Origin of the sequence: Celeribacter sp. (genome assembly GCF_048261515.1) — a bacterium.
Lineage (GTDB): Bacteria > Pseudomonadota > Alphaproteobacteria > Rhodobacterales > Rhodobacteraceae > Celeribacter.
Genome location: NZ_JBLXFZ010000003.1, coordinates 112866 through 168753 on the forward strand (window position 1 = coordinate 112866; position 55888 = coordinate 168753).

52 protein-coding genes, 1 tRNA gene and 1 pseudogene (2 of these 54 only partly in view) are annotated in these 55888 nt (G+C 61.5%); 30 read left to right on the forward strand and 24 right to left on the reverse strand.

From position 1 onward, the window contains the following. Both ACN0SC_RS07565 and ACN0SC_RS07570 read right to left on the reverse strand, forming a co-directional pair. Nucleotides 1-234, reverse strand: partial view of a DUF2852 domain-containing protein gene (locus tag ACN0SC_RS07565; RefSeq protein WP_417249058.1) — the 5' portion only. Its footprint begins 219 nt before the window's first position; only the first 234 of its 453 coding nucleotides appear in the window; it begins with the start codon at nucleotides 232-234; the stop codon falls past the left edge of the window. 234 nt (nucleotides 235-468) lie between these two features. Beyond that, the gene (locus tag ACN0SC_RS07570; RefSeq protein WP_417249059.1) at nucleotides 469-939 is read right to left on the reverse strand and encodes a YbaK/EbsC family protein; all 471 of its coding nucleotides are present in this window, start codon (nucleotides 937-939) and stop codon (nucleotides 469-471) included. 177 nt (nucleotides 940-1116) lie between these two features. On the opposite strand from ACN0SC_RS07570, the gene ACN0SC_RS07575 reads away from it, so the two are divergent. After that, nucleotides 1117-3918, forward strand: a complete 2802-nt coding sequence (locus tag ACN0SC_RS07575) for a bifunctional [glutamine synthetase] adenylyltransferase/[glutamine synthetase]-adenylyl-L-tyrosine phosphorylase (RefSeq protein WP_417249060.1) — start codon at nucleotides 1117-1119, stop codon at nucleotides 3916-3918. Beyond that, nucleotides 3915-4202 carry a hypothetical protein gene (locus ACN0SC_RS07580; protein WP_417249061.1) on the forward strand — a complete coding sequence of 96 codons (288 nt, stop codon included), beginning with the start codon at nucleotides 3915-3917 and terminating at the stop codon, nucleotides 4200-4202. Before ACN0SC_RS07575 ends, ACN0SC_RS07580 begins: the two co-directional genes overlap by 4 nt. 224 nt (nucleotides 4203-4426) lie before the next feature. On the opposite strand, the gene eda is transcribed toward ACN0SC_RS07580, so the two are convergent. Continuing rightward, nucleotides 4427-5068, reverse strand: a complete 642-nt coding sequence (eda, locus tag ACN0SC_RS07585; RefSeq protein ID WP_417249062.1) for a bifunctional 4-hydroxy-2-oxoglutarate aldolase/2-dehydro-3-deoxy-phosphogluconate aldolase — start codon at nucleotides 5066-5068, stop codon at nucleotides 4427-4429. 157 nt (nucleotides 5069-5225) lie between these two features. Further along, complete coding sequence (edd, locus tag ACN0SC_RS07590) at nucleotides 5226-7031, reverse strand: phosphogluconate dehydratase (protein WP_417249063.1); 1806 nt, start codon at nucleotides 7029-7031, stop codon at nucleotides 5226-5228. Nucleotides 7032-7397: 366 nt separating this feature from the next. Between edd and ACN0SC_RS07595 the strand changes: the two genes are divergently transcribed. From ACN0SC_RS07595 to ACN0SC_RS07605, 3 genes are read left to right on the forward strand one after another with little or no spacing between them, the layout of a single operon-like run. Further along, nucleotides 7398-7553 carry an RSP_7527 family protein gene (locus tag ACN0SC_RS07595; protein ID WP_417249064.1) on the forward strand — a complete coding sequence of 52 codons (156 nt, stop codon included), beginning with the start codon at nucleotides 7398-7400 and terminating at the stop codon, nucleotides 7551-7553. 57 nt (nucleotides 7554-7610) lie between these two features. Continuing rightward, on the forward strand, nucleotides 7611-8816 hold the full coding sequence (locus tag ACN0SC_RS07600) for an RSP_2647 family RNA methyltransferase (RefSeq protein WP_417249065.1): 1206 nt from the start codon (nucleotides 7611-7613) through the stop codon (nucleotides 8814-8816). A 41-nt stretch (nucleotides 8817-8857) separates the two neighbouring features. After that, nucleotides 8858-9367 (forward strand): RSP_2648 family PIN domain-containing protein, encoded by a 510-nt coding sequence (locus tag ACN0SC_RS07605; protein ID WP_417249239.1) that lies wholly within the window; start codon nucleotides 8858-8860, stop codon nucleotides 9365-9367. Between the two features lie 3 nt (nucleotides 9368-9370). Here the strand turns inward: ACN0SC_RS07605 and ACN0SC_RS07610 are convergent, their stop codons facing one another. From ACN0SC_RS07610 to ACN0SC_RS07630, 5 genes are read right to left on the reverse strand one after another with little or no spacing between them, the layout of a single operon-like run. After that, nucleotides 9371-10063 (reverse strand): M48 family metallopeptidase, encoded by a 693-nt coding sequence (locus tag ACN0SC_RS07610; RefSeq protein WP_417249066.1) that lies wholly within the window; start codon nucleotides 10061-10063, stop codon nucleotides 9371-9373. Nucleotides 10064-10101: 38 nt separating this feature from the next. Continuing rightward, nucleotides 10102-11298 (reverse strand): vWA domain-containing protein, encoded by a 1197-nt coding sequence (locus ACN0SC_RS07615; protein WP_417249067.1) that lies wholly within the window; start codon nucleotides 11296-11298, stop codon nucleotides 10102-10104. A 12-nt stretch (nucleotides 11299-11310) separates the two neighbouring features. Further along, nucleotides 11311-11475, reverse strand: a complete 165-nt coding sequence (locus ACN0SC_RS07620) for an apolipoprotein acyltransferase (protein ID WP_417249068.1) — start codon at nucleotides 11473-11475, stop codon at nucleotides 11311-11313. Nucleotides 11476-11527: 52 nt separating this feature from the next. After that, nucleotides 11528-12931 (reverse strand): DUF2927 domain-containing protein, encoded by a 1404-nt coding sequence (locus ACN0SC_RS07625; protein WP_417249069.1) that lies wholly within the window; start codon nucleotides 12929-12931, stop codon nucleotides 11528-11530. A gap of 46 nt (nucleotides 12932-12977) precedes the next feature. After that, nucleotides 12978-13820, reverse strand: a complete 843-nt coding sequence (locus tag ACN0SC_RS07630) for an AAA family ATPase (protein WP_417249070.1) — start codon at nucleotides 13818-13820, stop codon at nucleotides 12978-12980. Between the two features lie 256 nt (nucleotides 13821-14076). On the opposite strand from ACN0SC_RS07630, the gene dksA reads away from it, so the two are divergent. Beyond that, the gene (gene dksA, locus ACN0SC_RS07635) at nucleotides 14077-14499 is read left to right on the forward strand and encodes an RNA polymerase-binding protein DksA (RefSeq protein WP_417249240.1); all 423 of its coding nucleotides are present in this window, start codon (nucleotides 14077-14079) and stop codon (nucleotides 14497-14499) included. A gap of 278 nt (nucleotides 14500-14777) precedes the next feature. Next, nucleotides 14778-15938: an FAD-dependent monooxygenase gene (locus tag ACN0SC_RS07640; protein ID WP_417249071.1), complete on the forward strand. Its 1161-nt coding sequence runs from the start codon at nucleotides 14778-14780 to the stop codon at nucleotides 15936-15938. A gap of 37 nt (nucleotides 15939-15975) precedes the next feature. Here ACN0SC_RS07640 and tpiA read toward each other — a convergent pair whose 3' ends face one another. The 6 genes from tpiA to ACN0SC_RS07670 form a co-directional block, all read right to left on the reverse strand. Continuing rightward, on the reverse strand, nucleotides 15976-16722 hold the full coding sequence (tpiA, locus tag ACN0SC_RS07645) for a triose-phosphate isomerase (RefSeq protein WP_417249072.1): 747 nt from the start codon (nucleotides 16720-16722) through the stop codon (nucleotides 15976-15978). A 173-nt stretch (nucleotides 16723-16895) separates the two neighbouring features. Then, nucleotides 16896-17207, reverse strand: a complete 312-nt coding sequence (locus ACN0SC_RS07650) for a TfoX/Sxy family protein (protein WP_417249073.1) — start codon at nucleotides 17205-17207, stop codon at nucleotides 16896-16898. Beyond that, on the reverse strand, nucleotides 17204-17593 hold the full coding sequence (locus tag ACN0SC_RS07655) for a HesB/IscA family protein (RefSeq protein ID WP_417249074.1): 390 nt from the start codon (nucleotides 17591-17593) through the stop codon (nucleotides 17204-17206). Before ACN0SC_RS07655 ends, ACN0SC_RS07650 begins: the two co-directional genes overlap by 4 nt. Nucleotides 17594-17635: 42 nt before the next feature. Further along, the gene (locus tag ACN0SC_RS07660; protein ID WP_417249075.1) at nucleotides 17636-18340 is read right to left on the reverse strand and encodes a DUF3307 domain-containing protein; all 705 of its coding nucleotides are present in this window, start codon (nucleotides 18338-18340) and stop codon (nucleotides 17636-17638) included. Beyond that, nucleotides 18333-18971, reverse strand: coding sequence for a MarR family transcriptional regulator (locus tag ACN0SC_RS07665; RefSeq protein ID WP_417249076.1), 639 nt, complete (start codon nucleotides 18969-18971; stop codon nucleotides 18333-18335). The genes ACN0SC_RS07660 and ACN0SC_RS07665 overlap by 8 nt, the downstream gene beginning before the upstream one ends. A 73-nt stretch (nucleotides 18972-19044) precedes the next feature. Next, complete coding sequence (locus ACN0SC_RS07670) at nucleotides 19045-19407, reverse strand: SUF system Fe-S cluster assembly protein (protein ID WP_417249077.1); 363 nt, start codon at nucleotides 19405-19407, stop codon at nucleotides 19045-19047. A gap of 172 nt (nucleotides 19408-19579) precedes the next feature. Between ACN0SC_RS07670 and tgt the strand changes: the two genes are divergently transcribed. From tgt to ACN0SC_RS07690, 4 genes are all read left to right on the forward strand, one after another. Then, nucleotides 19580-20710 carry a tRNA guanosine(34) transglycosylase Tgt gene (gene tgt / locus ACN0SC_RS07675; protein ID WP_417249078.1) on the forward strand — a complete coding sequence of 377 codons (1131 nt, stop codon included), beginning with the start codon at nucleotides 19580-19582 and terminating at the stop codon, nucleotides 20708-20710. A gap of 238 nt (nucleotides 20711-20948) precedes the next feature. Continuing rightward, a complete protein-coding gene (gene lon, locus ACN0SC_RS07680; protein ID WP_417249079.1) occupies nucleotides 20949-23351 on the forward strand; it encodes an endopeptidase La in 2403 nt (800 codons plus the stop codon). Nucleotides 23352-23499: 148 nt separating this feature from the next. Next, the gene (locus tag ACN0SC_RS07685) at nucleotides 23500-23913 is read left to right on the forward strand and encodes an HU family DNA-binding protein (RefSeq protein ID WP_417249080.1); all 414 of its coding nucleotides are present in this window, start codon (nucleotides 23500-23502) and stop codon (nucleotides 23911-23913) included. Between the two features lie 95 nt (nucleotides 23914-24008). Continuing rightward, nucleotides 24009-24083, forward strand: a tRNA-Val gene (locus ACN0SC_RS07690). Nucleotides 24084-24246: 163 nt separating this feature from the next. Here ACN0SC_RS07690 and ACN0SC_RS07695 read toward each other — a convergent pair. Next, entirely contained in the window at nucleotides 24247-25587 is a 1341-nt protein-coding gene (locus ACN0SC_RS07695) for a S41 family peptidase (protein WP_417249081.1), read from the reverse strand. Further along, nucleotides 25584-26993, reverse strand: a complete 1410-nt coding sequence (locus ACN0SC_RS07700; protein WP_417249082.1) for a dipeptidase — start codon at nucleotides 26991-26993, stop codon at nucleotides 25584-25586. Before ACN0SC_RS07700 ends, ACN0SC_RS07695 begins: the two co-directional genes overlap by 4 nt. A 292-nt stretch (nucleotides 26994-27285) precedes the next feature. Between ACN0SC_RS07700 and hemA the strand changes: the two genes are divergently transcribed. The 4 genes and pseudogenes from hemA (at nucleotide 27286) to ispG (ending at nucleotide 31054) form a co-directional block, all read left to right on the forward strand. Beyond that, the gene (hemA, locus tag ACN0SC_RS07705) at nucleotides 27286-28509 is read left to right on the forward strand and encodes a 5-aminolevulinate synthase (RefSeq protein ID WP_417249083.1); all 1224 of its coding nucleotides are present in this window, start codon (nucleotides 27286-27288) and stop codon (nucleotides 28507-28509) included. Between the two features lie 192 nt (nucleotides 28510-28701). Beyond that, nucleotides 28702-28866, forward strand: a pseudogene (locus tag ACN0SC_RS07710) (helix-turn-helix domain-containing protein); the annotation flags it as partial. Nucleotides 28867-28929: 63 nt separating this feature from the next. Beyond that, a complete protein-coding gene (locus ACN0SC_RS07715) occupies nucleotides 28930-29817 on the forward strand; it encodes a DUF4115 domain-containing protein (RefSeq protein ID WP_417249241.1) in 888 nt (295 codons plus the stop codon). 100 nt (nucleotides 29818-29917) lie between these two features. After that, nucleotides 29918-31054, forward strand: a complete 1137-nt coding sequence (gene ispG / locus ACN0SC_RS07720) for a flavodoxin-dependent (E)-4-hydroxy-3-methylbut-2-enyl-diphosphate synthase (protein ID WP_417249084.1) — start codon at nucleotides 29918-29920, stop codon at nucleotides 31052-31054. A gap of 85 nt (nucleotides 31055-31139) precedes the next feature. On the opposite strand, the gene ACN0SC_RS07725 is transcribed toward ispG, so the two are convergent. Beyond that, nucleotides 31140-31901 carry a DsbA family protein gene (locus tag ACN0SC_RS07725; RefSeq protein ID WP_417249085.1) on the reverse strand — a complete coding sequence of 254 codons (762 nt, stop codon included), beginning with the start codon at nucleotides 31899-31901 and terminating at the stop codon, nucleotides 31140-31142. A gap of 275 nt (nucleotides 31902-32176) precedes the next feature. On the opposite strand from ACN0SC_RS07725, the gene ACN0SC_RS07730 reads away from it, so the two are divergent. From ACN0SC_RS07730 to ACN0SC_RS07750, 5 genes are all read left to right on the forward strand, one after another. Continuing rightward, complete coding sequence (locus ACN0SC_RS07730) at nucleotides 32177-33316, forward strand: pyridoxal phosphate-dependent aminotransferase (protein ID WP_417249242.1); 1140 nt, start codon at nucleotides 32177-32179, stop codon at nucleotides 33314-33316. Between the two features lie 81 nt (nucleotides 33317-33397). Then, nucleotides 33398-34636: an N-acetylmuramoyl-L-alanine amidase gene (locus ACN0SC_RS07735; protein WP_417249086.1), complete on the forward strand. Its 1239-nt coding sequence runs from the start codon at nucleotides 33398-33400 to the stop codon at nucleotides 34634-34636. A 175-nt stretch (nucleotides 34637-34811) separates the two neighbouring features. Next, entirely contained in the window at nucleotides 34812-37316 is a 2505-nt protein-coding gene (locus ACN0SC_RS07740; RefSeq protein WP_417249087.1) for a penicillin-binding protein 1A, read from the forward strand. 116 nt (nucleotides 37317-37432) lie between these two features. Continuing rightward, on the forward strand, nucleotides 37433-38557 hold the full coding sequence (gene prfB / locus ACN0SC_RS07745) for a peptide chain release factor 2 (RefSeq protein WP_417249088.1): 1125 nt from the start codon (nucleotides 37433-37435) through the stop codon (nucleotides 38555-38557). Further along, on the forward strand, nucleotides 38557-39168 hold the full coding sequence (locus ACN0SC_RS07750) for an MOSC domain-containing protein (protein ID WP_417249089.1): 612 nt from the start codon (nucleotides 38557-38559) through the stop codon (nucleotides 39166-39168). Before prfB ends, ACN0SC_RS07750 begins: the two co-directional genes overlap by 1 nt. 6 nt (nucleotides 39169-39174) lie before the next feature. Here ACN0SC_RS07750 and ACN0SC_RS07755 read toward each other — a convergent pair whose 3' ends face one another. Beyond that, nucleotides 39175-39879, reverse strand: coding sequence for a hypothetical protein (locus ACN0SC_RS07755; protein WP_417249090.1), 705 nt, complete (start codon nucleotides 39877-39879; stop codon nucleotides 39175-39177). Between the two features lie 276 nt (nucleotides 39880-40155). On the opposite strand from ACN0SC_RS07755, the gene ACN0SC_RS07760 reads away from it, so the two are divergent. The 6 genes from ACN0SC_RS07760 to ACN0SC_RS07785 all read left to right on the forward strand — a co-directional run bounded on the left by ACN0SC_RS07760 (nucleotide 40156) and on the right by ACN0SC_RS07785 (nucleotide 46123). Next, nucleotides 40156-40590 carry a YeeE/YedE family protein gene (locus tag ACN0SC_RS07760; RefSeq protein WP_417249091.1) on the forward strand — a complete coding sequence of 145 codons (435 nt, stop codon included), beginning with the start codon at nucleotides 40156-40158 and terminating at the stop codon, nucleotides 40588-40590. A gap of 1 nt (nucleotide 40591) precedes the next feature. Next, entirely contained in the window at nucleotides 40592-41038 is a 447-nt protein-coding gene (locus ACN0SC_RS07765; RefSeq protein WP_417249092.1) for a DUF6691 family protein, read from the forward strand. 18 nt (nucleotides 41039-41056) lie between these two features. Beyond that, nucleotides 41057-41947 (forward strand): MBL fold metallo-hydrolase, encoded by an 891-nt coding sequence (locus ACN0SC_RS07770; RefSeq protein WP_417249093.1) that lies wholly within the window; start codon nucleotides 41057-41059, stop codon nucleotides 41945-41947. A 62-nt stretch (nucleotides 41948-42009) separates the two neighbouring features. Further along, nucleotides 42010-42459 carry a TIGR01244 family sulfur transferase gene (locus ACN0SC_RS07775; RefSeq protein ID WP_417249094.1) on the forward strand — a complete coding sequence of 150 codons (450 nt, stop codon included), beginning with the start codon at nucleotides 42010-42012 and terminating at the stop codon, nucleotides 42457-42459. A 116-nt stretch (nucleotides 42460-42575) separates the two neighbouring features. Further along, a complete protein-coding gene (locus tag ACN0SC_RS07780; RefSeq protein WP_417249095.1) occupies nucleotides 42576-44252 on the forward strand; it encodes a TIGR01244 family sulfur transferase in 1677 nt (558 codons plus the stop codon). An 80-nt stretch (nucleotides 44253-44332) separates the two neighbouring features. Then, nucleotides 44333-46123, forward strand: a complete 1791-nt coding sequence (locus ACN0SC_RS07785) for a SulP family inorganic anion transporter (protein ID WP_417249096.1) — start codon at nucleotides 44333-44335, stop codon at nucleotides 46121-46123. Nucleotides 46124-46186: 63 nt separating this feature from the next. Here the strand turns inward: ACN0SC_RS07785 and ACN0SC_RS07790 are convergent, their stop codons facing one another. The 5 genes from ACN0SC_RS07790 to ACN0SC_RS07810 form a co-directional block, all read right to left on the reverse strand. Continuing rightward, a complete protein-coding gene (locus ACN0SC_RS07790) occupies nucleotides 46187-47509 on the reverse strand; it encodes a TRAP transporter large permease (RefSeq protein WP_417249097.1) in 1323 nt (440 codons plus the stop codon). Between the two features lies 1 nt (nucleotide 47510). Next, the gene (locus ACN0SC_RS07795; RefSeq protein ID WP_417249098.1) at nucleotides 47511-48017 is read right to left on the reverse strand and encodes a TRAP transporter small permease; all 507 of its coding nucleotides are present in this window, start codon (nucleotides 48015-48017) and stop codon (nucleotides 47511-47513) included. Nucleotides 48018-48137: 120 nt separating this feature from the next. Then, nucleotides 48138-49259, reverse strand: coding sequence for a Gfo/Idh/MocA family protein (locus ACN0SC_RS07800; protein ID WP_417249099.1), 1122 nt, complete (start codon nucleotides 49257-49259; stop codon nucleotides 48138-48140). 24 nt (nucleotides 49260-49283) lie between these two features. Beyond that, nucleotides 49284-50339 (reverse strand): sugar phosphate isomerase/epimerase family protein, encoded by a 1056-nt coding sequence (locus tag ACN0SC_RS07805; RefSeq protein WP_417249100.1) that lies wholly within the window; start codon nucleotides 50337-50339, stop codon nucleotides 49284-49286. A gap of 127 nt (nucleotides 50340-50466) precedes the next feature. Then, nucleotides 50467-51543: a LacI family transcriptional regulator gene (locus tag ACN0SC_RS07810; RefSeq protein WP_417249101.1), complete on the reverse strand. Its 1077-nt coding sequence runs from the start codon at nucleotides 51541-51543 to the stop codon at nucleotides 50467-50469. 270 nt (nucleotides 51544-51813) lie between these two features. On the opposite strand from ACN0SC_RS07810, the gene ACN0SC_RS07815 reads away from it, so the two are divergent. The 4 genes from ACN0SC_RS07815 to ACN0SC_RS07830 form a co-directional block, all read left to right on the forward strand. After that, nucleotides 51814-53046, forward strand: coding sequence for an ABC transporter substrate-binding protein (locus ACN0SC_RS07815; RefSeq protein WP_417249102.1), 1233 nt, complete (start codon nucleotides 51814-51816; stop codon nucleotides 53044-53046). A 101-nt stretch (nucleotides 53047-53147) separates the two neighbouring features. Next, a complete protein-coding gene (locus ACN0SC_RS07820; protein ID WP_417249103.1) occupies nucleotides 53148-54065 on the forward strand; it encodes a carbohydrate ABC transporter permease in 918 nt (305 codons plus the stop codon). Further along, nucleotides 54058-54984, forward strand: coding sequence for a carbohydrate ABC transporter permease (locus tag ACN0SC_RS07825; protein WP_417249104.1), 927 nt, complete (start codon nucleotides 54058-54060; stop codon nucleotides 54982-54984). The genes ACN0SC_RS07820 and ACN0SC_RS07825 overlap by 8 nt, the downstream gene beginning before the upstream one ends. Nucleotides 54985-54989: 5 nt before the next feature. After that, nucleotides 54990-55888 carry the 5' portion of an ABC transporter ATP-binding protein gene (locus ACN0SC_RS07830; protein ID WP_417249105.1) on the forward strand. 181 nt of this gene lie beyond the right edge of the window, so the window shows 899 of its 1080 coding nt (coding positions 1-899); its start codon is at nucleotides 54990-54992; the stop codon falls past the right edge of the window.

Here is a 55888-nt window from a genome sequence, read left to right on the forward strand (position 1 = left end):
GGCCGCGCGGCGGGAGGAATGGCGGGAGCAGTTTTTGTGTTTGGAGAACATGTTTTTACCCCAGATCATGTAGAAGAGAAGGAAGACGCCGACAGGCCAGAAGAAGATGAAGCCGAGCACCATAGCGGCGATCCAGGCACCTTTGCCTTTATCGTCAAGCCAGGCCTCTGTGCGGCGGAGCCAGCCCATCGGCGTACCGTGCCTAGGTGAAGAGTTCGTGGCGACATGGGTCATTGTTTGCTGCCTTTCTCTGATGCGTTTGCTAAGTTAATGTCTTTCACATTATCAAGGTGGGAGCGTGCCCCATTGATCGCAAGGGTTTATGTGAATGTTTTTTACATTAACTTTATTTGCGATTATAAATCAGATACTTGCGAGAATAAAAATTATTACGAGGACGCTATGTTCGCCGCCACTCTCAACGAGAAACGCCAGAAATTTCCTGAAAACGGACCGATTGGGCGTGGCTTAAGCCGTGAAATCCGCCGTTTGTGCCTCGGCCAGTTTGCACAGAAGATCGGGTGCGATTTCGAAGACATGGCGGGGCGTGCCTGCGGCGGCCCAGACGGCGCCGAACTCCAAAAGGCGCGGGTCGAAATAGCTGTGCGGTGGCGAGAGGTGGCCGACAGGGGAGACCCCGCCAATGGCAAATCCCGTCACGGCGCGCACGGTTTTCCCGTCGGCGCGACCCAGTGGCTCGCCCGTCAATGCGGAGGCCTTTTCCACATCCACCTGATTGCCGCCCGCCGTGACGAAGAGGTAGATCGTGCCGCTTGCCTCGCCTTGGAAAATGATCGACTTGGCGATCTGGTCAAGCTGGCATCCCGCCTGTTCGGCAGCCTGCGCGGCGGTGCGGGTCTCGCCATCCATTTCGAGGACATGCACCTCTGCCCCTGCGGCTTCGAGTGCGGATTTGACACGTTTGAGGCTTTTGGACATTTGCGGCGCGTGCTTTCGGTGGCGAGTGGTTAGGGATGCATAGTTAAGCGCGCAATTTGCCCTTGCACAACCCATCTCTTCGCGATTGGGTGAGCGGTAAGGAGACCCTGTCAAATGCCCGCCATATCCCGCCCGACTTTCCCCCCGTTTTGCAACGATTCCGAAAAAGACGCCCCGATGGAGGGCCGCATCACCCGCGCCCCGCGCGTGGTGGACGCGGACCGCGCGGCGGAGGCTGTTGCGGCGGTTGAGGGTGTCGGTGCGGCCTTGCGCGATGTGATTGCGGGGGCGGGGGGCACTGCGCCCTACCTGCACGGTCTGATCCTGCGCGAAGGGGCGTGGCTGGCCGAGGCGGTCGCGGCCCCTGCGCGAGCGCTGGCGGATGAACTTTCGCGGGTGGACGGGCTGGAGGCGCGCGACCTCGACAGCGGTCTGCGACAGGTCAAGCGGCGCGTCGCCGTTTTGTCGGCGCTTTGCGATCTGGGCGGGGTATGGACACTGGAGGAGGTCACGGGGGCGCTCACCCGTCTGGCCGATCACGCCACCCATGCCGCGCTGAAGGCCCATGCCGGGCGCGAGATCATCCGTGGCAAGGTGCCCGGACAGACTGAGGACGACATAGAGACCTGCGGCGGTGTGGTTGCCATTGCTATGGGCAAGGGCGGGGCGGGGGAGTTGAACTATTCCTCCGACATCGACCTGATCTGTCTCTTCGACGAGAGCCGTTTTGAAGGCGTGGACCAGATGGAGGCACGCGCGGCCTATATCCGCGCCACCCGTCGCGCGATGGCGTCTTTGTCGGATGTGACGGGGGAGGGCTATGTCTTCCGCACCGATCTGCGATTGCGGCCTGATCCGTCCGTGACGCCCGTGTGCTTCGCGATGGAAGCCGCTGAACGTTACTACGAGAGTGTCGGGCGCACATGGGAGCGTGCAGCCTATATCAAGGCGCGGGCCTCGGCGGGCGACCTGGAGGCAGGCGAGCGGTTTCTCGCGGCGCTTTCGCCCTTCGTGTGGCGGCGTCATCTCGACTTCTACGCCATTCAGGAAACCCACGACATGCGGCTCAAAATTCGCGAGCATAAGGGGTTGGGCGGGGCCTTCCAGCTTGAGGGGCACAATATGAAACTGGGGCGCGGGGGCATTCGCGAGATCGAATTCTTCGCCCAGACCCGCCAGTTGATCGCGGGCGGGCGCGACCCCGACCTGCGCGATCGCGCCACGGTGCCCGCTCTGGCGGCGCTGGTGGAGAAGGGCTGGGTCGAGGGCGATGTGGCGCGGGTGCTGACCGAGGACTACCGCGCGCACCGCGAGGTGGAGCACCGCTTGCAAATGTTGCGCGACCAGCAGACCCATTCGATGCCCACCAACGACGAGGATCTCGACCGCGTGGCCGCCCTTATGGGCACCGATGTTGCCGCGATGCGCGAGGAGATCGAGACGCGATGCACGCGGGTTCATGGGCTTACCGAGGAGTTTTTCACCCCCAACGAGCCGCGCGCCGACGAGCCAGTTCGCGCCGATCTGCCGCCCGAGGTGGGGGAAATCACCGCGCGCTGGTCCACCTATCCCTGCCTTCGGTCCGAGCGGGCGCAGGAGATTTTCGACCGTCTCAAGCCCGACCTGATGGCGCGGGTGGCCGAGCTTGACCACCCTGTCGAAGTGCTGACCCATCTCGACGGCTTCCTGTCGCGCCTGCCTGCGGGGGTGCAGGTGTTTTCCCTATTCGAGGCCAATCCGCAGCTTATCGACCTGATCCTCGATATCGCTTCCACCGCGCCGCATCTGGCACGCTACCTTTCGCGCAATGCGGGGGTTCTGGAGGCGGTGATCGGCGGCGACTTCTTCGCCCCTTGGCCTGGGCGAGAGGCGCTGGAGGAGATGCTTGGCGAGGATCTGGCGCGTGAAGAGGATTACGAGGCGAAACTTGACGCGGCGCGGCGCGCGGCGAAGGAATGGCATTTCCGCATCGGCGTGCATCAGTTGCGCGGGCTGATCTCTGCCGACGAGGCGGGGGCGCAATATGCCGATCTGGCGCGCGCAAGTGTCGGTGCGCTCTTTCCCGTAGTGATCGCCGATTTCGCGCGCAAGCACGGCAACCCACCAGGACGCGGGGCGATGGTGCTGGGTATGGGCTCGCTCGGCGCGGGACGTCTGACCGCGGCCTCCGATCTCGACATGATTGTGATTTATGACGCGGATGGGGCCGAGACTTCCGAGGGCAAACGGCCGCTCAACGCGCGCGCCTATTACGCTCGGCTCACGCAGGCTCTCATCACAGGCATGACCGCGCAAACCGCCGAAGGGCGGCTCTACGAAGTGGATATGCGCCTGCGGCCTTCGGGCAAGCAGGGGCCCGTGGCCACATCGCTCGACAGTTTCCGCCAGTATCAGCAGGAGCAGGCCTGGGTTTGGGAGCATCTGGCGCTGACGCGGGCCACTGCGGTGGCGGGGCCGCCTGATCTCATGGCTTCGGTGGAGGGCTTCCGCGCCGATCTGATCGCGGGTCCGTGCGATGCGGCGCGGGTGCGTCAGGAGACATCGGAGATGCGCGCACGGCTGGCCAAGGCCAAGCCCGGATCGACATGGGATCCCAAAAGCGGGCGCGGGCGGATGATGGATATCGAACTCGTGGCCGAGGCTGGCGCCCTGATCGCGGGAAGTGCCTGTCAGAACGTCTACGACCAACTCGCGGCGGGGGCGGACTGCGGGTGGCTGTCGCAGGAGGAATGTGCGCATCTGACCGAGGCCTACCGCCTGATGTGGCGGCTGCAATCAGCGGCGCGTCTGCTCTCGGGCGATGCGCTTGATGTGGATGCGGTCGGTGCGGGCGGTCGTGCTTTCTTGCTGCGCTCCAACGAAATCGAGAGCATCGCGGCTCTGGATGAGACCCTCACCACCTCCGCCACGGCGGCGGCGGAGATTTGCGACAGGGTGCTCGACCGTGCAGCGCCTTCCGAAACGGGAGCAGCATCATGAGTGCAGCAGCAGTGGACCCCGCCCTCGACCCTGGCGGATTGATCCGTGAGAGCTACCGCATCGAGGGGCTGACGATCGAGGAGGCGCGTTCGATCTTTCTCGATTGGGCGATCAAGCTCGATCCCACGCTCGATCCCGCCATCGCCATTCGCAGATTGCTCGGCCTTTACAGCCATTTGAGCGACGCCGAGCATCCGATGACCCGTGTGCTGGAGGAGGGGCTTGGCACGATTGTCGGGCCAACAGGGCGGCGTGGCGGTTCGCGGGCGCGGCGACGGAGTTGAGAGATTACCTCAAATGCCTTGCAGATTTCTCACGCCAAAGCGCGGACAGTTAGCACTTTCCTAACCCTGTTGCCGCAGGCTCCCGCCGTGGGAATGCGTGCGGCGGCGTTGTGGTCCCACTTTGAACAGAGCCTCACTGGCGGCAACCCGCGCGCGGCAGCGCAGGCCACGGCGCGGGGCCGTGGCGCAGGTATCGCGTGGGGTGATTGATCGAAAGGGGGGATTTAGCGGGAGAGGGCGGCGGCTTCGCGCGCCAGTTCCTCAATGGCTTTCCAGTCGCCCTTTTGCACAAGATCGTTCGGCGCAACCCACGAGCCGCCCACGCAAAGCGTGTTGGACAGGCTAAGGTAGTCGTCGGCATTCTTCAGCGAGATACCACCCGTGGGGCAGAATTTCATCTGCGGCAGGGGCGCACCGATGGCCTTGAGCGCAGGGGCGCCGCCATTGGCCTCGGCAGGGAAGAACTTCGCCACTGTATAACCGCGCTCCAGAAGACGCATCACATCAGAAGCCGTCGAGGTGCCCGCGAGAAGCGGCAGGTCTGCGGCCTCGCAAGCGTCCAGAAGCGTATCGGTGGCACCGGGAGAGACGCCGAATTTCGCGCCTGCGGCCACGGCGGCCTTCACATCGGCAGGTGTGAGCAGCGTGCCCGCGCCCACGACACCGCCCTCGACCTTCGCCATTTCCGCAATGACGTCGAGTGCAACGGGCGTGCGCAGGGTCACTTCCAAGGCGGGCAATCCCCCCGCGACAAGTGCCTCGGCCAAGGGGCGCGCATGGGCCACGTCATTGACAACGAGCACGGGAACGACGGGCGCGAGGCCACAGACCTCGGCGGTTTTGATGCTGGCGTCTTGCGGGGTCATGGCGGTCCTTTCGGGTGCGAATTGAACGATGTTAGCCCTAACAACTCCATCGGAGAGAAGGGGTCAAGGGGCAAGCGGGGATTCGCAGCCTATAACAACTATTGGCTGCGCCGCTTTCAGCAGGTGGGGAGGGGCGACATCAAGGCCGCCACCCGTCCTACAGGATCGAGGATGCGCCCTCGGTTGCATTGCCCGCGTTCTCGCGGAAAATCCCGAACAACTCGCGCCCGATGCCAAAGGCGTTGGCGGAGAGGTCGGCTTCCACGGCAGGGCGGTCGTCAAACCCATCTTCGAGCACGTCCAACTCGCCTGTCTCGGCGTTCACACGCAGGCGGTCGCCGTCACGGATCTTGGCGATCGGTCCACCATTGAGCGCCTCAGGAGACACGTGGATACAGGCGGGCACTTTGCCCGATGCGCCCGACATGCGGCCGTCAGTGACAAGCGCGACTTTCAATCCGCGATCTTGCAGAACGGCGAGCGTCGGTGTGAGAGAGTGGAGTTCGGGCATCCCGTTGGCGCGCGGCCCTTGGAAGCGAACGACCACCACGGTGTCCTCGGTGAACTCGCCGTTCTGGAAGGCGGTCTTGACATCGCGCTGATCGTGGAAGACCCGCGCCTTGCCCTCGACCACACGGCGTTCGGGGGCGACGGCGGAAACCTTCATCACGCCGCGACCGATGTTGCCCTTGAGTTCCTTAAGGCCGCCCGAGGGTTGGAAGGCGTCCGAGGCGGGGCGCAGAATCTTGTCGTTGAGCGACACCTTGGTGCCTTCCTCGAATGTGACCTCGCCATCCTTGAGCTTCGGCTCTTTGGTGTAAAGCGACAGGCCATCGCCCGCGATGGTCTTCACATCCTCATGGAGCAGACCCTCGCTGAGCAATTCGCCGATCATATAGCCAAGGCCGCCCGCCGCGTGGAAGTGGTTCACGTCGGCCAGCCCGTTGGGATAGACCTTCGCCATGAGGGGAGTGACTTCGGAGATGTCGGAGAAGTCCTGAAGGTCGAGAATGATCCCCGCCGCACGCGCCATGGCGGGTAGGTGCAGAACGAGGTTGGTGGAGCCGCCCGTGGCCATCAGGCCGACGATGCCGTTGACGAAGGCTTTTTCGTCGAGGATCTGCCCAACGGGGCGGAAGTCGTTGCCCAGTGCCGTGATCTCAAGCGCGCGTTTGGCGGCTGTTTTGGTGAGCGCGCCGCGCAGCTCGGTGCCTGGATTGATGAAGGATGCACCTGGAAGGTGCAGCCCCATGATCTCCATGAGCATCTGGTTGGTGTTGGCCGTGCCGTAGAAGGTGCAGGTGCCGATCCCGTGGTAGGAGGCCATCTCCGCTTCCATCAGCTTGTCGCGGCCCACTTCACCCGTCGCGAATTGCTGGCGCACCTTGGATTTCTCGTCATTGGGCAGACCTGAGGTCATCGGTCCCGCGGGGACAAAGACCGAGGGCACATGGCCGAAGGTCGCTGCCGCGATCACCAGACCGGGCACGATCTTGTCGCACACGCCCATATAGAGCGCGGCGTCGAAACAGTTGTGGGACATGGCCACGCCCGCAGCCAGTGCGATGGTGTCGCGGGAGAACAGGGACAGCTCCATCCCCGGCTGGCCTTGGGTCACGCCGTCACACATGGCGGGAACGCCGCCTGCGACCTGTGCGGTGCCGCCTGTTTCGCGGGCCGCCTCGCGGATCAGGTCAGGGAAACGTTCGTAGGGTTTATGCGCCGAGAGCATGTCATTGTAGGCCGTCACGATCCCGAGGTTCGGGGCGCGGCCCTGCGCCAGCCGATCCTGATCGTTCCCCATGGCGGCATAGGCATGTGCCTGATTGCCGCAGGTCAGATGCGCGCGCACAGGTCCGTCCTCGACGGCCTTGTTCATGCGGGCGAGGTAAGCGTCACGGGTCGGGCGAGAGCGTTCGACGATCCGCGCGGTGACGGCGTCTATCGTGGAGTTGAGCGACATTTCGGGCCTTTTTGGTGCTTAAGTCGTTGGAATTGCAGCACTCGACGCAAATATGGGCGCGACACTGCGGGCGGTGATATGATTCAGTTAGCGCTAAACCATCATCCGTTAGCGCTAACGTAGCCCAAAGGTGCCGATTTGTCCAGCCCTCGCGGGGAATGCACAAGGGACTAGTCGGGGAAAACGGGCCCAGATTGCTGTCGGGCTGGAGGTGCCATGCTGCAGGTGCAAAGCGGGCATTCCAATTGAGCAGTTTTAAGTCAGAATAAGTGACCTATGTTGGTGTCAACGGGAGGCCACAGTGGCCGTGCGACAGACGGGACACCCCGAACTGCCGCTGCCCACAAAGCCAACGAGGTAAAGATTATGGACGATTACAACGCTGAAACTCTTTTCGAAATCGAAGAGCGTGCACGCAAACTTCGCGCGGAAGCGGCTCGCGACTTGGTTGCCTCTTTCGGTGGCTGGGTAAAAGCACGTTTCTCCCACGGCCGCGTTGCCTCCAAAGGCAAGCTGGCCTGAACGAAAGCTTGCGCATTCGCGCTTTCGTAACGCATGAGACATGGGTAAGAGGGGTGCATGACGCATCCCTCTTCTTCGTTTCCGACGATCCGCCTCAAGCCCAAAGCCAACGCCCGTGCCATTCGTCACGGTGCCCCTTGGGTCTATGACAACGAGCTGGTCACTGACCGCCGCACCAAGGCCATCGAGCCCGGCAGCCTTGCCCGCCTCGAAGATGCCGAGCGCCGCTTTCTGGCGCTGGTCGCGGTCAATCCCAACTCCCGAATATTCGGCCGCGTTCTGGCCCGCGACGAGGAGACCGCGATTGATGCGGCTTGGTTCGAGGCGCGGATCGCTACGGCTCTTGCGCATCGCGAGCGCCTCTTTGACGCCCCCTTTTACCGCCTGATCCATGCCGAGGCCGATGGCCTGCCAGGTGTGGTGATCGACCGTTTCGGTGCGGCCTGCGTGATTCAGCCGAATGCGGCATGGGCCGATGTGCGGATCGAGATGCTCGCCGATGCGGTGGCCAAGGTCGCGGGCATTGAGACAATCGTGGTCAACGGCACGGGACGGGCGCGCAGCCTTGAAGGGCTGGCGGAGGAAACTCGCGTCCTGCGCGGGGCGCTTAATGGGCCGATCCCCGTTTCGATGAATGGTGCAACCTATATGGCCGATCTTCTTGGCGGTCAGAAAACGGGTCTCTTCTTTGACCAACGTCCCAACCACGCCTTTACGCAGCGCCTCGTGGCGGGCGGTTCGGTCCTCGACGTGTTTTCCCATGTCGGTGGCTTCGGGCTTGCCGCGCTTGCGGGCGGCGCGGAGACCGCACTGTCGGTCGATGCCTCGCAAAGCGCACTCGACCTCGCCACAAAAGGGGCGGAGGCTATGGGCCGTGCTGATGATTTCGCGACGCGCAAGGGGGACGCTTTCGACGTGCTGGCCGCGCTCGGTGAGGAGGGGCAGATGTTTGGCACGGTGATCTGCGACCCGCCTGCCTTTGCACCTTCGAAAGTGGCGCGTGAGAAGGGGCTGCGTGCCTATGAGCGGATCGCTCGCATGGCCGCGCCTTTGGTGGATGAGGGCGGCTATCTGGTGCTGTGCTCCTGTTCGCACGCCGCCGATCTCGATGCTTTCCGTGTGGCTTGTAACCGTGGCATCGGGCGGGCAGGGCGCAGGGCGCAACTCATCCACACGGGCTTTGCGGGCGCCGATCATCCGCTCATGCCCGCACTCGCCGAAAGCGGCTATCTCAAGGCGCTGTTCTACAGGCTCCTGCCGTGACCAAGGTGCTGCTCGACGCCTGTGTGCTTTATCCCACGGTGATGCGCGAGGTGCTTCTGGGCGTGGCGGCCAAGGGGCTTTTCACGCCGCTGTGGTCGGCGCGTATCCTTGAGGAATGGGCGCGGGCAGCGCGCAAGATCGGCCCTGACGGCGAGGCGCAGGCGCGCGGCGAAGTGGCGCTGGTGCAGGCGGCATGGCCCAAGGCCGAAGTGCGCGACTGGGAGGGCGTGGCACGGCGGCTCTATCTCACGGACGAAAACGACATTCACGTTCTTGCGGCGGCGATCCGTGGCGGGGCGGATGTGCTTTTGACTATGAACGCCAAGGATTTCCCGCGGCACGTTCTGGCCGAAGACGGGATCGAACGGCGCGACCCCGACGGGTTCCTGTGGGAGCTTTGGAGCCATCATCCGCAGGCTGTCGGAGAGGTGGTCGAGGCGGTGCGATTGCAAGCCGAACGGCTTTCGGGTGAGGCATGGACCATGCGCGGGTTGATGCGCAAGGCGCGTCTGCCGCGGCTCGGTAAGGCGGTTGCGCAGGGCGCGGGCTGAGGCTCAGGCGTTGTCGCCCACCCATTTGGCCTCATTGGCTTCAATCGCTGCGATCCGCTCTTGTGACTTCGGATGCGACAGGAACCACGCGGGTATCGCCGCACCTCTGTTGCCCGTCATCTTGTCCAACTTGCGGAACATCTCCTTTTGCGGCGCGATGCCAAGGTCGGCCTTGAGCATCAGGGCGGAGGCATAGGCATCGGCTTCGAACTCGTCAGCGCGCGACAGTTTCGCGGTCAGAAGGTGGATGACCTGCCCCGCGATCCACGGGCCGATGACAGGGATGAAGCGCGACAGGACCATCGCCAACCCCGTGCGCAGCGCGTTTTGTCCCGAAAAGTCGATCATCCGCCGCTTGGAATGACCGAGTGCGACATGGCCGATTTCATGGGCGATGACCGAGGCCAGTTCTTCGGCGGTGATTTCGCCCAAGCGGAATTTGTCATACATGCCGCGCGTGATGAACACGCGCCCGTCGTGGGCGGCCAGCGCATTGACTGTGGGCACCTCATGGATCAGCACCCGCACCCGCGGCACATCAAGAGCACGGGCCAGCGCGCGCAGCACACCTTGCAGCTTCGGATCGGCCAGCTCGGACGACTGCGCGTCGAGTTGCTGCTTCATCCGCCACGCGGAGAAGCGGAACATGGCATAGCCGTAGAGCAGGGCGAGCAGGATCGGGGTCAGACGCAACATGGGGTGAATATGGGGCGCGCAGGGCCAAACGGAAAGGGCTACTTGCCCAAAACCCTGAAGCCGCGCTCCAACCCTTCCAGCGTCATGGGCACCATGCGGTCCTCGAAAATCTCGCGGATCATGGCGATGGACTGGGTGTAGGGCCAATGGGCCTGCGGCACGGGGTTGAGCCAGAGGTGATCGGGCCACGCCTCACGGGCGCGCCTGAGCCATGTCTCGCCGCTCTCTTCGTTCCAGTGTTCGTTGGCCCCACCTGGCAGGGCGACCTCATAGGGCGACATGGAGGCATCCCCGACGAAGATCACCTTGTAGTCGCGCCCGTAGGTGTTGAAGACCTCCTGCGTCGGCGTCTGCGCGTTCCAGCGGCGGGCATTGTCGCGCCACACGCCCTCATAGAGGCAGTTGTGGAAGTAGTAGTATTCGAGGTGTTTGAACTCGGCGCGGGCGGCGGAGAAGAGTTCCTCCACCACTTTGATATGATCGTCCATCGAGCCGCCCACGTCGAAAAACATCAGCACTTTGACCGCGTTACGCCGTTCGGGGCGGGTGCGCACGTCGATATAGCCCGCCTCCGCCGAGGCGCGGATGGTGGTGTCGAGGTCAAGTTCCTCATGCGCCCCGTCACGCGCCCATTTGCGAAGGCGTTTCATCGCGATTTTGATATTGCGCGTGCCCAATTCAACGCGATCGTCGAGGTTGCGGAATTCTCTTTTGTCCCAAACTTTTACCGCGCGGCGTTGACGTGATCTGTCCTGCCCGATCCGCACGCCTTCGGGGTTGGAGCCATAGGCGCCGAAGGGCGAAGTGCCGCCCGTTCCGACCCATTTGCTGCCGCCCTGATGGCGCCCCTTTTGCTCCTCAAGGCGTTTTTTGAGCGTCTCCATGAGCGCGTCAAACCCGCCGAGCCGCTCTATGGCGTCGCGCTCTTCGGGGGAGAGGTTCTTCTCGATCTCGCGGCGCAGCCAGTCTTCGGGGATCTCGCGATCAAGGCCGAGTGCGGCTGAGATATCACTTGAAGAGATGCCTTCAAGACCTTTGAAAGACTTGGAAAACACCTGATCGAAGCGATCAAGGTGACGTTCGTCTTTGACGAGGGCGGCGCGGGCGAAATAGTAGAACCCCTCCGCGTCATAGGTCACAAGACCCGCATCCAACCCTTCCAGAAAGGCCAGATACTCGCGCAGGGATACAGGCACGCCCGCCGATCTCAGGTCGGAGAGAAACGGCAGGAACATCGCGTGCTTGCCCTAGTTCATCCGGTCGACGAGGACGCCCGCAAACAGGCCGACGATGGCGAAGACGAGCATGTAGACGATGGCGTATTGCAGCTTGTCGGCGCGGGTGCCGCCGCGTTTGGTGGCGACGCGCCAGCCCCACAATGCGCCCAGAATGGCCAAGACTATACCGATCATCGTGCGGGTCTCCTGTCGTATGTCGCGCCGCGTCGGGCGGGACCAGTTGGGGTCAATTCGTGTTTTGGCTCGCGCGGGCGAGGTCGGTAAACTCCGCCTCGCGGTCACGCACAGCGCGTGTGGTTCCGAACCCATAACGCGCCCAGCCGAGACTGTCGAGCCGCACAGCGCGTGCCTCAGAGGCGCGTCCCATGCGGGTTAGGGCCTCGGCCTTGGCGAACATCAGCGAGGACAGAAGGGCGGCGTTTTGCGCCTGTGTGGCGGCGGGGATGGCGGTCGAGGTGAGCGCGATCACCGTATCGAATTCTCCGCGCCGCAGGGCGAGAGCGGCCAAAGGCAGGGCGACATTGGCCGCGTGGTAGCGGGTGAGCGCGGAGCCGTCGTAGAGGTCGCGTGCTGTCAGCAGGGCCGTGAGCGCGGCGTCCTGATCGGAGGGCAGCAGGATGCGCCCGCGCAGGAAGTAGGCCAGCCCTGCGCGCCCGTCACGCCAGCCCTGTTCACGGGCAATCGCAACGGCACGGTTGGCGGCGGCCAGACGGCGGGCGGTGGAGCCGCGCTCGATGGCGCCTTTGATCGCTGTGGAGAAGGCGGGCGGGGTCGGCCGTGTGGCGCTCGTGCCGCCTGTTCGTCCGCGCGGGTTGAGGCGGTCGAGCAGCGGCCCGATCAACGCGCTCACGGTAGCGCGATCCATACCCGAACGCAATTCGGGCGCATAGGCCGCGCGCAGCATGAGCATGTCGAAACCCGTCAGAACCGAATGCACGTTGTCGTCGTTGAAGGTGCTGTCGGTCAGGCGGTAGAGGTCGTTGAGGGGGCCAAGCGTCTGCGCCAGTTCTTCGTGCAGACAGTCGCGCAATTCCTGCGGGGCCACGCCGCGCGGAATGAAGATGGCGGCGCGCGTGCGGGTGGTTATGCGGGTCCAGCTAACTGTCGGGCGAGAGCTGAATTCGCGCCACGAGGAGACATCTGCCACTGCGATACAGGCGCTGTCGCGGGCGCGGCGCGCGAGGTCGTCGGGGTCGATCAACTCGATCGTAATCGCGGCGGCCTCGGCTGAGGACACGCGGGTGATCGACAGGCCCGCCTCATTGCGCAGGCGGGTCAAAAGGTCGCCCAGATCGGCCGAGAGCGACGCGGGCACGGGGCCGCCCGTCACACGCAGGGTGATCGGCCCCTCGAATCTTGTGAACACAGGCAATTCCGCACCTGTCTCCAGTTGGAAAAACAGGTCGAGGAAATCGCGCGACATTTCCGCGTTGGAGCGCAGCGCGGCGGGTGCGGGTGCGGGTGTCGTGCCCTTGAACCGTTTCATCGGCGGCAGGTTGGCTGCGCGCTCGGCACGGGTGGCGTTGGCGAGTGTGAGCGCGGTGGTGTCGGGCCGACCCTCTGGCGTGCCACAGGCCACCAGTGTCGCACAAAGGGCGAGCGCCGTGCTCAGGCGCTTGGGCGCGCTCACGGGTGCGGCCTTTGGCCGTAAACCATCGCGGGATCGGTCAGGGCGGTCATCCGCGTCCTCCCCGTGACATGAAGGCCAGACGTTCGAAAAGCGCCACATCCTGTTCGTTCTTCAAAAGCGCGCCGTGGAGTTTGGGCAGCGCATTCACCCCGTCGCGGGCGAGATCTTCGGGCGTGAGATCTTCTGCGAGGATGAGTTTGAGCCAGTCGAGCATCTCGGAAGTCGAGGGTTTCTTCTTCAACCCGTTCATGTCGCGGATCTCGTAGAATTGCGTCAGCGCCGTGGCCAGAAGCCGTTCTTTGAGGTCGGGGAAGTGGACGGACACGATCTTGCGCATCACCTCCTCGTCGGGGAAGCGGATGTAGTGGAAGAAGCAGCGGCGCAGGAAGGCGTCGGGCAGTTCCTTCTCATTGTTGGAGGTGATGATCACCACGGGGCGGTGGCGCGCGGTCACGGTCTCGCCCGTCTCGTAGACGTGGAAGGCCATTTTATCGAGTTCGTGCAGCATGTCGTTTGGAAACTCGATATCGGCCTTGTCGACCTCGTCGATCAAAAGCACCACGCGCTCTTCGGCCTCGAAAGCCTGCCAGAGCTTGCCCTTGCGGATGTAATTGCTGATCTCGGAAACGCGCGGATCACCAAGCTGGCTGTCGCGTAGGCGGCTTACGGCGTCGTATTCGTAGAGGCCTTGCTGGGCGCGGGTTGTGGATTTGATCTGCCATTCGATCATCGGCATATCCAGCGCGGCGGCGACCTGACGGGCCAGTTCGGTTTTCCCCGTGCCAGGCTCGCCCTTCACCAGAAGTGGACGTTCGAGCGCGATGGCTGCGTTAACAGCCACGGTCAGGTCGGGTGGGGCGACATAGGTATCGGTGGAGGCAAATTTCATCGTTAACGGGAGCCTTGCTGTCAGGAGTAGCGCGTGGGTTGTGGTAGCGCCAGATTGCGGGCCCGCGAGGGGCTCAACAGCTGGCGCAGGCCGCAGGTTTCGCGGCGATCATACCAGCCCCGATTAAAGGTGCAATATGAGGTAGATCGTGTAGTGACAACCCCGCTGAATCGGAGTAAATGGACGCGACTTAGGAGGTGGCCGCATGGCACATGGAACAAACGATAGTGCTGACGGTGTTGAGGAGCGAGATACGATGAAGGCTGAAGTTTTCCTGCCTGATGACTACCGTCCCGCCGAGGACGAACCGTTTATGAACGATTTGCAAGTCGAGTATTTCCGCCGAAAGCTGTTGAACTGGCGTCAGGAACTTCTCGATGACAGCCGCGACACCATCGAAGCCCTGCAAGATGGCACGCGCAACATTCCCGACATTGCCGACCGAGCGTCCGAAGAGACCGATCGTGCGCTTGAGCTGCGCACGCGGGACCGCCAACGCAAGCTGGTATCGAAAATCGACGCGGCGCTACGTCGCATCGAGGATGGCGAATACGGCTACTGCGAAGTGACGGGTGAGCCGATTTCGCTCAAACGTCTGGATGCGCGTCCGATTGCGACCATGACGCTGGAGGCGCAGGAGCGTCACGAGCGTCGCGAAAAGGTCCACCGCGACGACTGATCGCGCCGCCTGTTCGCCTCACGGTCTTATGAGGGGCGAAGGTGGGATGCGGGGCCATTCCCGCACTTCGCGGCAAATCGCGCAACTGACAGATCAACAAGAATATGCGAGAACCGGAGCAGTGCTTCGGTTCTTTTCGTTTGTGCGTGCCTGTTCAAATCGGTGACCGCGACGAAGGGCAGGGTGCGTGACATAGAACGGGACGGGCGCGGACAAACGCGCTGCAGAGACCGCGACGGGGCGCAGGCTCGTCGGACCGCGCGGCAGAAAGGGTTGGGATGTTGATCGGGCAGGATATCGCCGTTCTTGGCGGCGGGGTGGCTGGACTTGCGGCTGCGCGGGCCTGTGCCATGCGCGGGGCAAAGGTCACGGTCTATGAGCAGGCGGAGGCCATTACCGAGGTCGGTGCGGGGTTGCAGATCACGCCAAATGGCGCGGCGGTGCTGCGTGCGCTTGGGTTGGATCTTGCGCCTGTTGCGATGCGCTCGCGCGGCGTGCGACTGATGGATGGCTATATGGGACGCGAGGTTCTGCATCTCGATTTTGCCCGCTACCGCCCCGATGCCGATTTCTGGCTCGTGCATCGCGCCGATTTGATCGCGCTTCTGGAACAGGGGGCGCGGGAGGTCGGTGTGGAGATCGCACTCGGGCACCGCGTGGAGGCCATCGCGGGAGATGACGAAGGGGTGGACCTGCGCTTTGCCAATGGTGTGGCCAAGCGCCATGGCCTCGTGATCGGGGCGGACGGGTTGCATTCGGTCCTGCGACCCATGCTCAATGGTCCGGAGGAGCCCTTTTTCACAGGACAGACCGCGTGGCGCGCGACCGTTCCTTCGCTGGGTGGGGAGCCTGCAGAGGCGCTGGTCCATATGGCGGCGGGGCGGCATGTGGTCTGCTACCCGCTGCGGGACGGGGCTTTGATCAATATCGTGGCGGTCGAGGAGCGTCCCGACTGGTCCGAGGAGGGCTGGCAGCATCGTGGCGATCCCGCCGAACTGGTGAGCCATTTCTCCAATTTCGGCGCAGGGGTGAGGACGCTTCTGTCGCGGGTCGAGGAAGTTTCACGTTGGGGCCTGTTCCGCCATCCCGTGGCGCGGCACTGGCATTCGGATCGCACGGCTTTGGTAGGGGATGCCGCGCATCCGACGCTGCCGTTTCTGGCGCAGGGGGCGAATATGGCCTTCGAGGATATTTGGGTTCTGGCTGATTGTCTCGACAAGCTGCCGCTCGATCAGGCGCTTCCTGCCTATCAGGCGCGGCGGCGCGAGCGGGTGGTCAAGGTGATCGAGGCCGCAAATGGCAACGCGCGCAACTACCATCTCAAGGGGGTGACGCGCGCGGTCGGTCATACTGTACTGCGCCTTGGCAATCGCTTCGCCGCAAAGGCGGCGGTGGACCGTTTCGCGTGGCTCTATGACGAGGACGTCACCGCGCAGTGACCCCGCGGTGACGTGGATATTTTCAAACAGATGAAGCTCAGGCGGCTTCGAGTGCGGAGATGATGCCGCCGAAGTCGTCGGCCTTGAGCGACGCCCCGCCCACAAGCGCACCGTCGACGTTGGAGGTGGCGAAGATCTCGGCAGCGTTGCCTGGTTTCACAGAGCCGCCGTAGAGCAGCGGGATGGCCGCCGCGCCGTCACCGAAGCGTTCAAGCAGCGTGGTGCGCATGAAGTCGTGGACTTCGGCGATTTGCTCCAGCGTGGGGATTTTGCCTGTGCCGATGGCCCAGACGGGTTCATAGGCGATCACCAGTTTGTCGAGGTCGGAAGCGTCGGGCAGGGAGCCTGCCAGTTGACGGCCCACCACGTTGAGTGCCTCGCCCTGCTCGCGCTCTTCGAGTGTTTCACCGATGCAGACGATAGGCGAGAGCCCAGCCGTGAAGGCGGCCTGCGTTTTCTCGGCAACCGATTGGTCGGTCTCACCGTGGTCCGTGCGGCGCTCGGAGTGGCCAAGGATCACATATTGCGCGCCTGCGTCGACCAGCATGGGGGCGGAGACATCGCCCGTATGCGCGCCAGAGGGTTTGGCGTGGCAATCCTGCGCGCCGACAGCGATCTTTGCGTCTGACAGCGCGTCGGCCATTGGCGCCAGAATGGTGAGCGGCGGGCACAAGAGCACATCCACCTTCGGAACAGGGAACATCTCGGCCAGTTTGGTGGCCTCGCTGATCGCGGCCTTGTTGCCGTTCATTTTCCAGTTACCTGCGGCCAGTTTGCGCGCCATGGGGAATCCTCCTGTTTGTGGCTTCATCAGTGTCGCGGCGGCGGGTCACGTATAGGGGGTGGCCCGCACCGGAGCCAATGTTCCGACCCTGTGTAGTGGTCCGCGCGGGCGCGTCAAGGTGGCCTTGTAGTTCGTGTGTGCTTTGCGTGAGGGTGTCTTGACGTGTCGTTGCATCAAAGCGCGTCGAGGGCTTTGCGCCCCCAGTGGCTTGCCGCCTCGGGGTCATCAAGGGCGCTGTCGGGGAGGGTCCAGTAGTTCATCCCGCGCCCGTCAGCCATTTCGAATTTCTCGGAGCCTTCGAGCGCCAGTTCCTCGGCCAATGCGCCTTTCGCCTTGAGATAGATACGGCCATCGGATGAGAGGATGGCGAAAATCTGCCCGTCGCAATAGATCGACGCGCCGCCCATCATCTTGCGTTTGGTGATAGACCCGAGCGGAGCGAAGAGTTCCAGCGTGAAGGCCAGTTCCTCATCCGTGATGCTCACAGCTTCGGCGCGCCGTTCGCGGTAGTGGCGGTTTCGAGGCTCTCGTCGAACTTGATGCTCTCGCCACAGCCGCAGGCATCGACCACATTGGGGTTGTTGAACTTGAAGCCGCTTTCGAGGAGCGAGACCTCATAGTCGATTTCCGTGCCGAAGAGGAACATCTGCGCCATGGGGGCGATCATCACGCGGGCACCGTCCTGTTCCACGATCTCGTCGTGGGGGTCGATCTCGTCTACGTAGTCCATGGTGTATTCCATGCCTGCGCAGCCGCCTTTTTTCACGCCGATGCGCAGCCCCTTGGAGCCGTCTTGCGCCATCAGCTTTGCGATCTGGCGGGCCGCCGCGTCGGTCATGGTGACCGCCTGTTTGCCTGGAATGCTGAACATAGATGTCTCCTTTGTCCGTAATGTAGGGCTAAGGGAGGGTCTTCACAAGGCGGGGAGGGCATCGCGCAGGGCCATCACACCGATTGTGATCGCAATGGCCCAGCCGAAGGAGGCCAGCGTGCCGATAAATACGCTTTCATAGAATTTTTGGCTCTGTGATGATAATGTTTGGAAGCGCATGATCGCCTTAGCGGCAAAAATGAATCCTATTGCTTCGGGCATCCCAGCGAGTAGGAATATGTAGACCAGAAATCGCTCCAAATTGCCGATTGTCGATGGCGCATTACTGAAGCCTTCAGAGGCATCCTTAGGTCGAAAATTTCGCATGAGTATCTCCACGGCAAAGCCGCCCGCGCAGGTGACGTAGAGAAGTCCGCCGGCGAGCAGCATTGTGTGGAAGACCCAAGCGGGCGCCGCGCCCCAAGCGCCGCTGGCGACAAGGTCGGGGGCGACAAGCGCCACACCGCCGATGGTGGCCAGATGCGCCACCTGATCGGCAAGATAGGCCGCTATCCCGTTGTTGGTCAGATGCGATTTGATCACGTCGATGGCGAAATGTGCACCCGCGTAGAGTAGCAGCGGCCAGACGGGGAGTTGGCCCGTGGTGGCCATTGCCGAGAGCAGGACGATGATGCCGTGGCCCAAAAGCACTTTCGCCTCATCCTTGCGCGCCACCATGGTGGAGGTCTGGAACACGTAGTCGGCAAGCACATGGGCGAGAAAGAGGGTGGCGAGGGTTTCAGGCATGGGACGGTGCGCCTTCGATAAGGTTCAGGGTCTCCTTTACGACCGTATAATGCGCCGCGTCGAGAATTTTGGAGATTGCCTGACGGGATTTTCCGAAGTGATGCGCGACGTCCTTCTGCGTCGGGCTGGCTGTCGGGTCGAGAAATGGCAGGAGTGTTTCGGCCTGAGTGGAGGTCCAGTCTTGGGCGATGGTGTCGAGCAGGATTGCGATTGCCGCGTGCTCGGGAGACTGCGAATAGGCCATTCGGAACTGATAGTGCATGGCATCGAGGCTGCGGCCTGAGGCGATAAAGGCAGGAGCGGTGGCCGTGGTGATGTCGTTGGGGATGTCTCCGTGACCCGTCGCAATTGCGATGCGTGTGTCGAAGGAGGGATGGGCCGCTTTGAGTGATGCACGTATGAAGAGCGCGTAGCGCAAGGCGTATTGCTCTTGTGGAGCGACCAATTGCCAGCCGTCCCCGCGATGTGTCGTGTAGCGGCCTGCTCCAGCCCAATCAAGAATGGTGCGAAAAGCCGTGAATAAGGTGTCGAGCGCCTGTTCCACTTTGACGGGGCCGAGGCCTGTGGAGTTGACGAGGTCGCCAGTGAGCACGGCGAAGGTGTGTGACTTCTTATTTGTATCAAAGCGCATAACGCAACCCTTATAGGTTGCGTTGTGAAAACTCAATCCCATGTGTAATCTGTCGGGCGAGGCGCTGGTCGGGTTACATGAAGCCAAGCTCCAAGCGCGCCTCGTCGGACATCATTTCCATGCCCCACGGCGGATCCCATGTGATGTCGACCTCGACGTGCTGCACCCCGTCCAGAGGCTCGACGGCATCGACCAGCCAACCAGGCATTTCGCCAGCGACGGGACATCCCGGCGCGGTGAGGGTCATGATGATATGGACCTCGTTTTCCGCATTGATCTCAATGGTATAGACCAGTCCGAGATCGTAGATGTTCACGGGGATTTCGGGGTCATACACCGTGCGGCACGCCTCCACGACCGCTTCGTGCAGCGGGTGGTCGGTGCTTGAGGGTTTGATCAGGGGCGCACCTTCGACGGGGTTGGCGTTCTCGGTCATGTCAACTGCTCTCGCGTTATTCCTGAGCAAAGATATAGGTTTTAAGGCGGGGGAGGTCCAGTGGTTGCGGGCAAGCAATTTTGTCGCGCGTGTCGTCCGCGCGGGTGTCGTGCGCCGCGTCGCTTGTGCCTTCCTCTGGCCCAAGGCGGCATTTGGCGCTATTGCGTGGCCCATGACCCAGAGATTCTCCTTTACCCTGAACGCAACCGACGGGCGCGCCCGCACTGGTTTGATTTCCACCCCGCGCGGCGACATTCGCACGCCCGCCTTCATGCCTGTGGGCACGGCGGCCACCGTCAAGGCGATGATGCCTGAAAGCGTGGCGGCGACGGGGGCGGATATCCTGCTGGGCAATACCTATCACCTGATGCTGCGCCCTACGGCGGAGCGGATCGACCGACTGGGTGGGCTGCATAAGTTCATGAACTGGGACAAGCCGATCCTCACGGATAGCGGCGGGTTTCAGGTGATGAGCCTCGCCGAGTTGCGCAAGCTGACGGAAAAGGGCGTGACCTTCCGCTCCCATATTGACGGCTCCAAGCACGAGCTGACGCCTGAACGCTCGATGGAAATCCAGCGCTTGCTTGGCTCCGACATCGTGATGGCCTTTGACGAATGCCCCGCGCTGCCCGCCGATCGTGCGCGGCTTGAGGAGAGTATGCGCCTGTCGATGAGATGGGCCGAGCGGTCGCGAGAGGCTTTCGGGGATCGCCCCGGCCACGCGCTTTTCGGTATCCAGCAGGGCGGGTTGGAAGAGGACTTGCGCGCCGAGAGTGCCGAGGCGCTCACCAAGATCGGTTTCGAGGGCTATGCCATCGGTGGTCTGGCCGTGGGCGAGGGGCAGGAGGCGATGTTCGGCTGTCTCGACTTCGCCCCCGAACAACTCCCGAAGGACAAGCCGCGCTACCTGATGGGCGTGGGTAAGCCCGATGACATCGTCGGCGCGGTCAAGCGCGGGGTCGATATGATGGATTGTGTGCTGCCGTCACGGTCGGGGCGCACGGGGCAGGCATGGACCCGCCGTGGGCAGGTCAATATCAAGAACGCCCGCCACGCCGACGATCCGCGCCCGCTCGACGAGCATTGCACGTGTCCCGCCTGCCGCAACTATTCACGCGCCTATCTCCATCACGTGTTCCGCGCGGGCGAGATGATTTCGGGGATGCTGCTGACGTGGCACAACCTGCATTACTACCAAGAGATCATGAGCGGAATGCGCGCGGCCATCGCGGAAGGCACCTTCGACGCGTGGGAAGCCGATTTCCACGCGGTGCGTGCGCAGGGCGATATAGAACCGCTTTGAAAAAGGGCGGTGTGAGGCAAGTGCGAGAAAAACCGTGATCTCGGTCCGAAATCACCGCCATTTGCCTGCAATATGCGCTTGCGGCCCCGCGCGCAGGCAGGCAGACTTCACTATATTGCGTCCATAGGCTGCGGTTGAAATATCTCCACGACCCCACAGATATGAAGACCGAGACGGAAAGGGCCAAGGGTTGCCGCCGATGCGGGATCAGGCCCTTTTGCCAAGATAAGGAAAAAAGATGCACGAGCAAAAAACCTACCCCGTCCTGCCGCTGCGCGACATTGTTGTGTTCCCACACATGATCGTGCCGCTTTTCGTGGGACGTGAGAAATCCGTGAAGGCGTTGGAAGAGGTCATGGCCAATGACCAGCAAATCCTGCTGGCCGCCCAGACCGATCCCGCCATCGACGACCCCGAAGCGGGCGATATCTTCCGCACGGGTGTTCTGGCCAATGTGTTGCAACTGCTCAAACTGCCCGATGGTACGGTGAAAGTGCTGGTCGAGGGCGCGACCCGTGTGAAGATCACGGGCTTTGCCGAGAACGACCCCTTCTTCCTCGCTCATGCCGAAGAGCTTGAGGAGAGCGAGGGCGATGCGGAAGCCGTGACTGCATTGCTGCGCTCGGTGGCTGAGGAGTTCGAACGCTACGCCAAGGTCAAGAAGAACGTCCCCGAGGAGGCGCTTTCCGCCGTGGCCGAGACCCGCGACCCCGCGCGTCTGGCCGATCTCGTGTCGGGACACCTCGGCGTCGAAGTCGAACAGAAACAGAAACTTCTGGAAACGCTGCCCGTCTCTGAGCGTCTTGAGGCGGTCTACGGGCTGATGCAGGGCGAGATGTCCGTGCTTCAGGTCGAGAAGAAGATCAAAACCCGCGTCAAAAGCCAGATGGAACGCACGCAGCGTGAGTATTATCTCAACGAGCAGATGAAGGCGATCCAGAAGGAGCTGGGTGACGGCGAGGATGGCGAGGGCGAAATTGCCGAGCTTGAAGAGAAAATCGCCGCGACCAAACTGTCGAAAGAGGCGAAAGAGAAGGCCGAGGCCGAGCTGAAAAAGCTCAAGAACATGTCGCCCATGTCGGCGGAGGCCACGGTCGTGCGCAACTACCTCGACTGGATGCTGGCCGTTCCGTGGGGCACGAAATCACGCGTCAAAAAGGATCTCGGCCGCGCCGAGGAAATCCTCGACAATGACCACTACGGGCTTGAGAAGGTCAAGGAACGCATCGTCGAATACCTTGCCGTGCAGCAGCGCTCGAAGAAGCTCAAAGGCCCGATCATGTGCCTTGTCGGCCCTCCGGGTGTGGGTAAGACCAGCTTGGGCAAATCGGTTGCCAAGGCCACGGGACGCGAGTTCATTCGCATCTCGCTGGGTGGCGTGCGCGACGAGTCCGAGATCCGCGGCCACCGTCGGACCTATATCGGCTCCATGCCGGGCAAGATCATTCAGGCCTTGAAAAAAGCCAAGACGACGAACCCGCTCATCCTGCTCGACGAGATCGACAAGATGGGGCAGGACTTCCGTGGCGATCCCGCATCAGCGATGCTTGAAGTGCTTGATCCGGAACAGAATTCCACTTTTGTGGATCACTATCTGGAGGTCGAATATGACCTCTCGAACGTGATGTTCCTGACCACCTCGAACAGCTACAACATGCCGGGGCCTCTGCTCGACCGCATGGAGATCATCCCGCTCGCGGGTTACACCGAGGACGAAAAGGCCGAGATTGCCAAGCAGCACCTGATCCCCAAACAGGTCAAGAACCACGGCCTAAAGGACAAGGAATTCTCCGTCACCGATGGGGCGATCACCGATGTGATCCGCTACTACACCCGCGAGGCTGGTGTGCGGAATCTGGAGCGTGAATTCGCCAAGATTGCGCGTAAGGCCGTGACGAAGATCATCAAGAAAGAGGTCGAAAGCGTCGAAGTGACGTCCGACAACCTCGAAGAGTTCTTGGGCGTGAAGAAATTCCGCTACGGTCTGGCCGAAAAAGAGGACCAGATCGGCGTTGTCACCGGATTGGCTTACACTTCTGTGGGCGGTGATCTGTTGCAGATCGAGGCTCTGAAACTGCCCGGTAAAGGGCGGATGAAGACCACGGGGAAACTGGGCGATGTGATGAAGGAATCCATCGACGCGGCCAGTTCCTATGTGCGCTCGATTGCGCCGAAAATCGGGGTCAAGCCGCCGCTCTTTGACACGATGGACATTCACGTTCACGTGCCTGACGGGGCGACGCCGAAGGATGGGCCAAGCGCGGGTCTGGCGATGGTCACGACCATTGTCTCTGTGCTGACGCAAATTCCGGTGCGTAAGGATATCGCCATGACGGGCGAGGTCTCCCTGCGCGGTAATGCCACCGCCATCGGCGGGCTGAAGGAGAAACTCCTTGCGGCATTGCGCGGCGGGATCAAGACTGTGCTGATCCCCGAGGAAAACGTCAAGGATCTCGCCGAGATCCCGCAAAACGTCAAAGACGGGCTTGAGATCATCCCCGTGACCCATGTGTCCGAGGTGCTCAAGCACGCGCTTGTCACCGAGCCCCAGCCCATCGAGTGGGACGAGGAGGCCGAGGAGGCGGCACGTTTGGCAAAGCTGACCGCGAAAGAAGGCGGTTCGGGTGCTACGGCGCACTAAGGTCGCACGCACCACAATGTCACAGAGCGGGGGCGTCTTCGGGCGCCCCCGTTGCATTCAAAGCGCAGGGGCGCGACACTGGCGGTAACGCGCGAGCATCAATGACCCGTGTGAATTTCGTCTGTTTTTCAACGCAGTGAGGCACGTCATGACAAAAACCACCAGCACCACCACCTCGAAAACACCCCAAACGCCGCGCACCACGAAAGCCGCGACAACCAAAGCACCCGCCGCCACGGTCACGGCACCCGCCGCTTCCGTCGTGTCTGAGGTCAATAAGAAAGCCTTTTACGAGCGTGTGGCCGAGGCATCTGGCGCGAAGAAGAATAAGATCAAACCCGTTGTGGACGCTGTACTGGCCGAGCTTGGCGAGGCGCTTATGGCGGGTGAGGAGATGAACCTGCCGCCCTTGGGGAAACTCTCGGTCAATCGCCAGAAAGACGCGGGCAACGCCCATGTTCTGATCACCAAAATCCGCCGCTCGAAGCCCATGCTGGAAAAGGTCGCCGCTGAAAAAGCCGCCGTCAAAGTGGCCGATGAAAGCGGCGGTGAGGAGGGGTGACGGACCCGCGCCGCACCCCCTGTAGCCGTGCGCGCTTTTTCTCCGATTTCACTCTTGCAAGCTCCCAAATCACCCGCTAAATAGCGCGGCACGGCGGGTGATTAGCTCAGTGGTAGAGCGCTTCGTTCACATCGAAGATGTCAGGAGTTCAAATCTCTTATCACCCACCATTTTCTCCCGATCGGAAAAGCTGAATAACCTCTCTGGGGGAGAGATTTTAGGGTGAAAATGCCGAAGGATGAAATCCGGAGGCCATGCTTTACTAAAGGTTGTTTTGCCCTGACCGTCGCGCCTGCGGTGCAGGACGCTGGATCAGGCGCTCGACTTCTCACCTCACTCCAACACGTCAATTGCCGCTTCCAGCACCGCATCGCCCGCATTTCCGTTGCCGTCCGCGACCGATAGATCGGGGGCAAGCGGGGTGAGACCGATTGGGGTACCCTCGGCGGTCGCGTAGACCTGATGGGGCAGGGTGACGGAGAACCCGTTGGGCAGGGTGCGGGTGAGCAGGTCCGAGAGCGCACCTGCCGTTTCCTCTCCCATCACCGTCACCTGCGGCTCATCGCGCACGGCCAGTGTGAAGAGTTCCGCTGCGCCGCCCGTATGAGCGGAGGTCAGGACAACGGTGGGGATGGCGCCAAAGCTGGCTTCGGTGGGACGGATGCGGATCGGAGTGGGGGGCGAGAGGCTGTCTGGCCCCGTGACCACGGATTTCTGCGCCACAATCCGCGCCTCGGATGCAAAAAGTCGCGCGTATTCCAGCGCCACGGTCTCCGCGCCACCAGGGTTGAAACGCAGGTCCACGATCACGCCTTTCGCATCCGCGTAGGTCTCGGCCATGAGGGCGGCGAGCGCGGCGGCTTCGTCGGCCTGCGTGCCCGAAAGAGCGGCCTGTGTCTCCATGTGGTGCAGGCCGAGATAGGCGATTTCCCCGTCGATCCAAGCGTGGCGGAAGCCGCCCGTCTCGGTGTTCTGCGGTTCTGGGTCAAGGTAGCTGTCAATCACGGGCAGGGCAGCGCGGGCCTTTTCGACCCAAGCGGGCACCTCTTCCTCAATGCCGCGCGCGGGGCGGTAGGTGCCGTCGGGTGTGTCGAGTGAGACCTGCGGATCGGTGATCCCGTCGAGCGCATGGCGCATGACTGCGGCCAGTGTGCGCGGGTCGCGGTCAGGGGGATCGCCCAGTTCCGTCAGCGCCTCGTCACGGCGCGCGTCCCAGTCGATGCCCTGTGTCTCGAAATGCGGGTAGTGCTGGTCGAAGGCGTGCCAGAAGATGTCGAAATTCTCGACGGGGCCCGCAGGTTTGCCCTCGGTGCATTGCGCAGGCAGGGCGTCCAGCCGCGTGGCGGTAATGGGGTTGGTGACGTCGGCTGCGGATATCTGCATCACCGAGCCTGCCCCCACGGCCGAAAACCCGTAGCCTGCAAAACGTTTCGCCATGCCTCGGTGGGCGGGCATGGTTTTCCAGATCGTGCAGGAGGCTGGCCCCACCTGCAAAATGCGGATGGTGAAGGGCGAGATGTCGAATACCAGACCGTAGCCTTCCGTCTCCCAGATTCCCTGCACCTCGCGCGCAGGGCGCCCGAGGAACCACAGGGTTGCGAGAACGGCAGCGGTCAGTGCGAGGGCGGCGGCGAGAAGCCAGATGACCCGCCCCAGCATGGTGATGATGTTCATGTTGCCGCAGTGACCTTATCGAGAATGCGCGCCCAAGAGCGGATACCCTTGTGGAAGCATTCAAGATCGTATTTCTCATTGGGGCTGTGCAGCCCGTCATCGTCGCGGCCAAAGCCCGTCAGAAGCGCGTCAACGCCGACGATCTGCTTGAAATACCCCGCAATCGGGATCGAGCCGCCGCAGCCCACGAAGGCCGCCTCATTGGGCCATTCGTCGGAAAGTGCCACGCGCGCGGCCTCGAAGGCGGGGTGATCGGTGGCCATGGTGGAGGCGGGGCCAGAACCGTGCGGGTTGTAGCTTACCGTGCAATCCTCGGGCAGTCCCGCCTCGATATGGGCGCGCAAGGCGGCGCGGATCGCCTCGGGGTCTTGGTTGCCTACGAGACGGCAGGAGATCTTGGCGGAGGCTTTGGACGGTAGCACCGTCTTGAACCCGTCGCCCGTGTAACCGCCCGTGATGCCGTTGACTTCCAGCGTCGGGCGCGACCAGATCATCTCCAGCGGTGTGCGGTCTTTTTCGCCTGCGGGCTGTGACAGGTCGACTTCGCCAAGGAAGGATTTGTGGTCGAAACCGAGTGCTTCCCATTGAGCGGCGACTTCGGCGGGCAATTCGTTCACCCCGTCATAGAAGCCAGGCAGTGTGACACGCCCCTCGTCATCGTGCAGCTCCGCAATGAGCTTGGTCAGCACATGGATCGGGTTGCGCGCGACCCCGCCATACATGCCCGAGTGCAGGTCGCGGTCGGCAGCGGTGATGGTGACTTCCTCCCCCATCAGCCCGCGCAGCATGGTGACAATTGCGGGGGTGTCATGGCCGAAAAGCCCCGTATCGCAGATCAGCGCCACATCCCCTTTGAGCGCTTCTTTGTATTCTTCCATGAAGGGAATGAGCGACGGCGAGCCGCTCTCTTCCTCGCCTTCAAAGAAGAAGGTGATCGTGCAGGGCAGGGTGCCGTGGACCTCTTTCCACGCGCGGCAGGCCTCGACGAAGGTCATCAATTGCCCTTTGTCATCGGAGGTGCCGCGCCCACGGATCACGGTTCCTTTCGCGGTCTCTTCGAGTTTCGGGTCGAAGGGGTCGTTATCCCAAAGGTCAAGAGGATCAACAGGTTGCACATCGTAGTGGCCGTAGAAGACCAGATGCGGTGTGCCCTCTGGTCCCTCGTATTTGCCCATCACCATCGGGTGTCCCGGCGTGGGGATCGCGCGGGCGGAGATGCCTAGCGTTTCGAGATCGGCCACCAGCCAGTCGGCGGCGCGGGCGCAGTCGTCCTTGTAGGCGGGATCGGTCGAGATCGACGGGATGCGCAACAGTTCGATCAGCCGCGCGGTGGCCGCGTCGATGTCGCTGTCGATGTGAGAAAGCACGGTATCGAGCGTTGCGGGTGTGGCGGTGGATGCGGTCATGGGATGCCTCGCGAGTTGGACGTTTTGGGGCCGAAAAAGCGTGTCATTACGCTGACGGGCTGTTTTGCCGCAGACTATCGTGCTGATTTGTGGTGTCCAGCGCTGCTGTGCGGCTTGACATAGATCATTCATCGGGGATTTTGTGCGTGGTTATAAGAACGCCGAACAGGATGGACGGTCTCCACGAGTTCGGAGCTGTAGTTGGAACAATTCGCGATTTGTGAATATGAATCGCTTTTTCAATCTGCGGACGCTAAAACAAGACAGACCGAGACGTGCGAAAGGAAGAAACGTGGACTACACTGCGAAGCTTGACGATGCTCTCCAGAGGCTGCACGACGAAGGGCGTTACCGCACCTTTATCGACATTGAACGCAAGCGCGGCAACTTCCCGCACGCGACATGGAAAAAGCCCGATGGTACCGAGCAACCCGTTACCGTGTGGTGTGGCAACGACTACCTTGGCATGGGCCAACACCCTGTTGTTCTGGCCGCGATGAAAGATGCGATTGACGCCACAGGCGCAGGTTCGGGCGGCACGCGCAACATTTCTGGCACCACGGTTTACCATAAAAGGCTCGAAGCCGAACTGGCCGATTGGCATGGCAAGGAGGCCGCTCTGGTTTTCTCCTCCGCCTATATCGCCAATGATGCGACGCTCTCGACCCTGCCGAAACTCTTCCCTGGTCTGATCATCTATTCCGACGAGTTGAACCACGCCTCGATGATCGAGGGCATTCGCCGCAATGGCGGAGCGAAACGTGTGTTCCGTCACAACGATGTGGCGCACCTGCGCGAGCTTCTGGCCGCTGACGATCCGCAAGCGCCCAAGCTCATCGCATTCGAAAGCGTCTATTCCATGGACGGCGATTTCGGGCCGATCGAGGAGATCCTTGATCTGGCCGACGAATTCGGTGCGCTGACCTATATCGACGAGGTCCACGCGGTTGGCATGTATGGCGCGCGTGGTGCGGGTGTGGCTGAACGTGACGGCCTGATGGACCGTATCGACATCGTTAACGGCACGCTCGGTAAGGCCGTCGGCGTCTTCGGCGGCTATATCGCGGCCAGCGAGAAAATGTGCGACGCGGTGCGCTCCTATGCGCCTGGGTTTATCTTCACCACCTCGATCCCGCCCGCAGTTGCGGCAGGGGCGGCGGCGTCGATTGCGCATCTGAAAACCGACACCGCATTGCGTGAGGCGCATCAGACACAAGCCAAGGTGCTCAAGCTGCGCCTGAAGAGCTTGGGTCTGCCGATCACCGACCACGGCTCCCATATCGTTCCGCTTATCGTGGGCGACCCCAAGCATACCAAGTTGATGTCCGACATGCTGCTTGAGCAATACGGTATCTACGTCCAACCGGTGAACTTCCCCACAGTTCCGCGCGGCACCGAGCGTTTGCGCTTCACGCCGTCGCCTGTGCACGGACCGAAAGAGATGGATGCACTTGTGGGCGGTCTTGACGCACTCTGGAGCCATTGTGCGCTGAATCGCGCCGATTTGGCCGGTTAACTTCGATTCCCGCTATTGGTCGCGTTTCTGCCTATGCTAAGGAATGGCTAAGCGTTGCACACGAATCGTGCGCGTTTTTCGGGACAGAAACCAGGGGCAGCATGTATGATCGGACGGTGGAGTAAGCCACCCGTCGAGGAAGCGGACCTACCGCGCGGTTTTGACGATTTCGAGTTGCGGCTCGGGGACGTCATGCGCGGGGAACGCGCCACCATGGGCAAATCCCTGCTCGATATTCAGCGCGAGTTGAAGATCAAAGCAACCTATATCGCAGCCATCGAGAATGCCGATCCGTCCGTCTTCGAGACGCAGGGCTTTATCGCGGGCTACGTGCGTTCCTATGCGCGCTACCTGCAACTCGACCCCGATTGGGCCTTTGACCGTTTCTGCGCCGAGAGCGGCTTTTCTGTCGCGCACGGGATGGCGCCCGAGGCATCGACCAAACGCGCCGCCGTTGTGACCGCAGCGCCCGCCGTGAGAAAAGACCCCTTTGCCGATCCCAACGCCAGTTTTGTGCCTCGCGGCGAGAGTATTTTCGCGCGTATCGAACCTGGTGCGCTTGGGTCGACGGCCGTGCTGCTCCTGCTGCTTGCGGGCATTGGCTACGGGGGCTGGGCGATGCTCAACGAAATTCAGCAGGTGCAAATGGCTCCCGTCGATGCGACCCCGAACGTCGCGGCCGAGGTCGCACCCTTGAGCGCACCTGCGGCTGTTGTTGCAGGTCTCGACGAAACTGTTGATCTTGCTCCGCAATCCACCGAAGGCTTTGATCGCCTTTACCGTCCGCAGGCGCTCGATGTGCCTGTTCTGGTGCCGCGCGATGGACCGATCGCCACGCTCGACCCGCGCTCCAATGGCGCGCTGGTCGCCGAAAGCGCCGAGGAACGTCTCAATGCGCTCACGGGGCAGGTGGCCGCTGCGATCACTGAAGGTCTGAGCGATGCGCCCGTTCAGGTCGTCGAGGAAGACGCTCCCGATCTCGCCATCGTTGCAGTAAACGCCACATGGGTGCGCGTTCAAGCCGCCGATGGATCGGTACTCTTCGAGAAGATTCTCAACGCGGGCGAACGCTATGTCCTGCCCACGATGGAAGAACCTCCGGTTCTGCGCACGGGCAACGCGGGCGGTGTCTATTTCGCGGTCAACGGGCAAGCCTACGGCCCCGCAGGTAGCACAGGCTCCGTGGTCAAGAATATCGCGCTTTCCGTCGATGCGGTCTCTGAGGCCTTCGATGCGGTTGATCTTGCCGCCAATGACCGTGTGGCCGAAGCCTTCCGTGTCGCCAGCGCCGAATCCACCACCGAATAGCCCCATCTTCGATCCGTATTTTACCCCCGCGATGCTTGCTCCGCCTTGCGTCGCGGCCTATCTATGAGCCGAGCTCATCACGTCACGAGGAACCGCGCCCATGTCCCACAATCCCATCCGCCCTTGGCGCAACATCGAGCGCCGCGAAAGCCGCAAGATCTGGGTGGGGGATGTGCCCGTGGGGGGCGACGCGCCGATCTCGGTGCAGACCATGACCAACACCGACAGCGGCGATGTGAAAGCCACTCTGGATCAAGTGATCCGTGCCGCCGATGCGGGCGCCGATATCGTGCGTATCTCCGCACCTGATGTGGCCGCGACGACTGCGCTCAAGGAGATTTGCCGCGAAAGCCCCGTGCCGATCGTGGCCGACATCCACTTCCACTACAAACGCGCTATTGAGGCGGCGGAAGCGGGTGCGGCCTGTTTGCGGATCAACCCTGGTAATATCGGGGACGAAAAGCGGGTGAAGGAGGTCATCAAGGCCGCCAAGGATCACAACTGCTCCATCCGTATCGGCGTCAACGCAGGCTCGCTGGAAAAGCACCTGTTGGAGAAATACGCCGAGCCTTGCCCTGATGCGATGGTGGAAAGCGGGCTGGATCACATCAAGATCCTCGAAGACAACGACTTCCACAATTTCAAGATCTCGGTGAAGGCCTCCGATGTCTTCCTTGCCTCTGCGGCCTATCAACAACTGGCCGAAGCCACCGACGCGCCGATCCATCTCGGGATCACCGAGGCAGGCGGGCTGATGTCGGGGACGATCAAATCGGCCATCGGGCTGGGGCAACTGTTGTGGATGGGGATCGGTGATACGATCCGCGTGAGCCTGTCCGCCGACCCTGTGGAAGAGGTCAAGGTCGGCTATGAAATCCTGAAATCACTGGGCCTGCGCCATCGCGGCGTGAACATCATTTCCTGCCCTTCCTGCGCGCGGCAGGGGTTTGACGTGATCAAGACGGTCGAGGCGCTGGAGCAGCGGCTGGAGCACATCAAAACGCCCATGTCGCTGTCGATCATCGGCTGTGTCGTCAACGGGCCGGGTGAGGCGCTGATGACGGATGTCGGTTGGACGGGGGGCGGTGCGGGGCACGGGATGGTCTATCTCGGTGGTGCGCAAAGCCACAAGATGGACAACGACAGCATGGTCGAACACATCGTCGAACAGGTCGAGAAGAAGGCCGAGGAGCTTGAAGCCAAACGCGTTGCGGCGACGGATGAAGCGGCGGAATAGCCTCTACTTTGCTGCCGGAATACTCAAACAAAACCCCGCCAGTGGCGGGGTTTTTCGTGTCCTGTCAATAGGTTGGTCGCGCGTCTTACCCGCGCAATTCGTCCACGATCTCCAGCATGGCGTCAATCGGGACATAGCCGCGCACCATCTGGTCGCCCATGATGAAGGACGGTGTGCCCGTGACTTGCAAGATCGCGCCGATGCGTTGGTTCTCGGCGAGCACGGCGTTGACCTCGTCGCTGTCCATCGCGGCATTGATCGCGTCGGCGTCAAGGTCGAGATCGGAGGCCATGCGTGCCAGAGAGGCTTCGGAAATGGCGCTGCGGCTCTCCATTAGCATGTCGTGGATGGCGGCATAAGCCTCTGTTCCTGCAACGAATTTTGTAGCCAATGCGAAGCGGGCGGCGAGGACGCTGCCTTCGCCTAGGATGGGGTATTCCTTGACGATCAGGCGGATGTCGCCGTCGGTGTCCAGCAGGGATTGGACCTCGGGATGCGCCTTCTTGCAGTAGCCGCAGTTGTAATCGAGGAACTCCACGAAGGTCAGGCTGCCTTCGGGGTTGCCCATGACCAGATCGTGTTCGGCGTGGAAAATGTCGTCGGCGTGGGCGGCGATCAACTGTTGCTCGCCTTGGGCCTGTGCGGCTTGCTGGCGCTGGTTGTAAACGTCCACGGCTTCCATAAGAACTTCTGGATTTTCAAGGAGATAGGCGCGAACTTCGGCGCGGAAGGCGGCGCGTTCGTCGCTGCTCATGTCCGACAGGTCAAGCGCAAAAGCCCCCAGAGATGTCGTGGTGAGCAGGGCGGCTGCGGCGAGGCCGCGGGTCAGGTAGCGGGACAGGATCATGAGCACTCTCGTTTGCTAAATGGCGTTCCTCACGCTCTATCACATTGTGATTAGCGTGCCACCCTACAGTTGCGTGACCAAGCACCGCAGGGCGGCAAAATGCCTGTCGGATAGGTGTCGGACATCCGTCGGACATGCGTCGGGCACCTGTCTGCCCCTGCGGCCTCGCGTGCCATTGCAATTCGCGTCACGCACTGGCATCGAATGGGTGCGAAACACAAGCAAGGCTCCTCCCCATGACAAAACCTGCACCCGATCCCAAAACCCGCTTCCCCATGCCGCTCTCGCGCCGTTCCGAGGTCGATCCCTTCATCGTCATGGATGTGATGGAAGCGGCACGTGCGGCAGAGGAGGCGGGACGGCACATCATCCATATGGAGGTGGGCCAGCCCTCGACGGGGGCACCCGCCAAGGCGCGGGCCGCATTGGCGGAGGCGATGGAGGCGGGGCCGCTGGGCTATACGGTGGCGCTCGGCCTGCCCGAATTGCGCGCAGGGATAGCGCAGCTTTATTCCGATTGGTATGGCGTCGATCTGGACCCCGCCCGCGTGGTGGTTACGTCAGGATCGTCGGGGGCTTTCATCCTCGCCTTTACTGCGCTGTTTGATGCGGGCGCGAAGGTGGGCTTGGGTGAGCCGGGCTATCCGTCCTATCGGCAAATCCTCTCCGCACTTGATGTCGAGCCCGTGGGTATCCAGACGCGGATGGAGGACCGCCTCCAGCCCGTGCCCGCGGCAATCCCCGAGGGTCTCGACGGGTTGATCGTGGCAAGCCCTGGCAACCCTTCGGGCACGATGCTCGATCACGCGGCGCTTGGCGGTCTTATCGACGCCTGCGCGGCGAAGGGCATCTCTTTCATCTCCGACGAGATTTACCACGGTATTCAATACGAAGGTCGCGCGGTGTCCGCGCTGGAACTGTCCGACGACGTTTATGTCATCAACTCTTTCTCCAAGTTCTTCTCCATGACGGGCTGGCGCGTGGGTTGGATGGTGGTGCCGCAAGACCATGTGCGCACGATCGAGCGGCTGGCGCAGAACCTCTTCATCTGCCCGCCCCATGCTGCACAGGTCGCTGCGCTTGGCGCACTTTCGGCCCGCGAGGAATGTGAGGGGCATGTGGAGACCTATGCCGAGAACCGCCGCATGATGCTCGACGGGCTGCCCAAGGCGGGGTTCACCAAGATCGCGCCGCCCGATGGGGCCTTCTACATCTATGCCGATGTGTCCGACATCACCGACGACAGCCGCGCTTTCTGCGCCGAAGTGCTGGAAAAGGCGGGTGTGGCGATCACGCCCGGTCTCGATTTCGACCCGCGCCGCGGCGGGCAGACGGTGCGCTTCTCCTATGCACGTTCGCGTGAGGACATTGCGGAAGGGCTGAAACGGCTTCACGCCTTTATGCGGGATCGGTAAGTTGAGCCAAGCCGCCCCCGCGAGAGGGCGGAGCGTATTAAAGGGGTGAACGGGATGCGGGCGCGGATGATGGATATTCGGATGATTGGAACGATGGTGCGGATGCTTGTCGTGGCCGCGCTGGCGATGGTTGTCGCATTTGCGGGCGGGACGGGAGCGCGGGCGCAGGATCGCCTGACAGCACTGACCCCCGCAATGAACGAAGGTTCCGCGCTCACGCAGGATGCGTCAACCACGTGGTTTACCCTGCGCATGGGGCAGCGTGTGCCGTTTCGGGTGTTCACGCTGAACGATCCGATGCGCATGGTGGTGGATTTCTCGGAAGTGGATTGGACGGGTTTCGATACGGAGGCTTTCAACAGCTCGCAGACGGTTGAGGGGCTGCGTGTTGGCGTCTTCCGTCCGGGCTGGTCACGGATGGTGCTTGATCTGGCCGCGCCTTTGGAAGTGGTGATGGCGGAGATGAAGCTCGACGATACGGGGGCTGCTGTCTTGCGCATGGCGATGGAAGTGGTGCCTGCGTCCCGTTTCTCGACGGGGACGGGTGTGCCTGCGGATGCGCAATTCCCGCGTGCGGGCAAGGCGGTTGCCCTGCCGACGCAATCGCGGCCCGTGGGCGGACCACTCAAGGTGGTTCTGGACCCGGGCCACGGCGGCATTGATCCAGGTGCGGTGCGCGACGGGGTGAAGGAAGCGGATCTGATGCTGACCTTTGCGCAGGAGTTGCGCGATGCGTTGGTGCGGGCAGGGGGCTTTGAGGTGACGTTGACGCGCACCGACGACACTTTCGTGCCATTGGAAACACGGATCACGCGGGCACGCGAGGCGGGCGCGGATGTGTTCTTGTCGCTGCACGCGGATGCAATCCCCGAGGGCCATGCCAACGGGGCATCGGTGTATACTCTGTCCCCGACCGCGACCGATGCGGCTTCGCAGATGCTTGCGGAGCGGCATGATCGGGCGGACCTGTTGTCGGGGGTGGACCTGACGGGGCAGGACGATGTGATCGCGGGCGTGTTGATGGATATGGCGCGCACGGAGACCGAGCCGCGCACCGATGCGCTGGCCGATGCTCTGGTGGCGGAATTGCAGGCGAGCGTGGGCATGCACAAGCGGCCACGTCAGGAGGCGGGTTTCTCCGTGCTTAAAGCGGCGGATATCCCGTCGGTGCTTGTCGAGTTGGGGTTCCTGTCCTCGCAGGAAGATCGTGACAAGCTGGCCGATTCCGCGTGGCGGGCACAGGCGGCATGGGCGGTGCGCGATGCTCTGATCAAGTGGAAAGAATGGGATGCGGCCCGCACGCGCGATCTGCGCCAGTAGCGGGTGCGCAGGTCGCGGGGGCTGATTTGACCTGTTGAGCACCCCGATTGCGCGCACAAAAGCGCTCACATTACCGCGCGTTGGTTTTGACCACGGCGGGGCGGGTGTATAGTAAGGCGCGAAAGGGTGTGCGCGAGTCAGCTGCGCACCCGCGACGCATGAGAGGCAAACGGGCGTGGTCAGGTTTATCTTTTCCTTCTTCGGGACGATCTTTTCGCTCATCACGACGGGGCTGATCCTGCTCGCGTTGGTGGTGGGGGGCGTGCTTTATATGTACAGCCGCGATCTGCCCAACCACGAGGCGCTGGCGCAATACCAGCCGCCAACGATCTCCCGCGTCTATTCGGGTGAGGGCGAGATCATTGACGAGTTCGCCCGCGAGCGCCGTCTGTATACGCCGCCTTCGGAAATCCCCGATCTGGTCAAGCACGCCTTTATCTCGGCGGAAGACAAGAATTTCTACAACCACCCCGGCTATGATATTCGCGGCATGATTGCGGCGGCGGTCTCGGCAGCGCAGGGTGGGCGTCTACGCGGGGCGTCGACGATTACCCAGCAGGTGATGAAGAACTTCCTGCTCTCCTCGGACCGTTCGGCCGAGCGCAAGATCAAGGAGATCATCCTCGCCTCGCGGCTTGAGGAGACGCTGACCAAGGACGAGATTCTGGGGCTTTACCTCAACGAGATTGATCTGGGCGCGCGTTCCTTCGGTGTGACGGCGGCGGCGCAGACCTATTTCAACAAGACGCTGTCGGAACTGACGCCCGAAGAGGCGGCCTTCCTCGCCATCCACCCCAAGGCACCCTACAGCTACCATCCCGTGAAGAACTACGATGCGGCGCTGGAGCGGCGCAATTTCGTGCTGCGCGAGATGTATGAGAACGGTTATCTGTCGCAGGAAGAGTATGAACGCGCGCGCCTTGAGCCGATCCGCTCGGTGCAGAATGGCGATTACGAGAGCTTCCGCGCCTCCCTGCCGCCGCGCGACTATTTCACCGACGAAATCCGCCGCCAACTGTCCAAGGACTTCGGCGAGGAGGAATTCTTCGAAGGCGGCCTGTCGATCCGCGCGACGCTTGATCCCGAATTGCAGGAGAGTGCGGCCAATGCGCTGCGCAAGCGTCTTGAGACGCTGGATCGCGAGCGCGGTGTCTGGCGCGGCACGGGCGAGGCCATCGACCCCGCAACGATTGACGACGGCACATGGGAAGCGGCGCTCGGCGATGTGGCCGTGGCGCGCGATATCACCCTTGATGGCGGCTGGTTCGTGGGCGTGGTCAATGTGATTGGCGACAGCGAGCTGACCGTGATGGTCGAAGGCGAGGGCGAAGTCTCCGTCCCGCGTGCGGACATCGGGTGGATGCGCGGCTCGTTCCGTGACAATTTCACCCGCGGCGACGTGGTTCACATCCGCCGCATGACAACGGGCGACAATGGCGAAGGCGACCTGATCCGCTGGTCGCTGCGTCAGGTGCCCGAAGTGCAGGGCGGCTTTGTTGCGATGGACGTGGAGACGGGCCGTGTTCTGGCGATGCAGGGCGGCTTCTCCTACCAGCATTCGGTCTTCAACCGCGCCACGCAGGCCACCCGTCAACCGGGATCGAGCTTCAAACCCTTCGTATACGCGGCGGCCCTCGACAGCGGCTTTACCCCCGCGACGATCATCGTGGACGCACCGATCGAGATCAACACGCCGCAGGGCGTCTGGCGTCCGCAGAACGCCTCGCGCCAGTTCTACGGCCCCACGCCGCTTCGGACGGGGATCGAGCGGTCGCGGAACCTGATGACGATCCGTCTGGCCCAAGAGGTCGGAATGGATGTTGTGGCCAGCTACGCCGAACGTTTCGGCGTCTATGACCAGATGGGGCAATACCTTGCCTCCTCGCTGGGGGCCGAAGAGACGACGCTTTACAAGATGGTGTCGGCCTATGCGATGTTCGCCAATGGCGGCGAGCGCGTCGAGCCGACCCTTGTGGACCGCGTGCAGGACCGTTTCGGCCGCACGATCTACAAGCATGACCAGCGCGATTGCGTCGAATGCGATGTGGCCGATCTGGCCTCTGGTGTCGCGCCGACGATCAAATCCAACCGCGAGCGGGTGATGGACGCCATCACCGCCTACCAACTGACCTCGATGATGCAGGGTGTTGTGTCGCGCGGGACGGCGGCGGGTCGTGTCAACCTCGGCGTGCCCACGGCGGGCAAGACGGGGACGACCAACGACGGCAAGGACGCGTGGTTTGTGGGCTTCACCTCCAATATCGTGGCGGGCTGCTACATCGGTTTCGACACGCCGCGCGCCATGCCTGGTGCGTCGGGCGGCGGTTTCTGTGGTCCCGTGTTCAACGAGGTGATGCAGGATGCCGTGGCCAAATACGGCGGTGGCAAGTTTACCGTGCCGCCCGGTGGCCACTTTATCAAGATCGACCGTTTCACGGGCGCACGCCTGCCTGACAATGCCTCTGGCGATCACGTGGTGGCCGAGTATTTCCGCGATGGCGAAGAGCCTGTCTTCGGCGTGATGTTTGATGGTGGCTTTGCCATGGGCTCGAACCTGCCACTGTTTGAAGGCGCGACGGTCGATAGCGGCAATCGCGAGATCCAGACGGATTCGGGCCGCTCCATCGTGATCCCGAAAAAGGCCGACAGCAACGCGCTGTCCTCGGGCGGGCTTTACTGACCGCCCGTCCTGCACCTGTGGGGTGGCGGGGTTTGTCGTGGTGGCGGGCCTTGCCACGCGGCGCGTGAGCGCGTATCCCTGCCAGACCAGAAAAACATGCTTTTAGGGGCGAAACCTTGCGCGCTGAAATCCAGAATACCGTCGAGAAAATCACCAAGTCTCTGGACCTGCTCAAGCAGCGTTTGGGATGGGAGACGGCCGAGCACCGGCTCGAAGAATTCAACGCGATGATCGAAGACCCGACACTTTGGGACGATCAGGCGCGCGCGCAGAAACTGATGCGTGAGCGTCAGGCGCTCATGGATGCGCTCGATGTGGCCAAGTCCATCGAGCAGGAAATGAACGACAACGTCGAGCTCATCGAGATGGGCGAGATGGAAGAGGACGAGGAAATCGTCGCAGAGGCCGAAGCGGCCCTGCTTGCTCTGACCGAGAAAGCCGCTGAAAAAGAGTTGGAAGCGTTGCTCAACGGCGAGGCTGACAGCAACGACACCTTCCTTGAGATCAACGCGGGCGCGGGCGGCACGGAGGCTTGTGATTGGGCGTCGATGCTGCAACGAATGTATGTCCGTTGGGCCGAGAAAAAGGGCTACAAGGTCGAGTTGCAATCCGAGGAAGCGGGCTCCGAGGCGGGGATCAAATCCGTGGCCTACAAGATTTCGGGTCATAACGCCTATGGCTGGCTCAAATCCGAGAGCGGCGTGCATCGCTTGGTGCGGATTTCGCCCTTCGGCAAGGGCACGCGCGAGACGTCTTTTGCCTCTGTCTGGGTTTATCCCGTGGTGGACGACAACATCGAGATCGAGGTGAACCCCGCTGATATCCGCATCGACACCTACCGTTCTTCGGGTGCGGGCGGTCAGCACGTCAACACCACGGACTCGGCGGTTCGGATTACCCACCACCCGACGGGGATCGTTGTGACCTCCTCCGAGAAGTCGCAGCACCAGAACCGCGATATCGCTATGAAGGCGTTGAAATCGCGCCTCTACCAGTTGGAACTCGATAAGCGCAACGCGGCGATCAACGAGGCGCATGAGAACAAGGGCAGTGCGGGTTGGGGCAACCAGATCCGCTCCTATGTTTTGCAGCCTTACCAGATGGTTAAAGACCTGCGCACCAACTACGAGACCGCGAACACTTCGGGTGTTCTTGACGGTGATCTCGATGCCTTCATGGCCGCGACACTGGCGCAGGACGTGGCGGGCAAGAGCCGCGCGGACGCGCAGGGCGAGGACTGATGCGCCTGAGCGCTGTCAATATTGGTCGGCCCGAGCCGATCGAGTCGAAGGACGGCGCTTCGGCGATCAACAAGAAATCCCAAAGCGGCGCGGTGCGGATTGCCGCGCTTGGCCCCGTGGGCGACACGGTTGTGGACACAGACAATCACGGTGGCCCCGATCAGGCGGTCTATGTTCTGGGGCAGGCGGATTACGATTACTGGGCACAGGACTTGGGTCGCGCGCTTTCGGCGGGCATCCTTGGCGAGAACCTGTTGATTGACGGGCTGTCGTCGGAGGGTATCTGCGTGGGTGACAGGCTGGCCGTGGGTGAGGTGGTGTTGGAAGTGACTTCGCCGCGTATCCCTTGTGTGGTGCTGGCGCGGTGGATGGGTGATATGACGCTGCCCAAACGGTTCATCCGTGCGCAGCATCCGGGTTTTTATTGCCGTGTGATCCGTGAGGGTGAGGTGGCCGCAGGGCAGGCGGTGACGCTGACGCCCTTTGAGGGGGCACGCGTGAGCGTGGTCGAGATCATGCATTGGGTCGCGGACGGCAGCGACAAGGCCGCCGCCCGACATTTCCTTGATGCGCCCGTGCATCACAAGCTGCGTGACGATCTGGCAGGGTGAAGCGTATCAGGGCAGGGTATAGGCGAACAGCAGAACGCCCAACCCGACGTAGTATGCAGCACGGGCGCTGAAAGCGTCGAGTGAATAGGCACCCCCTTTGAGATCAGGCTCGGCGGCGCGCAGAATGCTGTGCATCAGGATGGCCATGAACACTGTGTCATCAAAGGCGCCTTCGCCTTGTGCGAAGGGGAGAATGTTCAGGGTCAGAAGCGTGACAATGAGAACGGGCGATGCGAAGTAGAGCCCCCGCCAGAGCGCGCGAGCCTTGCGCGGCGCGGCGGTATCGTAGCGGGAAACGATGTGGTCCCAATGGCGGCTGTCCTTGGTCCGCCACACGATGAGACCGCCGAAGACCAGCCCCGAGATGCCGAAGTTCAGCGCGTCGCGCGGGAATATCGTCGGGTCCATCTGTGGCACGGTCATCAAGATCACGGCGGTCAGCGCATAGGCGTAGCCGATGTGAAAGGCGAGCATCCAGCGGTAGGGATTGCGCCAGCCGTCCCGCGGGTCGGTGCGCCACATGGCGTGGGCGCTTTCGACGCAAGAGGGTGTCAGAAAGACCAACGCGGCGAGGAACAGCGCGTATTTCGGAATGAGGTCAGGGTCGAAGGTGGTCGTCATGCGCCAGAAGAGCGCGGCGATCCCGCCAAAGAAAGTCGCGGTGATCGAGATTTTGGCCAAGGGTGTAAAGTTTCGAAGCGTGTATTCCATAACAATAACTGTTTTGAGATTCACGGCGGCGGCTTTTACGGAAAAAATGCGCTCCCGCAAGATAAAACGCACAGCTTCTCGCTATAGTTGTGCGTTTTTGGAGTGAATCCGCCAAATCACCCGCTCACATTCAGATTTTTACAAACTATGTGACTAACTCACCGACGACTCATCGCCGCTCGGGTAGAAAGCTCTCAATAAGCGCGAAAAGCTGAGGAACGCACATATGACTGAACTAGCAAAACGGTTGCCCTCCCTCATTGGAGGACAGCAAGAATGGTAACGGACTTCACACCTTGGGTGTCGCTTACAGGCGGTATTCTCATCGGCCTTTCGGCTGTCCTGCTCATGGCCTTCCACGGGCGTGTCTTTGGCGCGACGGGGATTTTGGCGGGGGTTCTCAATCCCGCCGGATCGTCGGATTTCGCGTGGCGGGCATGGCTTCTGGCGGGCATGGTTTCAGGGCCGCTGGCCTTCCGCCTTCTGATGGGCGAGATGCCCGCGATCGACGTGCCTGTTTCCACGGGTGCGCTCATTGTCGGCGGGTTTATCGTGGGGCTTGGCGTGACCTTCGGGTCGGGCTGCACCTCGGGTCATGGTGTGTGTGGCATGGCGCGTCTGTCACGGCGCTCGATTACGGCAACGATCACCTTCATGATCACAACCGCGATCACTGTCTATGTGGTGCGCCACGTCTTTGGAGGTCTGTAAGATGAAACATGTTCTGACCTATTTCATCGGGCTGATGTTCGGACTTGGGATTTCCATGTCTGGCATGTCCAACCCCGCGAAAGTCATCAACTTCTTTGACGTTGCGGGCACTTGGGATCCTTCCCTTGCCTTCGTGATGGGCGGGGCGGTTGTGGTGGCCTTCATCGGATACCGTTTTGTTTTCGGCCGCTGGGAAACCCCTGCGTTCGAGCCGAACTTCAACGTGCCGACAAGCCGCACCATCGACCTCAAGTTGGTCGGTGGAGCTGCCGTGTTCGGTATCGGTTGGGGGATTGCTGGGTTCTGTCCAGGTGGGGCGCTGCCCGCGGTTGGCACGCTTGATCCTGCCGTTCTGGTGTTCTTTGTCGCCCTCGTGGTCGGCATCCAGACCGCCAAGTTCCTTTTGAAACAGGCCGCACAGCGGTCCGCTCGCCGCGCGTCACTTTGATCCAGAGAGGAGAGAGACATGCCTTCCAACTATCCCGTCGATATGAGTGTCGAACCTGAAGTGAAAGCCTTCTTCGACCCCGCGACATGGACGATTTCCTATGTCGTCAAAGACCCCGCATCCAACGCCTGTGCCGTCGTGGACAGCGTGATGGACATCGACTATGCGGCAGGACGCATCTCTTACGAGAGCGCCGACGAAATCATCAAGTATGTGCAGGACAACGATCTCAAGGTCGAATGGCTGATCGAGACCCACGTCCACGCCGACCACCTTTCCGCCGCGCCCTATATCCAAGACAAGGTTGGCGGGAAAATCGGGATCGGTGAGAACATCACTATCGTGCAGGACGTTTTCGGCAAGGTTTTCAACGAGGGCACCGAGTTCCAGCGTGACGGTTCGCAGTTCGACCGCCTGTTCAAGGACGGCGACACCTACAAGGTGGGTGAGATGGACTGTTTCGCCATGCACACGCCTGGTCACACGCCCGCTTGCATGACGCATACGATGGGCAATGCGACCTTCGTGGGTGATACGCTGTTTATGCCCGATGGCGGTTCGGCGCGTGCCGACTTCCCCGGTGGCGATGCGGCAACGCTTTACGACAGCATCCAGAAGGTTCTGGCACTGCCCGACGACATGCGTCTGTTCATGTGCCACGACTACGGTCCCAACGGGCGCGACATCCAGTGGGAAACCACGGTGGGTGAGGAAAAGGCGCACAACATCCATGTGGGTGAGGGCAAGACCAAGGAAGACTTCGTCAAGTTCCGCGAGGAACGCGATGCCCAGCTCGACATGCCGCGCCTGATTATTCCGTCGCTGCAAGTGAATATGCGCGCTGGAGAATTGCCGCCCGCCGATCAGGACGGTAAGACGTTCCTGAAGGTGCCAGTAAACGGACTCTGACACGTCGCATGATGTGAGGGCCGTCCGCTGTGCCGCGCGTTGCAACGGGACGGTGTCCAACAATGGACGGCCCCATCACATCGGAGATGTTCAGGATGGAATTTAACAAGGTCAACGACGGGCTAACGGCCAGCGGTCAGATCACGCCCGAGGATCTGAAGGTTCTGGCGGAGAAGGGGTTTACCACTCTTATCGACAACCGCCCCGACGAAGAGATCACCCCCGATCTGCAATCGGAGGTGATGGCGGAGGCCGCGAAGGCCGCGGGTTTGAGCTTTGTCTATCTGCCGATCTATCCGGGTCAGTTTACGCCCGAATTGATTGACGAGACCAAGCGGGTCTTTGCCCAAGCCGATGGCCCCGTCTTTGCCTACTGCCGCTCGGGCACGCGCTCGACAACCGCATGGGCGCTCAGTCAGGCGGGGGAGCTGCCCGCCACAGAGATTATCGAACAGGCCGCGGGCGCAGGGTATGACCTCTCCGCATTGGCCGGTTACCTGTCGGGAGACTGATCCGCGTATTCCACGCCCGTCGCTCCCGCAAGAAACCGCCCCGACAGATGAAGGGGCAGGGGAGTGCGAGACCCGCATGAGGCGGGTGCGTTCCCCGATATGCGAGGAGACGCGCGATGGAAATCAAGAGGCTCACCGATGGTCTGTCCGTTTCGGGACAGGTGCAACTCGACGATATTGCAAAGCTGGCGCGGCGCGGTTTCCGCACCATTATCTGCAACCGTCCTGACGGAGAGGCCCCCGACCAGCCGACCCACGACGAAGTGGAGAAGGCGGCGGCAGAGGCGGGACTGGAATTTCGCTATCTGCCCGTGACCCCTGGTGTTGTCACCGAGGAGACCGCGGAGGCTTTCCGTCAGGCGTTGATCGACGTGCCCGGCCCTGTGTTTGGCTATTGCCGCTCGGGCACGCGCACCACAACGCTGTGGTCGCTGGCCATGGCCAAGGAGAAATCGGTGGTCGATATTCTCGCCGCGACCAAAGCGGCGGGCTATGACATGACGGGTGTGGCGCGGCGCATTGCCAATGGTGGTGTGACCCCGACCGAGAGTGTCGAGGATGCGCATTATCAGGTTGTGATCGTGGGCGCAGGCGCGGCGGGCGTTTCCGTGGCGGCCTCGCTCAAGTCGCGCAAGCCCGATGTCGAGATCGCCATCATCGACCCCGCCGATATTCATTATTACCAGCCGGGCTGGACGATGGTCGGCGCGGGTGTTTTCGATCCGCAGACCACGGCCAAGACCATGGGCAGCCTGATCCCGCGCGGCGTGCATTGGGTCAAATCCGCGGTTGCCGCTTTCGAGCCTGCCAACAACGCGGTGGTTCTCGACGGGTGTCGCGTGGTGAAATACGACCGCCTTATCGTCTGTCCGGGGCTGAAGCTCGACTGGTCGGCGATTGAGGGGCTTGAGGAGACGCTGGGCAAGAACGGCGTGACCTCGAACTACCGTTACGATCTTGCGCCTTACACATGGGAATTGGTGCAGGCGCAGAAGGGCGGACGCGCGCTCTTTACCCAGCCGCCGATGCCGATCAAATGCGCAGGCGCGCCGCAAAAGGCGATGTATCTCTCGGCCTCCGAGTGGGAAAAGCGCGGCGTGTTGAAGAACATCGACATCCAGTTCATGAACGCGGGTGGTGTGCTTTTCGGCGTGAAGGATTACGTGCCCGCGCTGCAAGAGTATGTCGACCGCTACGGCGCGACGCTCAACTTCTTCCACAACCTTGTTGCCGTGGACGGCCCTGCCAAAACCGCGACCTTCGAGGTCAAGAAGCCCGACACCGATCCCGAGCGTGTGACGGTAGAGTTTGACATGATGCATGTCACCCCGCCGCAAAGCGCGCCCGATTTCATCAAGGTGTCGCCGCTGGTTGATGCGGCAGGCTGGGTCGATGTGGATCAGGCCACGCTGCGCCACAAGGAATACGACAACATCTGGTCACTGGGCGATGTGATGAACGCCCCCAATGCCAAAACCGCCGCCGCCGCGCGGATGCAGGCGCCTGTCGTGGCCGCCAATGTGGCCGCCGATATCGACGGCCAAGGGCCGCAGGCGGTTTACAACGGCTACGGTTCCTGTCCGCTGACCGTCGAGAAGGGCAAGATCGTTCTGGCCGAGTTCGGCTATGGCGGTGCGCTTCTGCCCTCCTTCCCGAAATGGGCGCTCGACGGGACCAAGGCCACCCGCCGCGCGTGGATTTTGAAAGAGCAAATCCTCCCGCCCGTCTATTGGAAGGCGATGCTGCGCGGTAAGGAATGGATGGTCAAACCCGAAAAAGTTACGGCCAAGTAAGGTCTTTCGCGTAGGGTTGGGCCCGTGATCTCGGACCCGCGCCCTGCGCGACTTCTCCTCCCCCCGAAAAGGTTCTCACGATGCCCCTAGACCTCCGCCAATTGCGCCGCTACCTGCCGATCCTCGAATGGGGCGCAAAGTATAACAAAGACACTTTCACCAATGACGGCATCGCGGCGCTGATCGTCACGGTGATGCTGATCCCGCAGTCGCTGGCCTATGCATTGCTGGCGGGGCTGCCTGCGCAGATGGGGCTTTACGCCTCGATCCTGCCGTTGGTGGCCTATGCGATTTTCGGCACCTCGCGCGCGTTGGCCGTGGGGCCTGTTGCGGTGGTCTCGCTGATGACGGCCTCGGCGGTCGGCAATATGGCCCTGCAAGGCACGGCGGAATATGCCGCCGCCGCCATCACGCTTGCCTTCCTGTCGGGGTTGATCCTGCTGGCTATGGGGATTTTCCGTTTGGGCTTCTTCGCCAACTTCCTCAGCCACCCTGTCATCGCGGGCTTTATCACCGCATCGGGCATTCTGATCGCGGTCAGTCAGGCCAAACATATCTTCGGCATTTCGTCGGATGGTCATACTCTGCCCGAACGGCTGATGGGGATTTGGGAGAATATCGGGTCGACCAACTTCATCACGCTGGTGATCGGTGTGGCCGCAACCGCTTTCCTCTTCTGGGTGCGTAAGGGGCTGAAGCCGCTTCTGATTTCCAAGGGTGTCACGCCGCGCATGGCCGATATTGCCGCCAAGGCTGGCCCTGTTGCCGCTGTGGTTGTCACCACGCTCGTCACCTTCGCCTTCGGCCTTCACAACCACGGGGTCAAGATCGTGGGCGATGTGCCGCGCGGCCTGCCACCGCTGACCGTGCCGCAGTTCTCCGCCTCTGTCTGGGGTGAGTTGTTCGGCGCGGCGATCCTGATTTCGATCATCGGTTTTGTCGAATCCGTCTCGGTGGCGCAGACGCTTGCCGCCAAGCGCCGCCAGCGTATCGTGCCTGATCAGGAGTTGATCGGTCTGGGGGCCTCCAACGTGGCTGCGGCCATCTCGGGCGGCTATCCCGTCACGGGCGGGTTCGCGCGGTCCGTGGTCAACTTCGACGCGGGCGCCGAGACCCCCGCCGCGGGTGCTTTCACCGCCGTGGGCATTGCGCTTGCCGCGCTCTTCCTCACGCCGCTGCTCTACTTCCTCCCCGTGGCAACCCTCGCCGCGACGATCATCGTGGCGGTTCTCAGCCTCGTCGATTTCTCGATCCTCAAAACGACATGGGGCTACTCGAAAGCCGATTTCGCCGCCGTTCTGGCCACCATCGCGCTGACGCTGCTCTTCGGTGTGGAAACGGGCGTGTCCTCGGGCGTGATCCTCTCTATCGGTCTGCACCTCTACAAGACCTCACGGCCCCATGTGGCGGAAGTGGGCCTTGTTCCTGGCACGGAGCATTTCCGCAACATCAAGCGCCATGACGTGCTGACCGTGCCCGAAATGGTGACGATCCGCGTGGACGAAAGCCTCTACTTCGCCAACGCGCGTTTTCTGGAGGATTACATCCTCGACCGGATCGCGGATGATTGCGATGTGAAGCATGTGGTGCTGATGTGCCCTGCGGTCAACGAGATCGACAGCTCGGCCCTTGAGACCCTTGAGGAGATCAACCGCCGCCTCGGTGATGGCGGGATGAAGCTGCACCTCTCGGAAGTCAAAGGGCCTGTCATGGACCGTCTGCAAAAGTCGCATCTGCTGCATGATCTGACGGGGCAGGTGTTCCTCAGCCAATACGCCGCGATGAAGGCTCTGGGCGATGTGACGCGCTCCGCTGACGATGGCGCGGAGCAGGTAGAGGATGCGACACCAGCGCCCGACGCCGCACAGTAACGCCGCAAGACATGATGAAAGCGCCCTCCTTTTCGGGGGGCGTTTCGTATTTGCGGGGAGGCCCTAGTAGACCAGCCGCACCAGCCCGACGGTGAGGAAGGGGAAGGCGGCGAGGATCACCACGCGGATCAGATCGGTGATGACGAAGGGCAGGGTGCCTTTGAAGGTCTCCGAGATCGGAATGTCTTTCGCCATCGCGTTGATGATGAAGAGGTTCATGCCCACAGGCGGGGTAATCAGCCCCACTTCCACCACGATCAGCACGAGGATGCCGAACCACAGGCCGAATTCGGCAGGGTCCACGCCAAAATCCAGCGCGGACATGATCGGGAAGATGATCGGCACGGTGAGGAAGATCATCGACAGGCTGTCCATGATGCAGCCGAAGGCGAGGTAGAGCAGCAGCACCGCCGAGAGGATGACCCACGGAGAGACCTCCAGCGTGCCGACCCAGGTGGCGGTGGCCTGCGGCACGCCCGAGAGCGCGAGGAAATTGTTGAACACCTTCGCCCCGATCAGGATGACGAAAATCATGCCCGTCGAGCCTGCGGTCTCCAGCATGGCCTCCTTGGTCTTGGTCCAGTTGAGCCCGCCCGAATAGAGCGCCAGTGCGCCCGTGCCTGCCGCGCCGATGGCGGCGGCTTCGGTGGGGGTGAAGATACCGAGGTAGATTCCGCCCACGACCAACGTGAAAATCGCCAGAACGGGGGCCACGGATTTGAACGCGCCAAGCCGCTCGGCCAGTGGGGCCTTCTCGCGCACGCCCGAGCTATGCGGGCGGATGCGGACGTAAATCGCGATACACAGCATATAGCCGATGGCTGCGAGGATGCCGGGGACGAAGGCCGCAACGAAGAGCTTGGCGATGTTTTCTTCCGCGAGCATGGCGTAGACCACGAGGATTACCGAGGGCGGGATCAGGATGCCGAGCGTGCCTCCCGCGGCCAGTGCGCCCGTGGCCAGCCGTCCCGTGTAGCCGTATTTGCGCAACTCGGGCAGGGCGACCTTGCCCATGGTTGCCGCCGTGGCCAGTGACGAGCCGCAGATCGCGCCAAAGCCCGCGCAGGCTCCGATTGCCGCCATGGCAACCCCGCCTTTGCGGTGGCCGAGCCATGTCTCGGAGGCTTTGAAGAGTGCCGCCGACATGCCGCCCAAAGTGGCGAAATGGCCCATGAGCAGGAAGAGCGGAATGATGGAGAAGGCGTAGGAGGAGAACTCGCCATAGACGAGGTGTTTGAGTTGGCTGAGCATCATGACGGAATTGCCGTTGAGCACATAGGCGCCGCCAAAGCCAACGGCAAACATCGCCACGCCTATAGGCACACGCAGGAAGATCAGCACCAACAGAACGGGGAAGGACCAAAGTCCGATTTCAAAACGGCTCATTTCACGCCTCCTGTCCGATAAGGCGCCGCGTGGCGCGCCAGACGCAGAAGAGCGCGACGATCATCCCGACGACACAGGCCAGAGCCGCGCCGCGATAGCCCCAGACCAGCGGAATTTGCAGGATGAAGGTCGTCTCGCCATAGGCCGCCTTGTCCAGCATCCCCAGCCACAGCCGCCACAGCACCAGCCCTGCGAACACCGCCATCAGCAGGTTGGCGATCACGTCGAGCAGACGATTGCCGAAGTCGCCATAGAGGCGGCGGAACACATCGACGCGGGCATGGGCGCGGGTGAATTGCGCGTAGGGCAGGGTGGTGAAGACTGCGAAACCGATGCCGATCTCGACCATCTCGATATCACCAGGCACGGGGCCAAGCCCGATCCCGTCAAGCGCGCGTCCCGTCACGGAGACAACAGTGAGGCCGATCACGGCGAAAAGCATCACGCCGCCCGCAATCGCCATCCATCGCGCCAGTGCGGACACCGCCTTTTGAGCCGTCCAATACATTGTCCTCTCCCTGCCTTTGGGCACGTCAATACCCAGCCCTCCGCGCAGCCTCAACGAAAAAGACCGAACAGGCGTGGCCCGTCCGGTCTTCATTGCTGTTAAAATACTCGGTTTCGACGCTTAAAGCGTCACCCAAGCCCCGTCTTTATCGGAACTGTCGATGCAGGCGGCGATGAATTTCATCCCCAGAATGCCATCCTCGATACCAGGGGTGTGACCGCCACCAGCCTCGCCCGCGCGGATCATTTCGGCGGCGTCCTTGTAGATCGTGGCGAAGCCCTCAAGGTAGCCCTCGGGGTGGCCAGGCGGCACGCGAAGTGCCTGTTCGGAGCCGATCTTCTGTGCCCCGCCACGCGTGAGGATCTGCTTGGGTTCACCGAAGGGCGTGTAGGTCATCACGTTGGGATTTTCCTGATGCCATTCGATCCCGCCCTTGTCGCCATAGATGCGCAGGGAGAGGCCGTTCTCATTACCCACGGCCACTTGGCTGGCCCAGAGCGTGCCCTTTGCCCCGCCTTTGAAGCGGAAGCGGCATTCGACATTGTCATCCACCTGACGCCCCTCGACGAAGGAAGTCAGATCAGCGGACATTTTCTCCACTTCCAACCCCGTCACAAAGGAGGCGAGGTTGAAGGCGTGGGTGCCGATGTCGCCGACACAGCCGCCCGCGCCCGACCGCTTGGGATCGGTGCGCCATGCGGCCTGTTTGTTGTCGGGGTCGGCTTCTTCGGTGAGCCAGTCCTGAATGTATTCCACGGCGACGAAACGCAGCGTGCCAAGCGCGCCGCTTTCGACCATTTCACGCGCCTGACGGATCAGCGGGTAGCCCGTGTAGTTGTGGGTCAGGATGAACTGCTTGCCCGATTTGGCGACGGCGGCGGCGATGCGTTCGCCGTCCTCCACTGTATGCGCCAGCGGCTTGTCACAGATCACGTTGATCCCCGCCTCAAGGAAGGCGATGGCGGGGCCTGCGTGCATGTGGTTGGGGGTAACGATGGCCACCGCGTCGATGCCGTCCTCGCGGGCGGCTTCGGCCTTGGCCATCTCTTCGTAGGAGCCATAGGAGCGGTCAGCCGCGATGCCGAGATCGGCAGCCGATGCTGCGGCACGTTCGGGGTCGGAGCTCAGCGCCCCTGCGACCAGTTCCCATTCGCCGTCGATGCGGCTTGCGATGCGGTGGACGCCGCCGATGAACGCGCCACGTCCCCCGCCGACCATGCCGAGTTTCAGTTTCTGATGCATGATTGTCTCCCTGTTTCCCGTGTCTTACAGGCCGAGCATACGGTTGATCTGTTCCTTGTCGACGCCTGCGGATGCGAAGTCGTCGAAGGTTTTGTCAGTCAACTCGATGATGTGTTTCTCGATGAAGGGTGCGCCTTCTGCGGCCCCTTGTTCGGGCGATTTCAGGCAGCATTCCCACTCCAGCACGGCCCAAGAGTCGTAGCCGTATTGCGCCAGTTTGGAGAAGATGGCGGAGAAATCGACCTGACCGTCGCCCAAGGAGCGGAAGCGGCCCGCGCGTTCGGTCCAACCCTGATAGCCCGAATAGACCCCTTGGCGACCATCGGGATTAAACTCGGCATCCTTGACGTGATAGGCGCAGATGCGGTCGTGGTAGAGATCGATAAACTGAAGGTAATCGAGCTGTTGCAGCAGGAAGTGCGAGGGATCGTAGTTGATCTGCGCGCGCTCGTGACCGTTCAAAGCGTCGACGAACATCTCGAAAGTCGCGCCGTCGAAGACATCCTCACCCGGGTGGATTTCATAACCGACGTTGACGCCATGTTCCTCGTAAACGTCGAGGATCGGTTTCCAACGGCGGGCGAGTTCCGCGAAGGCTTCTTCGATGAGGCCTGCGGGACGCTGCGGCCACGGGTAGAGGTAGGGGAAGGCCAGCGAGCCAGTGAAGGACACGGAGTTGTCGAGGCCGAATTTGCGGCTGATCTTCGCGACCTTGGTCACTTGGTCCACGGCCCATTCCTGACGGGCCTTGGGATTCTTGTGGACTTTTTCGGGCGCGAAGGCGTCGAAAGCCTCGTCATAGGCGGGGTTCACGGCGACAAGCTGGCCCTGAAGGTGGGTGGACAGTTCGGTGATCTCCACACCCGCGTCCGCGCAGATGCCTTTCACCTCGTCAACATAGGTGTCGGACTCGTACGCCTTGTCGAGGTCGAACAGGCGCCCGTCGAATGTTGGGATCTGCACACCTTTATAGCCAAGGCCCGCCGCCCATTTGGTGATGTTTTCAAGGTTGTTGAACGGGGCATCGTCGCCCGCGAACTGTGCGAGGAACAGGGCTGGGCCCTTCATGGTCTTCGGCATGTATCTCTCTCCCTAGGTGTCGATATGTAATCGTTTACATCTGGCCGCATCATGGGGTGAAATGCGCTGCATTCCAAGCCCTGTTTTCGCTGCGGGCGCGTGTGATGTTAGCGGTCACAGTAAGAAGTCATTTGGAGGTGTTCACGCCCGTTTTATGCAAAAGGGGGTCGTCAAATTCGGGGACCTCCAATTTTTGCAGCGGCGCGGATTGGGGTTTATCGATGGCTTGAAGTACGGCGCGTGCTAGCCATTGACCCGTATCGGACATGTTTTCGCGCACGGAAATGGTCCCGCGGCGGAAGCGGCTCAGAAGGGGTGAGGATTCCTTGGAGAAGGCGTCGAAATTCTCCCCAAGCACCTTTCCGCATTCCTCCGCTGTGACCACGGCGGCCATGGTTGCGGTGGTCGAGCCGCAGAAGAGCGCGTCGATTTCGGGATGGCGTGTGATGGCGCCGCGCACCGAAGTGGCGATGTCTTCGGAGGGGCTGTCGGAAGTGACGTCTTGCAAGGCGAGGCGCTTCATTCCGACCCGCTCACAGGTCTCGCGCGTGCCTTTGATGATTGCACGGCCATAGCTCTGATAGGGCGGAGGGGCGATGACCAGCACGCATTTGCGACCGCGACGGGCGAGGGCCTCGATGCCCAGTTGGGCGAAACGTTCGTTGTCGAAGTCATAATAGGGGTGCTGATCCGACCAATTGGTGCGCCCGTGGGTGGCGAAGGGAAATTCCTTCTCCATAAGATAGGCGATGCGCGGATCTTCTGGTTCGGTCTGGTTGAGGATAATGGCATCGGCGGAGCGTGTCTCGACGACATAGCGCACGGGAACCATAGGATCTTCGTCAGGGAAATAGGGCGTGACCACGAGGTGATAGGGGGTATGGCGCAAGCCGCCTGCAACCGAAGAGATGAGTTGCGCGGTGTGGTTCATGATGTCGTGCTCGGTGGTCATGACCAGCGAGATGACATTGGTCTTTCCTGTGCGCAGGCGCACACCCGCGCGATTGGGGAAATAGCCCACCGTATCGGCACATGCGCGCACGCGGGCTTTGGTCTTGGCCGAGATGTCGGGGGCATCATTGAGCGCGCGGCTCACTGTGGCAACGGCCAGACCGGTGATGCGCGAAATGGTCTTGAGTGTCGGGCGCTCACCCGGTGTCAGACCGATATCGGATCGGGGGGGATTGGACTGTGACTCACTCATGTCTGTTTTCTCCGATTCGAGCCGATTCTACTGATTGATTCGTGAAGAATCTCCCGAAAAGAGTGGCCGTTTCTCCGTTGGGAGTTTGCGCTAACGGGTTGAAAGTTAGCGCTAACTCACAATTCGCGTTCTTTTTTCTTGTGTGGGCGAAATTGGCTGACATACTGCCAACTATAGGCTCGCGACCGCCTTTTAGCTAGCGTGTTCGCGAAATCTATAACGTTACAGGGGAGACTGTAACGTTTACGTAATCTAGGGAGGACTACCTAAATGAAACTTGCAAAAGCGCTCCTGGGCGCCACCGCGATCACCGCTGCGGCATCCGCTGCTCACGCTGTCGATCTCGAAGTGACTCACTGGTGGACGTCGGGCGGTGAAGCGGCTGCGGTTGCTGAATTCGCCAAAGCGTTCAACGAGAAAACCGACCACAATTGGGTTGATGGCGCGATCGCCGGCGGCGGCAGCACTGCCCGCCCGATCATGATTTCCCGCATCCTCGGCGGCGATCCGATGGCTGCGACACAGTTCAACCACGGTCGTCAGGCACAAGAGTTGATCGAAGCTGGCCTCATGCTCGACCTCACCGATGTTGCCGAGGCTGAAGGTTGGAAAGACGTCGTTCACCCCTCGTCTTTGCTCGACAGCTGTACCGTCGACGGCAAGATCTACTGTGCGCCTATCAACATCCACTCCTGGCAGTGGCTGTGGCTCAACAACAGCGCGTTCGAGAAAATCGGCAAGCCTGTTCCGTCCAACTGGGATGAATACGTTGCTGCCATGCCTGAGCTCGAAGAAGCAGGCATCGTTCCGCTCGCAATGGGGGGCCAGCCTTGGCAGTCTTCCGGCGCATTCGGCGTGATGGCCATTGCTCTTGCTGGCCCTGAAGCATGGCTTGCTGTGAACAAAGACAAAGATGCAGACGTTGCTTCTGGTGACGCCTACGCAAAAGTCTTTGAAGCTGCTGCTGCCGCACGTGAATACTCCAAGAACACCAACGTGCAGGACTGGAACCAGGCCACGGCTATGGTGATTGAGGGCACGGCTGCGGGTCAAATCATGGGCGACTGGGCGCAGGGCGAATTCGCTGTGGCCGAAAAAGTTGCAGGCACCGATTACACCTGTCTTCCAGGTCTGGGTGTGAACGAGCTGATCGATACTGCGGGTGATGCGTTCTACTTCCCCAAGAACGACGATCCTGAGATTGAAGCCGCACAAAAAGAACTCGCAGCTCTGATGCTGTCCAAAGAAGTTCAGGTTGCCTTCAACCTCAAGAAAGGGTCGCTTCCTGTTCGCGGCGATGTGGACCTTTCCGCAGCTAACGATTGCATGAAAAAAGGTCTGAAGATCCTCGCAGACGGCAACACTGTGCCTTCTGGCGATATGCTTCTTTCGCCTGACACCTCCGGTCAGATCGAAGACCTGATGACCGAATTCTGGTCCTCCGATCTTTCTGCGGCTGACGCACAGGCGCGTTACGCGGAAATCATCGCGGACGCTGACTGATCGTTTAGGGTCCGGCGACCTTCGCGGTTGCCGGACCCGTTTTCTTTGCGCGATTGACAAGAGGGTAATCCCGGATTGCGCGAACGGGGGAGTATCCAGCTATGGCTGTGACCGACAACGGGCAGATGCGTGGCGCCAAGCCGCCAATCCGTCTTTTCAAAAATCTCAGTGCGAAAATCGCCGCACTCCCGATGATCCTGACGGCCACCGTCATTTTCGTCGGCTGTTCTATCTGGACCATCGTCCATTCATTCACCAACTCGCGGCTCCTGCCCAAGCTCAACTTTGTAGGGCTTGATCAATACGAGCGCCTCTGGGGATCGGCACGTTGGGTTCAGTCTGTGGAAAATCTCGTGATTTTCGGGATTTGTAGTCTGATCTTCACCTTTGTCATTGCTTTTGTTCTTGCCGCGCTTCTGGATCGCAAAATTCGGTTCGAGAATGCGTTCCGCACGATTTTCCTCTATCCCTTCGCGCTGTCCTTCATTGTGACGGGGCTTGTGTGGCAGTGGATTTTGAACCCCGAGTTCGGCATTCAGGCCATCGTGCGCGGTCTTGGCTGGCAGAGCTTCACATTCGATCCGCTTTATAACGCCGACATCGTGATCTTCGGGATTCTGATTGCTGGTCTGTGGCAGGGCACGGGGCTGATCATGTGCATCATGCTCGCGGGGCTGCGCGGTATCGACGAGGACATCTGGAAAGCTGCCAAGGTTGACGGCATCGGCACGGTCAAGACCTACCTCCTGATCATCATCCCGATGCTCAAGCCTGTCTTCGTGACCTCGCTGGTTCTGATCTCTGCGGGGATCATCAAGGTCTACGACCTCGTTGTGGCCCAAACCTCCGGCGGTCCAGGGATCGCCTCGGAAGTGCCAGCCAAATACGTCTATGACCAGCTTTTCCAACGCCAGAATCTCGGGCAGGGCTTTGCCGCCTCGACGATGATGCTGGCGATGGTGGTCGTGGTTCTCATTCCATATGTTTACCTTCAATACGGGGGCAAGAAAAATGACTGATGCAGCCACGATTGCTCCAAATGCCGCGCCACGCACGCTTGACGGTCCGATCGGCCCCAAGCCAAAGCGCCGCTTCACGCCCGCCAACATCATGATCTACGGCACCTTGTTGGTGTTCTCGGTCTATTACCTGCTTCCACTGTGGGTGATGTTGGTGACATCTTTGAAAGATATGGACGAGGTGCGTCAGGGCGCGACCTTCTCGCTGCCGAAAGATCCGACCTTCGCCCCTTGGGTGAAAGCATGGGCGGAGGCTTGTACAGGGATCAACTGTGACGGTCTGAGCCGCGGGTTCTGGAATTCTGTGCGCATTCTGATCCCCTCGGTAATCCTGTCCATCGCCGTGGCATCCGTATCGGGCTATGCGCTGTCCTTCTGGCGCTTCAAGGGCTCTGAGATGTTCTTCAACGTCCTGATCATCGGTGCCTTCATCCCCTACCAGATCATGCTCTATCCGATCGTGATCATCCTGCGGGAATTGGGCATCTATGGCTCCCTGCCTGGTTTGGTTCTGGTGCATATGATCTTCGGTATGCCGATCAACACGCTGCTCTTCCGCAACTATTTTGCCTCTGTGCCGATGGAGTTGTTCAAGGCTGCGCGTGTGGATGGTGCAGGTTTCTGGCAGATCTTCTTCCAGATCATGCTGCCCATGTCGCTGCCGATCTTTGTTGTGTCGATGATCATTCAGGTGACGGGTATCTGGAACGACTTCCTGTTCGGTGTGGTCTACACCAAGCCGGCTGTCTATCCGATGACCGTTCAGCTCAATAACATCGTGAACTCGGTGCAAGGGGTCAAAGAGTATAACGTCAACATGGCGGCCACTCTCATCACCGGCCTTGTCCCGCTCATCATCTACTTCGTTTCCGGCAAGCTGTTCGTTCGCGGCATCGCCGCTGGCGCCGTGAAAGGCTAAGACATATGACAAACGACAACATTTCCGTATCTGTGCGTAACCTCGATCTGAGCTTCGGTTCGGTGAAGGTGCTCAAGAACCTCAACATCGACATCGAGAAGGGCGAGTTCCTCGTCCTGCTCGGCTCCTCGGGCTGCGGTAAATCCACACTGCTCAACTGCATCGCGGGTCTCCTTGAAGTTTCGGGCGGCCAGATCTTCATCGGTGACAAGAACGTCACTTGGGCGGAACCTTCGGAGCGGGGCATCGGCATGGTGTTCCAATCCTACGCGCTCTATCCGCAGATGACCGTGCGGGGGAACCTCTCCTTCGGCCTCAAGAACGCGCGCGTTCCCAAGGACGAGATCGAGAAGCGGGTGGCGCGTGCCGCCGAAATCCTCCAGATGGAAGAGCTTCTGGACCGCAAGCCCGGCGCTCTGTCGGGTGGTCAACGCCAGCGTGTCGCCATTGGTCGCGCGCTTGTTCGGGACGTGGACGTGTTCCTCTTTGACGAGCCGCTCTCCAACCTCGATGCCAAGCTGCGCACCGATCTGCGTGTGGAGCTCAAGCAGCTTCACCAGAACCTCAAGAACACCATGATCTACGTGACCCACGACCAGATCGAGGCTCTGACGCTGGCTGATCGTATCGCGATCATGAAGGATGGTCTGATCCAGCAGCTCGACACGCCGCATGGCATCTATGACAAGCCGCGCAACAAATACGTGGCCGACTTCATCGGTTCGCCGTCGATGAACTTCATCGAAGGTGACGTCGACGGTGGCGTGTTCTCCGCAGGTGATCTAAAAATCGACCTCAAGGGCTACGAATTTACGCCCGCGGGCAAAACGGGTGGGCCAGCATGGTTTGGCATTCGTCCCGAGCATGTCTATGTCGGTGTGGATCAGCCGTTCCAAATGGAAGT

What these genes read in the sequence shown, in the direction of transcription:
- ACN0SC_RS07785 (WP_417249096.1), top strand. Translation starts at nt 44,333, where the DNA reads ATGCCCCTAGACCTCCGCCAATTGCGCCGCTACCTGCCGATCCTCGAA.
- ACN0SC_RS07760 (WP_417249091.1), top strand. Translation starts at nt 40,156, where the DNA reads ATGGTAACGGACTTCACACCTTGGGTGTCGCTTACAGGCGGTATTCTC.
- ACN0SC_RS07610 (WP_417249066.1), bottom strand. Translation starts at nt 10,063, where the DNA reads ATGTTGCGTCTGACCCCGATCCTGCTCGCCCTGCTCTACGGCTATGCC.
- tpiA (WP_417249072.1), bottom strand. Translation starts at nt 16,722, where the DNA reads ATGGCGCGCAAACTGGCCGCAGGTAACTGGAAAATGAACGGCAACAAG.
- tgt (WP_417249078.1), top strand. Translation starts at nt 19,580, where the DNA reads ATGACCCAGAGATTCTCCTTTACCCTGAACGCAACCGACGGGCGCGCC.
- ACN0SC_RS07580 (WP_417249061.1), top strand. Translation starts at nt 3,915, where the DNA reads ATGAGTGCAGCAGCAGTGGACCCCGCCCTCGACCCTGGCGGATTGATC.
- ACN0SC_RS07750 (WP_417249089.1), top strand. Translation starts at nt 38,557, where the DNA reads ATGCGCCTGAGCGCTGTCAATATTGGTCGGCCCGAGCCGATCGAGTCG.
- ACN0SC_RS07800 (WP_417249099.1), bottom strand. Translation starts at nt 49,259, where the DNA reads ATGCATCAGAAACTGAAACTCGGCATGGTCGGCGGGGGACGTGGCGCG.
- lon (WP_417249079.1), top strand. Translation starts at nt 20,949, where the DNA reads ATGCACGAGCAAAAAACCTACCCCGTCCTGCCGCTGCGCGACATTGTT.
- ACN0SC_RS07660 (WP_417249075.1), bottom strand. Translation starts at nt 18,340, where the DNA reads ATGCCTGAAACCCTCGCCACCCTCTTTCTCGCCCATGTGCTTGCCGAC.
- ACN0SC_RS07810 (WP_417249101.1), bottom strand. Translation starts at nt 51,543, where the DNA reads ATGAGTGAGTCACAGTCCAATCCCCCCCGATCCGATATCGGTCTGACA.
- ACN0SC_RS07770 (WP_417249093.1), top strand. Translation starts at nt 41,057, where the DNA reads ATGCCTTCCAACTATCCCGTCGATATGAGTGTCGAACCTGAAGTGAAA.
- ispG (WP_417249084.1), top strand. Translation starts at nt 29,918, where the DNA reads ATGTCCCACAATCCCATCCGCCCTTGGCGCAACATCGAGCGCCGCGAA.
- ACN0SC_RS07570 (WP_417249059.1), bottom strand. Translation starts at nt 939, where the DNA reads ATGTCCAAAAGCCTCAAACGTGTCAAATCCGCACTCGAAGCCGCAGGG.
- eda (WP_417249062.1), bottom strand. Translation starts at nt 5,068, where the DNA reads ATGACCCCGCAAGACGCCAGCATCAAAACCGCCGAGGTCTGTGGCCTC.
- ACN0SC_RS07615 (WP_417249067.1), bottom strand. Translation starts at nt 11,298, where the DNA reads ATGTTCCTGCCGTTTCTCTCCGACCTGAGATCGGCGGGCGTGCCTGTA.
- dksA (WP_417249240.1), top strand. Translation starts at nt 14,077, where the DNA reads ATGAAGGCTGAAGTTTTCCTGCCTGATGACTACCGTCCCGCCGAGGAC.
- ACN0SC_RS07825 (WP_417249104.1), top strand. Translation starts at nt 54,058, where the DNA reads ATGACTGATGCAGCCACGATTGCTCCAAATGCCGCGCCACGCACGCTT.
- ACN0SC_RS07640 (WP_417249071.1), top strand. Translation starts at nt 14,778, where the DNA reads ATGTTGATCGGGCAGGATATCGCCGTTCTTGGCGGCGGGGTGGCTGGA.
- ACN0SC_RS07735 (WP_417249086.1), top strand. Translation starts at nt 33,398, where the DNA reads ATGATTGGAACGATGGTGCGGATGCTTGTCGTGGCCGCGCTGGCGATG.
- ACN0SC_RS07575 (WP_417249060.1), top strand. Translation starts at nt 1,117, where the DNA reads ATGGAGGGCCGCATCACCCGCGCCCCGCGCGTGGTGGACGCGGACCGC.
- ACN0SC_RS07595 (WP_417249064.1), top strand. Translation starts at nt 7,398, where the DNA reads ATGGACGATTACAACGCTGAAACTCTTTTCGAAATCGAAGAGCGTGCA.
- ACN0SC_RS07600 (WP_417249065.1), top strand. Translation starts at nt 7,611, where the DNA reads ATGACGCATCCCTCTTCTTCGTTTCCGACGATCCGCCTCAAGCCCAAA.
- ACN0SC_RS07715 (WP_417249241.1), top strand. Translation starts at nt 28,930, where the DNA reads ATGGCGCCCGAGGCATCGACCAAACGCGCCGCCGTTGTGACCGCAGCG.
- ACN0SC_RS07790 (WP_417249097.1), bottom strand. Translation starts at nt 47,509, where the DNA reads ATGAGCCGTTTTGAAATCGGACTTTGGTCCTTCCCCGTTCTGTTGGTG.
- ACN0SC_RS07815 (WP_417249102.1), top strand. Translation starts at nt 51,814, where the DNA reads ATGAAACTTGCAAAAGCGCTCCTGGGCGCCACCGCGATCACCGCTGCG.
- ACN0SC_RS07695 (WP_417249081.1), bottom strand. Translation starts at nt 25,587, where the DNA reads ATGAACATCATCACCATGCTGGGGCGGGTCATCTGGCTTCTCGCCGCC.
- ACN0SC_RS07700 (WP_417249082.1), bottom strand. Translation starts at nt 26,993, where the DNA reads ATGACCGCATCCACCGCCACACCCGCAACGCTCGATACCGTGCTTTCT.
- ACN0SC_RS07670 (WP_417249077.1), bottom strand. Translation starts at nt 19,407, where the DNA reads ATGACCGAGAACGCCAACCCCGTCGAAGGTGCGCCCCTGATCAAACCC.
- ACN0SC_RS07665 (WP_417249076.1), bottom strand. Translation starts at nt 18,971, where the DNA reads ATGCGCTTTGATACAAATAAGAAGTCACACACCTTCGCCGTGCTCACT.
- ACN0SC_RS07795 (WP_417249098.1), bottom strand. Translation starts at nt 48,017, where the DNA reads ATGTATTGGACGGCTCAAAAGGCGGTGTCCGCACTGGCGCGATGGATG.
- ACN0SC_RS07820 (WP_417249103.1), top strand. Translation starts at nt 53,148, where the DNA reads ATGGCTGTGACCGACAACGGGCAGATGCGTGGCGCCAAGCCGCCAATC.
- ACN0SC_RS07765 (WP_417249092.1), top strand. Translation starts at nt 40,592, where the DNA reads ATGAAACATGTTCTGACCTATTTCATCGGGCTGATGTTCGGACTTGGG.
- ACN0SC_RS07725 (WP_417249085.1), bottom strand. Translation starts at nt 31,901, where the DNA reads ATGATCCTGTCCCGCTACCTGACCCGCGGCCTCGCCGCAGCCGCCCTG.
- ACN0SC_RS07685 (WP_417249080.1), top strand. Translation starts at nt 23,500, where the DNA reads ATGACAAAAACCACCAGCACCACCACCTCGAAAACACCCCAAACGCCG.
- ACN0SC_RS07775 (WP_417249094.1), top strand. Translation starts at nt 42,010, where the DNA reads ATGGACGGCCCCATCACATCGGAGATGTTCAGGATGGAATTTAACAAG.
- edd (WP_417249063.1), bottom strand. Translation starts at nt 7,031, where the DNA reads ATGTCGCTCAACTCCACGATAGACGCCGTCACCGCGCGGATCGTCGAA.
- ACN0SC_RS07730 (WP_417249242.1), top strand. Translation starts at nt 32,177, where the DNA reads ATGCCGCTCTCGCGCCGTTCCGAGGTCGATCCCTTCATCGTCATGGAT.
- ACN0SC_RS07755 (WP_417249090.1), bottom strand. Translation starts at nt 39,879, where the DNA reads ATGGAATACACGCTTCGAAACTTTACACCCTTGGCCAAAATCTCGATC.
- ACN0SC_RS07620 (WP_417249068.1), bottom strand. Translation starts at nt 11,475, where the DNA reads ATGATCGGTATAGTCTTGGCCATTCTGGGCGCATTGTGGGGCTGGCGC.
- ACN0SC_RS07630 (WP_417249070.1), bottom strand. Translation starts at nt 13,820, where the DNA reads ATGAAATTTGCCTCCACCGATACCTATGTCGCCCCACCCGACCTGACC.
- ACN0SC_RS07655 (WP_417249074.1), bottom strand. Translation starts at nt 17,593, where the DNA reads ATGTTCAGCATTCCAGGCAAACAGGCGGTCACCATGACCGACGCGGCG.
- ACN0SC_RS07805 (WP_417249100.1), bottom strand. Translation starts at nt 50,339, where the DNA reads ATGCCGAAGACCATGAAGGGCCCAGCCCTGTTCCTCGCACAGTTCGCG.
- ACN0SC_RS07605 (WP_417249239.1), top strand. Translation starts at nt 8,858, where the DNA reads ATGCGCGAGGTGCTTCTGGGCGTGGCGGCCAAGGGGCTTTTCACGCCG.
- ACN0SC_RS07780 (WP_417249095.1), top strand. Translation starts at nt 42,576, where the DNA reads ATGGAAATCAAGAGGCTCACCGATGGTCTGTCCGTTTCGGGACAGGTG.